The organism is Caballeronia sp. SEWSISQ10-4 2 (assembly GCF_030464885.1).
GTDB lineage: Bacteria > Pseudomonadota > Gammaproteobacteria > Burkholderiales > Burkholderiaceae > Caballeronia.
The window spans coordinates 1-56,283 of record NZ_JALPRJ010000056.1; the positions used below are offsets into that span (position 1 = coordinate 1).

Annotated in this window: 55 protein-coding genes and 4 pseudogenes (1 of these 59 only partly in view); 38 read left to right on the plus strand and 21 right to left on the minus strand. The window is 58.6% G+C overall.

Translation table 11 applies throughout. The features are described 5' to 3' along the window. Positions 1–603: 603 nt before the first annotated feature. Both M0D69_RS30265 and M0D69_RS30270 read right to left on the minus strand, forming a co-directional pair. Positions 604–1,671, minus strand: coding sequence for a maleylacetate reductase (locus M0D69_RS30265; protein ID WP_301785532.1), 1,068 nt, complete (start codon positions 1,669–1,671; stop codon positions 604–606). A 206-nt stretch (positions 1,672–1,877) separates the two neighbouring features. Further along, positions 1,878–2,762 (minus strand): intradiol ring-cleavage dioxygenase, encoded by an 885-nt coding sequence (locus tag M0D69_RS30270; protein ID WP_301785533.1) that lies wholly within the window; start codon positions 2,760–2,762, stop codon positions 1,878–1,880. Between the two features lie 133 nt (positions 2,763–2,895). On the opposite strand from M0D69_RS30270, the gene M0D69_RS30275 reads away from it, so the two are divergent. Then, on the plus strand, positions 2,896–3,861 hold the full coding sequence (locus tag M0D69_RS30275; protein WP_301785534.1) for a LysR family transcriptional regulator: 966 nt from the start codon (positions 2,896–2,898) through the stop codon (positions 3,859–3,861). 60 nt (positions 3,862–3,921) lie between these two features. Here M0D69_RS30275 and M0D69_RS30280 read toward each other — a convergent pair whose 3' ends face one another. Continuing rightward, a complete protein-coding gene (locus tag M0D69_RS30280) occupies positions 3,922–4,308 on the minus strand; it encodes a MarR family winged helix-turn-helix transcriptional regulator (protein ID WP_367619775.1) in 387 nt (128 codons plus the stop codon). Positions 4,309–5,101: 793 nt separating this feature from the next. On the opposite strand from M0D69_RS30280, the gene M0D69_RS30285 reads away from it, so the two are divergent. The 13 genes and pseudogenes from M0D69_RS30285 (at position 5,102) to M0D69_RS30345 (ending at position 13,553) form a co-directional block, all read left to right on the plus strand. After that, on the plus strand, positions 5,102–6,751 hold the full coding sequence (locus tag M0D69_RS30285; protein WP_301785536.1) for an FAD-dependent monooxygenase: 1,650 nt from the start codon (positions 5,102–5,104) through the stop codon (positions 6,749–6,751). Between the two features lie 115 nt (positions 6,752–6,866). Beyond that, positions 6,867–8,018 (plus strand): porin, encoded by a 1,152-nt coding sequence (locus M0D69_RS30290; RefSeq protein ID WP_301785537.1) that lies wholly within the window; start codon positions 6,867–6,869, stop codon positions 8,016–8,018. Positions 8,019–8,287: 269 nt separating this feature from the next. Continuing rightward, positions 8,288–8,884 carry a cytochrome b gene (locus tag M0D69_RS30295; protein WP_301785538.1) on the plus strand — a complete coding sequence of 199 codons (597 nt, stop codon included), beginning with the start codon at positions 8,288–8,290 and terminating at the stop codon, positions 8,882–8,884. Positions 8,885–8,903: 19 nt separating this feature from the next. Further along, a complete protein-coding gene (locus M0D69_RS30300) occupies positions 8,904–9,464 on the plus strand; it encodes a YceI family protein (protein ID WP_301785539.1) in 561 nt (186 codons plus the stop codon). Positions 9,465–9,500: 36 nt separating this feature from the next. After that, positions 9,501–10,085 carry a YceI family protein gene (locus tag M0D69_RS30305; protein WP_301785540.1) on the plus strand — a complete coding sequence of 195 codons (585 nt, stop codon included), beginning with the start codon at positions 9,501–9,503 and terminating at the stop codon, positions 10,083–10,085. Positions 10,086–10,157: 72 nt separating this feature from the next. Next, positions 10,158–10,561: pseudogene (locus tag M0D69_RS43890) on the plus strand (plasmid pRiA4b ORF-3 family protein); the annotation flags it as partial. Positions 10,562–10,588: 27 nt separating this feature from the next. Further along, entirely contained in the window at positions 10,589–10,765 is a 177-nt protein-coding gene (locus tag M0D69_RS30315; protein WP_301785542.1) for a hypothetical protein, read from the plus strand. 289 nt (positions 10,766–11,054) lie between these two features. Continuing rightward, the gene (locus M0D69_RS30320) at positions 11,055–11,381 is read left to right on the plus strand and encodes a hypothetical protein (protein WP_301785543.1); all 327 of its coding nucleotides are present in this window, start codon (positions 11,055–11,057) and stop codon (positions 11,379–11,381) included. Further along, complete coding sequence (locus tag M0D69_RS30325) at positions 11,359–11,910, plus strand: hypothetical protein (RefSeq protein ID WP_301785544.1); 552 nt, start codon at positions 11,359–11,361, stop codon at positions 11,908–11,910. Before M0D69_RS30320 ends, M0D69_RS30325 begins: the two co-directional genes overlap by 23 nt. Positions 11,911–12,074: 164 nt before the next feature. Beyond that, entirely contained in the window at positions 12,075–12,359 is a 285-nt protein-coding gene (locus M0D69_RS30330; protein ID WP_301785545.1) for a type II toxin-antitoxin system RelB/DinJ family antitoxin, read from the plus strand. Continuing rightward, on the plus strand, positions 12,334–12,651 hold the full coding sequence (locus tag M0D69_RS30335; protein WP_301785546.1) for a type II toxin-antitoxin system YafQ family toxin: 318 nt from the start codon (positions 12,334–12,336) through the stop codon (positions 12,649–12,651). Before M0D69_RS30330 ends, M0D69_RS30335 begins: the two co-directional genes overlap by 26 nt. A 230-nt stretch (positions 12,652–12,881) precedes the next feature. Then, positions 12,882–13,118, plus strand: a complete 237-nt coding sequence (locus tag M0D69_RS30340) for a hypothetical protein (RefSeq protein ID WP_301785547.1) — start codon at positions 12,882–12,884, stop codon at positions 13,116–13,118. 84 nt (positions 13,119–13,202) lie between these two features. Further along, positions 13,203–13,553 carry a hypothetical protein gene (locus M0D69_RS30345; protein WP_301785548.1) on the plus strand — a complete coding sequence of 117 codons (351 nt, stop codon included), beginning with the start codon at positions 13,203–13,205 and terminating at the stop codon, positions 13,551–13,553. Between the two features lie 325 nt (positions 13,554–13,878). Here M0D69_RS30345 and M0D69_RS30350 read toward each other — a convergent pair whose 3' ends face one another. Next, complete coding sequence (locus M0D69_RS30350; protein WP_301785549.1) at positions 13,879–14,379, minus strand: RES family NAD+ phosphorylase; 501 nt, start codon at positions 14,377–14,379, stop codon at positions 13,879–13,881. After that, positions 14,376–14,921: an antitoxin Xre/MbcA/ParS toxin-binding domain-containing protein gene (locus M0D69_RS30355; RefSeq protein WP_301785550.1), complete on the minus strand. Its 546-nt coding sequence runs from the start codon at positions 14,919–14,921 to the stop codon at positions 14,376–14,378. Before M0D69_RS30355 ends, M0D69_RS30350 begins: the two co-directional genes overlap by 4 nt. A 202-nt stretch (positions 14,922–15,123) precedes the next feature. Between M0D69_RS30355 and M0D69_RS30360 the strand changes: the two genes are divergently transcribed. Continuing rightward, a complete protein-coding gene (locus tag M0D69_RS30360) occupies positions 15,124–16,260 on the plus strand; it encodes a competence protein CoiA family protein (protein WP_301785551.1) in 1,137 nt (378 codons plus the stop codon). Between the two features lie 220 nt (positions 16,261–16,480). Here the strand turns inward: M0D69_RS30360 and M0D69_RS30365 are convergent, their stop codons facing one another. Continuing rightward, a complete protein-coding gene (locus M0D69_RS30365) occupies positions 16,481–16,804 on the minus strand; it encodes a hypothetical protein (protein WP_301785552.1) in 324 nt (107 codons plus the stop codon). 205 nt (positions 16,805–17,009) lie between these two features. On the opposite strand from M0D69_RS30365, the gene M0D69_RS30370 reads away from it, so the two are divergent. Further along, positions 17,010–18,629, plus strand: a complete 1,620-nt coding sequence (locus M0D69_RS30370; RefSeq protein ID WP_301785553.1) for a hypothetical protein — start codon at positions 17,010–17,012, stop codon at positions 18,627–18,629. Here the strand turns inward: M0D69_RS30370 and M0D69_RS30375 are convergent. Together M0D69_RS30375 and M0D69_RS30380 are read right to left on the minus strand one after the other, a co-directional pair. Continuing rightward, positions 18,626–18,766, minus strand: a complete 141-nt coding sequence (locus M0D69_RS30375) for a hypothetical protein (protein ID WP_301785554.1) — start codon at positions 18,764–18,766, stop codon at positions 18,626–18,628. The two genes, M0D69_RS30370 and M0D69_RS30375, sit on opposite strands and share 4 nt — an antisense overlap. 976 nt (positions 18,767–19,742) lie before the next feature. Beyond that, positions 19,743–20,627: a LysR substrate-binding domain-containing protein gene (locus tag M0D69_RS30380; RefSeq protein WP_301785555.1), complete on the minus strand. Its 885-nt coding sequence runs from the start codon at positions 20,625–20,627 to the stop codon at positions 19,743–19,745. A 117-nt stretch (positions 20,628–20,744) separates the two neighbouring features. Here M0D69_RS30380 and M0D69_RS30385 point away from each other — a divergent pair, with 117 nt between their 5' ends. The 3 genes and pseudogenes from M0D69_RS30385 (at position 20,745) to M0D69_RS30395 (ending at position 22,660) form a co-directional block, all read left to right on the plus strand. Beyond that, positions 20,745–21,152 (plus strand): tautomerase family protein, encoded by a 408-nt coding sequence (locus M0D69_RS30385; RefSeq protein ID WP_301785556.1) that lies wholly within the window; start codon positions 20,745–20,747, stop codon positions 21,150–21,152. A gap of 51 nt (positions 21,153–21,203) precedes the next feature. Beyond that, positions 21,204–21,581: pseudogene (locus M0D69_RS30390) on the plus strand (IS6 family transposase); the annotation flags it as partial. A gap of 390 nt (positions 21,582–21,971) precedes the next feature. Beyond that, positions 21,972–22,660, plus strand: a pseudogene (locus M0D69_RS30395) (class I SAM-dependent methyltransferase). A 27-nt stretch (positions 22,661–22,687) separates the two neighbouring features. Here the strand turns inward: M0D69_RS30395 and M0D69_RS30400 are convergent. From M0D69_RS30400 to M0D69_RS30435, 8 genes are all read right to left on the minus strand, one after another. After that, positions 22,688–22,915 (minus strand): hypothetical protein, encoded by a 228-nt coding sequence (locus M0D69_RS30400; protein WP_301785557.1) that lies wholly within the window; start codon positions 22,913–22,915, stop codon positions 22,688–22,690. A gap of 62 nt (positions 22,916–22,977) precedes the next feature. After that, positions 22,978–23,442 (minus strand): GNAT family N-acetyltransferase, encoded by a 465-nt coding sequence (locus M0D69_RS30405; protein WP_301785558.1) that lies wholly within the window; start codon positions 23,440–23,442, stop codon positions 22,978–22,980. A gap of 84 nt (positions 23,443–23,526) precedes the next feature. Then, positions 23,527–24,144, minus strand: a complete 618-nt coding sequence (locus tag M0D69_RS30410) for a recombinase family protein (protein ID WP_301785559.1) — start codon at positions 24,142–24,144, stop codon at positions 23,527–23,529. Between the two features lie 132 nt (positions 24,145–24,276). Beyond that, positions 24,277–24,561, minus strand: coding sequence for a cupin domain-containing protein (locus tag M0D69_RS30415; protein WP_301785560.1), 285 nt, complete (start codon positions 24,559–24,561; stop codon positions 24,277–24,279). A gap of 311 nt (positions 24,562–24,872) precedes the next feature. Next, positions 24,873–25,730: a cyclase family protein gene (locus M0D69_RS30420; protein WP_301785561.1), complete on the minus strand. Its 858-nt coding sequence runs from the start codon at positions 25,728–25,730 to the stop codon at positions 24,873–24,875. Between the two features lie 68 nt (positions 25,731–25,798). Continuing rightward, positions 25,799–26,356 carry a CGNR zinc finger domain-containing protein gene (locus tag M0D69_RS30425; RefSeq protein ID WP_301785562.1) on the minus strand — a complete coding sequence of 186 codons (558 nt, stop codon included), beginning with the start codon at positions 26,354–26,356 and terminating at the stop codon, positions 25,799–25,801. A gap of 17 nt (positions 26,357–26,373) precedes the next feature. Continuing rightward, positions 26,374–26,580 carry a hypothetical protein gene (locus M0D69_RS30430; protein WP_301785588.1) on the minus strand — a complete coding sequence of 69 codons (207 nt, stop codon included), beginning with the start codon at positions 26,578–26,580 and terminating at the stop codon, positions 26,374–26,376. After that, complete coding sequence (locus tag M0D69_RS30435) at positions 26,577–27,785, minus strand: S9 family peptidase (protein WP_301785563.1); 1,209 nt, start codon at positions 27,783–27,785, stop codon at positions 26,577–26,579. The genes M0D69_RS30430 and M0D69_RS30435 overlap by 4 nt, the downstream gene beginning before the upstream one ends. 238 nt (positions 27,786–28,023) lie before the next feature. On the opposite strand from M0D69_RS30435, the gene M0D69_RS30440 reads away from it, so the two are divergent. From M0D69_RS30440 to M0D69_RS30475, 8 genes are all read left to right on the plus strand, one after another. Further along, the gene (locus M0D69_RS30440) at positions 28,024–29,265 is read left to right on the plus strand and encodes an ABC transporter substrate-binding protein (protein ID WP_301785564.1); all 1,242 of its coding nucleotides are present in this window, start codon (positions 28,024–28,026) and stop codon (positions 29,263–29,265) included. Positions 29,266–29,286: 21 nt separating this feature from the next. Beyond that, positions 29,287–30,147 (plus strand): branched-chain amino acid ABC transporter permease, encoded by an 861-nt coding sequence (locus M0D69_RS30445; RefSeq protein ID WP_301785565.1) that lies wholly within the window; start codon positions 29,287–29,289, stop codon positions 30,145–30,147. Then, positions 30,144–31,073: a branched-chain amino acid ABC transporter permease gene (locus M0D69_RS30450; protein WP_301785566.1), complete on the plus strand. Its 930-nt coding sequence runs from the start codon at positions 30,144–30,146 to the stop codon at positions 31,071–31,073. Before M0D69_RS30445 ends, M0D69_RS30450 begins: the two co-directional genes overlap by 4 nt. Further along, the gene (locus M0D69_RS30455) at positions 31,070–31,876 is read left to right on the plus strand and encodes an ABC transporter ATP-binding protein (RefSeq protein WP_301785567.1); all 807 of its coding nucleotides are present in this window, start codon (positions 31,070–31,072) and stop codon (positions 31,874–31,876) included. Before M0D69_RS30450 ends, M0D69_RS30455 begins: the two co-directional genes overlap by 4 nt. Then, positions 31,866–32,612: an ABC transporter ATP-binding protein gene (locus M0D69_RS30460; RefSeq protein WP_301785568.1), complete on the plus strand. Its 747-nt coding sequence runs from the start codon at positions 31,866–31,868 to the stop codon at positions 32,610–32,612. Before M0D69_RS30455 ends, M0D69_RS30460 begins: the two co-directional genes overlap by 11 nt. A gap of 90 nt (positions 32,613–32,702) precedes the next feature. Further along, the gene (locus M0D69_RS30465; protein ID WP_301785569.1) at positions 32,703–33,908 is read left to right on the plus strand and encodes a porin; all 1,206 of its coding nucleotides are present in this window, start codon (positions 32,703–32,705) and stop codon (positions 33,906–33,908) included. Positions 33,909–33,971: 63 nt separating this feature from the next. Beyond that, on the plus strand, positions 33,972–34,757 hold the full coding sequence (locus M0D69_RS30470; RefSeq protein WP_301785570.1) for an inositol monophosphatase family protein: 786 nt from the start codon (positions 33,972–33,974) through the stop codon (positions 34,755–34,757). 124 nt (positions 34,758–34,881) lie between these two features. Then, positions 34,882–36,015 (plus strand): YncE family protein, encoded by a 1,134-nt coding sequence (locus tag M0D69_RS30475; protein WP_301785571.1) that lies wholly within the window; start codon positions 34,882–34,884, stop codon positions 36,013–36,015. Positions 36,016–36,072: 57 nt separating this feature from the next. Here the strand turns inward: M0D69_RS30475 and M0D69_RS30480 are convergent, their stop codons facing one another. After that, complete coding sequence (locus tag M0D69_RS30480; RefSeq protein WP_301785572.1) at positions 36,073–36,546, minus strand: Lrp/AsnC family transcriptional regulator; 474 nt, start codon at positions 36,544–36,546, stop codon at positions 36,073–36,075. 142 nt (positions 36,547–36,688) lie between these two features. Between M0D69_RS30480 and M0D69_RS30485 the strand changes: the two genes are divergently transcribed. The 5 genes from M0D69_RS30485 (at position 36,689) to M0D69_RS30505 (ending at position 44,534) form a co-directional block, all read left to right on the plus strand. Then, positions 36,689–40,228: an indolepyruvate ferredoxin oxidoreductase family protein gene (locus M0D69_RS30485; protein ID WP_301785573.1), complete on the plus strand. Its 3,540-nt coding sequence runs from the start codon at positions 36,689–36,691 to the stop codon at positions 40,226–40,228. Positions 40,229–40,263: 35 nt separating this feature from the next. Further along, on the plus strand, positions 40,264–41,031 hold the full coding sequence (locus tag M0D69_RS30490; protein WP_301785574.1) for an SDR family NAD(P)-dependent oxidoreductase: 768 nt from the start codon (positions 40,264–40,266) through the stop codon (positions 41,029–41,031). Positions 41,032–41,053: 22 nt separating this feature from the next. Beyond that, the gene (locus M0D69_RS30495) at positions 41,054–42,241 is read left to right on the plus strand and encodes an acetyl-CoA C-acyltransferase (protein ID WP_301785575.1); all 1,188 of its coding nucleotides are present in this window, start codon (positions 41,054–41,056) and stop codon (positions 42,239–42,241) included. Between the two features lie 65 nt (positions 42,242–42,306). Beyond that, the gene (locus M0D69_RS30500) at positions 42,307–43,392 is read left to right on the plus strand and encodes a Glu/Leu/Phe/Val dehydrogenase dimerization domain-containing protein (protein ID WP_301785576.1); all 1,086 of its coding nucleotides are present in this window, start codon (positions 42,307–42,309) and stop codon (positions 43,390–43,392) included. Between the two features lie 368 nt (positions 43,393–43,760). Further along, positions 43,761–44,534: a GntR family transcriptional regulator gene (locus tag M0D69_RS30505; protein WP_301785577.1), complete on the plus strand. Its 774-nt coding sequence runs from the start codon at positions 43,761–43,763 to the stop codon at positions 44,532–44,534. A 94-nt stretch (positions 44,535–44,628) separates the two neighbouring features. Here M0D69_RS30505 and M0D69_RS30510 read toward each other — a convergent pair whose 3' ends face one another. From M0D69_RS30510 to M0D69_RS30520, 3 genes are read right to left on the minus strand one after another with little or no spacing between them, the layout of a single operon-like run. Then, the gene (locus tag M0D69_RS30510; RefSeq protein WP_301785578.1) at positions 44,629–45,162 is read right to left on the minus strand and encodes a gamma carbonic anhydrase family protein; all 534 of its coding nucleotides are present in this window, start codon (positions 45,160–45,162) and stop codon (positions 44,629–44,631) included. A 2-nt stretch (positions 45,163–45,164) separates the two neighbouring features. Next, a complete protein-coding gene (locus M0D69_RS30515) occupies positions 45,165–46,970 on the minus strand; it encodes a hydantoinase B/oxoprolinase family protein (RefSeq protein WP_301785579.1) in 1,806 nt (601 codons plus the stop codon). A 15-nt stretch (positions 46,971–46,985) separates the two neighbouring features. Beyond that, a complete protein-coding gene (locus M0D69_RS30520; protein ID WP_301785580.1) occupies positions 46,986–49,058 on the minus strand; it encodes a hydantoinase/oxoprolinase family protein in 2,073 nt (690 codons plus the stop codon). 291 nt (positions 49,059–49,349) lie between these two features. Between M0D69_RS30520 and M0D69_RS30525 the strand changes: the two genes are divergently transcribed. From M0D69_RS30525 to M0D69_RS30545, 5 genes and pseudogenes are all read left to right on the plus strand, one after another. Further along, positions 49,350–50,117 (plus strand): SDR family NAD(P)-dependent oxidoreductase, encoded by a 768-nt coding sequence (locus M0D69_RS30525; RefSeq protein WP_301785581.1) that lies wholly within the window; start codon positions 49,350–49,352, stop codon positions 50,115–50,117. Positions 50,118–50,222: 105 nt separating this feature from the next. Beyond that, positions 50,223–50,984, plus strand: coding sequence for an SDR family oxidoreductase (locus tag M0D69_RS30530; RefSeq protein WP_301785582.1), 762 nt, complete (start codon positions 50,223–50,225; stop codon positions 50,982–50,984). A 1-nt stretch (position 50,985) separates the two neighbouring features. Continuing rightward, a complete protein-coding gene (locus M0D69_RS30535) occupies positions 50,986–51,879 on the plus strand; it encodes a 3-keto-5-aminohexanoate cleavage protein (protein ID WP_301785583.1) in 894 nt (297 codons plus the stop codon). 22 nt (positions 51,880–51,901) lie between these two features. Then, positions 51,902–52,113: pseudogene (locus M0D69_RS30540) on the plus strand (acyl-CoA dehydrogenase family protein); the annotation flags it as partial. 93 nt (positions 52,114–52,206) lie between these two features. Continuing rightward, complete coding sequence (locus M0D69_RS30545) at positions 52,207–53,724, plus strand: methyl-accepting chemotaxis protein (RefSeq protein WP_301785584.1); 1,518 nt, start codon at positions 52,207–52,209, stop codon at positions 53,722–53,724. A 549-nt stretch (positions 53,725–54,273) separates the two neighbouring features. On the opposite strand, the gene M0D69_RS30550 is transcribed toward M0D69_RS30545, so the two are convergent. After that, complete coding sequence (locus tag M0D69_RS30550) at positions 54,274–55,137, minus strand: LysR family transcriptional regulator (RefSeq protein ID WP_301785585.1); 864 nt, start codon at positions 55,135–55,137, stop codon at positions 54,274–54,276. A gap of 647 nt (positions 55,138–55,784) precedes the next feature. Between M0D69_RS30550 and M0D69_RS30555 the strand changes: the two genes are divergently transcribed. Further along, a protein-coding gene (locus tag M0D69_RS30555) for a GntR family transcriptional regulator (protein WP_301785586.1) crosses the window boundary here: on the plus strand, positions 55,785–56,283 show its 5' portion. Its footprint extends 281 nt past the window's final position; 499 of the gene's 780 nt are visible here — the first part of the coding sequence; the start codon lies at positions 55,785–55,787; its stop codon lies off the right edge, out of view.

Below are 56,283 nucleotides of genomic sequence, written 5' to 3' on the forward strand. Positions count from 1 at the left end.
TGCAGAAGTTTGTGATGCGCGAGGAGATGATTCGGGTTCTGAATTTGAGCGAGAAAAAGACCGCATGACAGGTCAGTGATAGCTGGATAAATCATTAAATCATATAATTCTGTATTTAAAATTGTAGGTATCCGAATCAAAAATATGTACGTCACCGAATGACGAGGCTTTGGTATTATGAGATTCGGCATGCCAGAATTGCTGCAGATTGCTCATCCTAGGGACGGGACCCGCGAGCTCCGGCTGTGCGGCGTTGCTCTCGACCTTCGGTGTGGAGAGTATGGCCGTCAACGTCAACGTCAACGCGTAGCGATGGCCGGCCGACACCCTCGGGCGCTTATCATGAACTAGCGAACGATGGAGGTCATTCACGATCTCTGCCGGAATGCGGAGCAGGAGGCTTGCCTGCACGCGATCGACGAGGATTTCGTGGGCGGAACAATTTCTGGGAGAGCCTGACGGGCGGGGGAATTGGCCGGACGCCATGCAATTTGCCAGTCCCAATGAATCGCACGATTTTCCGATATCAGTGGCAGTGCGAACGATGTATTAAATGACGCCACCTTTGGCGACATAGATGGGAAGTGCGCAGGCGCGCCGATTTCACGGCTTCGGCACACTCCCTTCGAATGCGCGTTGCAGCAACGCACGAATCGCGCCGCGTTCCAGCGGTCGGGGATTCCAGTACGCATTGCTGCACGAGAGGTCGGCGGCTTCGTCCAACTGGTCTTCGCGCATGCCGATTTCGTTCAACGCAATGGGCGCGCCGTTTTCACGCGCGAATTCGAATAGACCTTGCGCAGCGCTCTCGTGTCCTATTGCCTTCGCGATGCGTTTCATCGCATCAGGTGCGGCCTCGGCGTTGTACGCCAGTGCGTGCGGCAGCACGATGGTATGGGTCGGTGCGTGCGGCAGATCGAAACTACCGCCAAGCGTATGGCAAAGCTTGTGATGCAGCGCCATGCCGACGCTTCCGAGTATGGCACCGCAAAGCCAGGATCCGTATAGCGCATCGGCGCGCGCAGACAGGTCGTTCGGATTTTTGACGATGTTGGGTAGGCTGCGCGCGAGCGCCGTGATGCCCTCGTCCGCCATCAGGCTCGTGAGCGGATTGGCGTCGCGTGAATATAAGCCTTCTGCGGCGTGCGCAATGGCGTTGATACCGCTTGTGACCGACATGCCGACAGGCAGCGTCAGAGTCAGGTCCGGATCATAGATTATCGTCTTGGGCAGGACCCGAATATCGGTTCCAGTCCGTTTCAGGCCCGCTTCGGTCAGCCCGAATATGGGTGTCATTTCACTTCCCGCGTAGGTGGTGGGCACGGCGAGAATGGGCAGGCTCGACTCAAGTGCGATCGCCTTGGCAAGGCCGATCGCCGATCCGCCGCCGACGGCGATTACGCAGTCGGCGCCCAACGAAACAGCGACCGTTCGTGCTTCGACCGCCAGCTCGACCGGTACGTGCATGGCAGCGCGATCAAACAGGCCCGCGGAGCGGCTCCCCAGTTGCTCGGCGACCGATGCACCGAGCGCATGCTGTTCCGCGCTGCAAAGAACCAACGCGCGCTGCGCGCCTAGCGCCAGCAATTCGCGTTTAAGATGGACGCGTGATCCACTACCAAACACGACACGCGTGGCACGACCGTTATAGACAAAGTCAGATGTGGGCACGGTGGACCTCAAAGACGGGTTGATCGAGCAAAACGCTCATTGGGTGGCTTGATCAAGACTATTGACCAAGCGAAAGTTGCAATCGAAAGCGCCGCGAAGTTAAATCTCTCTCGGTTTTTGCTGGAAATTTGCGCTTGAGGGAGGCGCCGCTGGTCCCCAGTCAAGGTTGGCGTCTTAGGCTCAAGCGCAAATTTTGACGTGCCGGATCATGGCGTATGCCCGGCAGGATTGAGGACGAAGTCATAGTCGAGCGTATAAAACGACGTATCCATCGGCGTACCATTCGGTGCCACGCCCGGTGGGTGCTCGATCCAGTCCGCCACCAAGGTTGAGCGCACGCCGAAGACGGCATCCGAGTCGAGGTACTTGTCTCCGTTGCGGAAAACATGCGTGATCAAGGGCTCGTACCCGGCCGCATTGATCCAGAAATGCAGGTGAGCCGGGCGCCAGGGATGTCGTCCGAGCGCATCGAGCATCAGGCCCACCGGACCGTCATGCGGGATCGGATATGCCTCTGGGAGGATCGACCGAAAGTGAAAGCGTCCGTCAGGAAGCGTGCGCAAGCGCCCGCGTGCCCGATGTTCCACTTCAACTTGCTGCAAGTTGGCATACTGTACGTCGTAGTAGCCGTCTTCGTCCGATTGCCAGATCTCAATCGTCGCGCCTGGCAATGGCTCGCCATGAAGACCGCGAACATGGCCACTGACAAAGCACGGTAGACCTGCCGCGCCGTTGGACACGTCTTCGCCGTTCTGGTAGTCGGGTGACCCTTCGACAAAAAACGGACCCAGCACCGTTGCCTCCGTGCATTCGGACGGCTTACGGTTGTTCTGCGTCGTGGTCAGCATCGATAGCCCGAGCGTATCCGACAGGAGTATGAACTCCTGTCGTCTGTCGTCAGTGATATGGCCGACTTCAGTGAGGAAGTTGATCGCGTACAACCACTCGCTCTCGGTCAGCTTGACCTCTCGTGCAAACGAATGTAAATGTTGGACGAGGCTAGTCATTACAGTGCGCAGCCTGTCATTGTTACAGGCAGACATTGCTGCAAGCACTGCCTGGGTAATGGTGTCTTCGCTGATGTTGCGCATCGCCTCTCTCCGAGTTCCTGTTTGCTGACTTTACCCCCGTGGGAGCGGCCATGTCAGCACTCTAGCGGTGTTCGCCAAGGGAACATATGCGCTATAGTGAAAACATATTTTCTTTGAGCGGAAGAATCGTCGCATGGATCGATACATGCAGATGGAGTTTTTTGCGTTGACTGCCGAGCTCGGCAGTCTGTCCAAGGCCGCCGAACGCCTGAGCATTTCAAATGCATCGGCGAGTCGCATGTTGAGCGCGCTCGAAGACCGGTTAGGAGCACGTCTGGTCGAGCGGACCACTCGCCGACTATGGCTCACCGATGCAGGCCGCGAGTATCAGAGGCGGTGCGCGTCAATCTTGGCGGACATCACGGAAGCGGATGCCGCGGTCAGCGACATGGCATTGCGCCCAAGGGGCGTGTTGCGGGTGACCAGTTCGGCATCTTTCGCAGTCCTGCATATTACACCGTGGCTGCCGGAATTCAGGCAACGCTATCCTGATCTATCCGTGCAAATTACTGCTGCGAACCGTTACCCGAATTTCATTGAAGAAGGCATCGATTGCGCGATTCGCACACGCGAACATGAAGGGGATTCGGGCATCACCGTCCGGCGGCTGGCGCACACACGCCGCGTGCTGGCCGCGTCGCCGGCGTATCTCGCGCAGCATGGTGCACCGGAGACGCCCGAAGACATCGCAAATCAGAATGTGCTCGTTTATAGCTACGCGGTGAACCCCTATCTGCTGCAATTCAAGCGGGGCCGAGAACGGCGCAACATTCCAATCAGCGCGGTGTTGGAGTCGAACGAAGGGCAGGTGATCTGCGCAGCGGGCCGGGCCGGATTAGGAATCGTGGTTCAGCCGCTCTACATCGTGCACGACGATATCGTCGCCGGCCGGCTGATTCCGCTGTTGGGTGACTGGGAGCTACCGCCGCTGACGATCAACCTCGCATACCAGAGTCGGCGGAACCAGCCTGCGAAGATTCGGGTATTTGCCGATGCGTTGAGCGAGCATGTCAGGAAACTGGACCTGGAGAATCGCTGGAGCGCAGTCCCAAAAAATATCTCCATCACACCAACCACCCAGAGAAGCCGGGCTCGCTGATTACGGACCAGGATACGTCCGTCTCCACGAGCCGCTTCCTTTATTCGGGAGCGTATCGAGTCAAGCGAGGTCGTCAAGCGCGCCAGCGTTCTCGTACAACTTAAGCAGCATAGTGCGAAGCACCTGAACGTCGCTTGCCGCGAAACCGGTAAGGATCACCGACTCATGTTGCTTCGCGACCGGGACTATGCGCAGCGCCAGTTCGTCCCCCTTGCCTGTCAGGGCAATCCTGATTGACCGTCCATCCGTCGTGCTCTTCTCGCGCTTAACCAACTCCTGACTCTCAAGACGGTCAATGATCCTGGACAGCGCGGAAATATCCGACGTCGCATGCACCGACAATTCAGACAAGGTCTGGTGCGGAACGTACAGCAGCGAGGCACAGACTCGCCACTCACTGAGGTTCAGCCCAAACGGTTTCAGTGCCTTCGCGAATGCGTTTCCCATTCGGCCTCCGGCTCGTGTCAACAGGAAGGGAATCGCCTGTTCGAGTTCTTCCGGTCGCTTGCGTGTCTTCATGGTGATCGGCGCGTTGAGGGTTTACATGGGTAGGTATGCTTGAAAAATCAATTATACTCCACCGGGAGTGTACTTGAATAATCAAACAACGTCTATCCAGGCGACTTCGGATAGCTTGCCCCTTCTTGAGCGAAGCAAAGCCTCATGCGCTGAACCGGAGCAAACTGATGGGAAACAAAATCGCACCTAAAAGAGCACTTCGCAAACGACTGACTATTGAATAATTGAAAGGCCGTGCAGCTTCCCACGTCGGAAAATGTTGAAGTCGAGTCTGATCGACACTCAGCGGCAACGGCTGGACTGGGTCGACAACTGATCAAACTGCAGCGGTCTAACACGCGTTGTTTCGCCGCGACCAGGCGCGTCCGAATCCGGATCGTTTCTGATACTTGTATTACTTGACCATGCGTTAGGGATGAATCGGATCGATCGAGCCTGGGGTTAGCCGGATATGGAAGGTTCATAGTTCGCACTTCAATTATATTTATTGGCATTACTAATAAAAATGATGACTGTAGTAACGGCTTCTGCACTGGGCTCATCGGAGAACAAATGGTGCCAATGATCGAAGGTACCGATTTAGATCAGGCGGCTATACCGCGCGATTTTTCAGGCTGGAGGGCGACTGGCGTCGTGAAGAAACGAGTGATGGCGAAATGAAGTTGTGACACAGCCCCAAAGCTGGGTCTGGAAGACAGGGGATGGAAAACGGAGATCAGATTTGGAAACTCAAGTCATCATTGTTGGAGCCGGACCGGTAGGACTGACACTTGCGATCGACCTTGGTAGACGCGGCATTGCGTGCGTACTTGTCGAGCAAAAGGCCGAGCCCCAGTTTCTGCCGAAAATGGAACGTTGCAACGCGCGGACCATGGAGATCTTTCGGCGGCTTGGAATCGCGGACCGTATCCGCGCCGCCGGCATGCCCAAGGACGTCCCTATGGACATCCAGATCATACGGTCCATGGCGGAGCCGCCAATCCTGCGCTTGTCCTATCCATCGGTGGCGGAGGCTCGCGCACTCACGCGTGAGAGCCACGACGGCAGCCTGCCACTCGAACCGTATCAGCTCATCTCCCAATACACACTGGAGCCGCTTCTTCTTGAGGTAGCCGAACAATCGCCGGCGATCACGGTGATGCGAAGCACTACGTTTGTGGAGTTCACCGAACAGGACGATAGCCTCCTGGTGGCGGTCAATGACGCCTACGGTGTGAGAAGAACATTGAAGGCCGCTTATCTCGTGGGCTGCGACGGTGGCGCGAGCCGTGTGCGTAAGCAACTGGACATCCGCCTGGAGGGCGAGGGTGACATTGCGCGGCTGAGGCAGGGCCTTTTCTACTGCGAGCAACTCTACAAGCGGCTGCCGATAGGCAACGGGCCGAGCCGTGGTCGGCACTATCTGGTGGCCGGCGGACCTCCTACTTTCATGATCATGCAGGACTCGACGCGGCACTGGACGGTCCATTCCGCCGTTGACAGCGATGACGAAATGCGACGGATGTTCGAGCGGATCATCGGCGTTGGGTTGCCCTACGAGATGCTGTATTGCGGGGAATGGCGACAGAATCTGCTGCTGGCCGAACGCTATGGAGAGGGACGGGTGTTTCTCGCAGGCGATGCGGTGCACCTCGTGATTCCTACGGGTGGTCTCGGCATGAACACCGGCGTTGGCGATGCCACCGATCTTTCCTGGAAGTTGGCCGCCACGCTGCAAGGGTGGGGAGGCCCGGGATTGCTGGCTTCCTATGAAGCCGAGCGGCGCCAGATTGGCGAGCGGGTGGTTGGCGCATCGCGCTACGCGTCGCTTGGATACCGCGCCTGGTTGGCTGAAGTGCGCCCGGAGATCGGAGACGATACGCCCGCAGGGTCGACTGCTCGCGCCCACTTGGCCGAAGTAGCGAACGTGCAGCAGCGCAAATCGAACGAGATGATCGGCGCAGAACTGGGCTATCGCTATGCGGATTCCCCCGTTATCGACAATGTACCGGGAGGGCCGCAGCACGATCTGCGTGCCTATCTTCCTACTACGTGGCCGGGCGTGCGGCTTCCCCATATGTGGCTCGCCGACGGAAGCGCCATCCAGGACCGGCTGCGGCCGGAGCGCTACACGTTGATCGACGTCGCGGGTGGGCATGATGCGGGCCCCCTTCTCGCCGCATTCGAAGCGCTCGGCGCACCGCTCGATGTGCTCGTGGTCGCGGATTCCAGGCTCCACGCCGTCTATGAGCGCGACCTCGTTCTCGTCCGGCCCGACATGCATGTCGCGTGGCGCGGCGACCGGCCCCCGCAAGCCGTCGATGATCTCGCCGCTAAGGTGACAGGGCATAGCAACACAAACCGCGCATCGGGTTCGATCAACAGCCGCTGACCGAGCCGGCTGAATCGAATCGATATTCGGTCAGCCATACACGCTGCAGGCTCGACGCGCGACGGCGCAGGTGTGCCGTCGCCTTGAGATTTCGACAACATTGGAGACGAATAAAATGACTGCACGGTTGAATCGGGCCAGAGGTGAGCATTCATGGCACCGGCTATTTTGGTGGACATTCGCAGCGCTTGCGGCATGTGCGTCGGGCGTATCGCATGCGCAGAGCTCTGTCACCCTCTATGGGGTCATCGATGCCGGCGTTGAATATGTGACGAACATCGGTCCTCAGAAATCCAGCTCGGTGCACATTCCGTCTCTCACGGCCTCTCTACCGTCACTGTGGGGTCTCCGTGGCAACGAGGATCTGGGTGGTGGGCTGAACGCGGTTTTTGTATTGGAATCGGGCTTTGCTCCAGCACAGGGTTCGCTGAATCAAGGGGGCCGTCTGTTTGGGAGGCAGGCCTATGTCGGGCTTTCGGGGCAGTGGGGGAAGGTGACCCTTGGGCGCCAATATTCGCAAATCTTTTGGGCGGTACTAACGGGCGACACGCTGGCTCCGAATATCTATGCGGCCGCCGATCTGGACCCCTACTTGACCCAGCCGCGAGTTGATAATGCGATCACCTATACCTTCACGTCGTCGGGACTGACCGCGGCTGCGACTTATTCTTTCGGACGTGACGCGGTGGGTAGTGCGCCGGCCGGAGGGTGCGCTGGCCAATCGCCGACCAACTGGCGGGCCTGCAAGTCAATGTCTGCCATGCTGAAATATGATGCCGGGAAATGGGGCGTGGCGGCGGCTATCGATCGCAATTACGGTGGAGGCGGCACTGGCTCGCCCCTGCCACTTAGCTCGCAAACCGATACACGCGCCCTCATCGATGGCTACGTGAAGTTTGACAACGCGACTTTCGGCGCGGGATTCCAACACCGAATCAATCACGGAGAGCAGACGCCGACTATTTTCGATGCGACCAGCAACTACTGGTGGATTGGTGGATCTTATTTGCCCCTTCCAGATATTGCCCTTGACGCGCAGTTCGGCCGCATCACCGTGAGCAACAAGGACGCGGGGGGCTCTGTGATCGCAGCGCGCGCTATGTACTTCTTGTCCAAGGCCACTGCGGTGTACGTCACTGCAGGGCACGTGTTCAACCAGCGCAACGCGAGTTTCTCGATTGACGGCGGCGTGCCCCCGCCCACTTCGACGCCATTGCCAGGCGTGAACCAAACCGGTGCACTGGTGGGTATTCGCCACCTGTTCTAAATGACCCGCGGCCGCTCGATGTGGCTGCACGGTAGACCGGGGTCTTTCGCCGAGGAGGTGGCCCTGGGCCCTCTGGCTATCTGCGTATTGAAGTTCTTCCGGCCCTTTCCCCGCTTAGGTCGGCAACCGTAGGCTGAGTAGGCGTGAAACGGCGAGTTATCCAAACAGGATTCAGCATAGCCATTTTATATTATGACTAATTTCGTAGTCCTTATTCGATCATGATTTATAGGCAGCATAGCCGGTCGGGAACCGGCAAGTGCAAATTTGTGCAACATGAAGGATTTCCTGGCGGGCAGCATCGACGCCTCGCAGTTGGTCAAAGGCGGTCCAGTCAAAGATATAGCACGACCGCGATGAGCCTTCACTGGCTGATCGCGTTGCTGATCATGGCTGGCTTTTATCTCGGCTGGATCATGACCGACATCCCCGGTTTCACACCCACCAAGCTCAAGTACTTTTCGTGGCACAAGTGGATCGGCGTGACCGTGTTCGCGCTCGCGGCGATTCGGCTTGCCTGGCGCCTGACGCATCGAGCTCCGGAAATGCCGTCGGGCATGGCGCCGCTGCAGAAGCTCGCAGCGCAAGCCGCGCACGTGATCCTTTACGTGCTGATGTTCGTGATTCCGGCCTCGGGCTATCTGTACAGTTCGGCAGCCGGCATCCAGGTGGTCTATCTCGGCATCGTGCCTCTGCCGACGCTGATCGGGCCGGACGCTGCGCTGAAGGTCGTGCTGAAAACCGTCCACATCTGGTTGAACTACACGTTGCTCGCTCTGGTGGCTGTTCACACGCTGGCGGCGTTGAAGCATCACTTCATCGATCGTGATGGCGTGCTCACCCGCATGATCCCTTTTCTAAGGTAGCAAGAGGCTCAAAGCAGATATGAAACCCAGATTCCGTCAACTGATATTAGCCGCTACGGCTGCCACGTCACTCTTCCCGGGCGTTGCGCATGCGCAGGTGGATGCGTCGAAAAGCACTGTGACCACCACCTCGAAGCAGATGAACGTACCCGTGGACGGGACCTTCAAGAAGTTCACGGCGCAGCTCATCTTCGATCCGACCAAGCCGACGGCGGGCAGCGCCCAACTGACTATCGACACCGCCAGCTACGACCTCGGCGACGAAAGCTACGACCAGCAGGTGCGCGGCAAAGACTGGTTCGACTCGGCGCAGTTTCCCAACGCCACACTCGTCTCAAGCGCCATTGCACCGGCCGGCGGCAACCAGTTCAAGGTCAGCGGCAAGCTGACCATCAAGGGCAAGTCGGAGAACGTTACGGTGCCAGTTACCGTAACGCAGCTGGGTGCAACGCTAACCTTCGACGGTACCTTGCCGATCAAGCGTAGCCAGTTCGACATCGGCTTAGGCGAATGGAAAGACACGTCAGTCGTCGCCGACGAAGTGCTAGTCAAGTTTCACATTGTTGAAGCCAAAAAATAAGCAGCAAAACCACTCAGACCACCCAGGAGAATCACAATGAAAAAGCAACTTTTGACGACAGCGATTGCCACTCTGGCAGCAGGTACATCGTTCGGCACAACGGCAGCGGAAACCACGTATCAGCTGGACTCCACGCACACGTACCCAAGCTTTGAAGCCGATCACTTTGACGGTGTCTCGGTCTGGCGCGGCAAGTTCAACAAGAGCAGCGGCACGGTGACGATCGACCGCGAGGCCAAGACCGGCACGCTGGAAGCGACTATCGACATGACGTCGGTGGATATCGGCAACGATACGCTGGATAAGGCGTTGAAGAGCCCGAAATTCTTTGATACCACTCAATTCCCGACTGCTGTCTATAAGGGCGCGTCGATGAAGTTCGAGGGTGACGTTCCGGTAGAAGTCATCGGCCAGTTGACGATGCACGGCGTGACGAAGCCGCTGAATCTGAAAATCGTGTCGTTCAAGTGCTTCCAGAACCCGATGCTCAAGCGCGAAGTGTGCGGCACGGAATCGACGGCGACTTTCGACCGGTCGGACTTCGGGGTGGACTTGGGCAAGACTTACGGCTTCAAGATGCAAACGGTGCTGCACATCCAGGCTGAAGGTATCAAGCAATAAGGAGACCGCGCCAAAGCGGGGGCTTGAATCGGCCCCGAAAAAATAACCGAAGAAGGTGTTTATATTGGGTCGATGGACTCCGACTCTTCCGAAGCCACTTCCGTTCTCCAGCTGCGAATCAGTCTGCGAGGCGTTAGCCCGCCGGTCTGGCGGCGACTCCTAATTCCCGAGCAGATCACGATTGCGCAGCTGCATCATGTGATGCAGCTCGCCATGGGCTGGCACGACGAACACCTGCACCGCTTCGTCATCCGCGGATGGCATTACGGTGGACATCGCGACGGTGCGTTGCAGTTCTTCGACAGCCCAGACACCCTGTCCTTGGCTGCGTTTAGCCTGCACGAACATGAGCGCTTCACCTATCTGTACGACTTCACCTCGTGGTGGTTACATGACGTGCGCGTCGAGCGGCGAACGTGCAACCACCGGTCAACGCCACTACCCGCTGTGTCGCGGGTGCCGGGCGTTGCCCGCCAGAAGACGCCGGAGGTCCCGAGAGATATATGAACGCTCTGGAAGTTCATAGTGAGCACGAGTTTCTCGAGTGGATCGAGACTTTACGCGGAAGCCAGATCGAGGTGAACGATCTACGCGTTGAGGTCGATGAATGGCTGATCTGGCTGGATTGGTGTTTCGACCGGTGTGCGGCGAATGAGCGGCTGCAGACGCTTGCGCGGTAAGCTGATCGCCCAGGCGACGGTTGAGCGGGAGGCTGCGATGCAGATCAGCGTGCAGATGGTGCCGCGTGACGCACGCACGGCACTCTCGCCAACATCGCCACATCTGATTACTCCAGTTATCAGATGTGGCGATTTTGGGCCGGGACGAAAGAGGGCGGTTTTTGGAAGCGGGTCGCCGCGTGAGCCCGGCCAGCCAGCGGCATTCCATTGAACTGCGAGGGGTTCTTTCGTATCGTGGGGGGCGGAATACCGGCCTCTCGGCCCGGGCGCGCATCGGGAGCTGAACCTCATGAAAATCCGGTCTTTCAGGTTGCCTCCCGCATGGGCAACGCTGCTGGTGAGACTGGCCGTTTGGCAGGCTTGCATGATGGTGGTCTTCGGCTGGTACGCGATGTCGACGGGGTATCACCCGACAGCGGACTTACTGCTGGATTTCTCCTTTGCCGCCGGCTTTGGACTATTGCTTCCCGCCGTGACGACCATTCTTGAAGCGTTCAAGCGCAGGCAAGCCCCTGGCTCACGGCGCGATTTCCACGATTGGGTCCTGAGGCTGGGTCGGGTACGGCTACATCGCCGCCTTTATTGGCCCGCTGATGTTCGCTGGCCGTTTCTATGACTGGGCGACGCGCCCGGACATCGCGCCCGCCTGGCGACTATCGGTCGTCCTCGGTGTGACGCTCGTTGCCAGCGTGGTGCTGTTCCTGTTCCGGCTCAAGGCGCGATGCGTCTACGGGTGTAGCGAGGCCGTGGCCGGACTGTACGCCGCGCAAAACGTCGCGACCGGCGACATACACGGCCCGGCATTCTTCTTTGCCCTGCTCACCGCCGGCGTCTACCTCTGTGTGCGTGGACTTGACAACAAGCACCAGGGCGCGACCAAACCGCCGCTCGATCCTGAAGGCGAGGCTCGGGCCGCGAACAGCGATAACGCCGGCGGAGCGGACCGAGGCGGATGGCGAATGAGGTGGGTTTTTTTCGCATGCGTGTGCATTTTTATGACGTTCCCTCTGGCCGGGATTGGGCAGCGGTACCAGACTCGGTACGCACTCCACACGGCGGCGTCGCCGTCAATGTTTGGGGGTAGTGCGATGGCATCCAGGGTGTTTCACGTACGCGAAAGCGTCCCCGGCGAATCTGGCTTGTAATGTGGTAACGATGTAGCTACAGCGTAGGCATACGGAATGCCACTAAAGGCCCACGCGGGATTTCGCTGTTTATCGTTTTTATCTTCGTTTGTTGTACCTGTTCCTGGGACAGGCGAAGTGCTGGCCTTTGCACTTATGCCCGGACCCAGATGGAGATGTGTGAAATGGGCGCCATACCTGTTGATACCAAGACAGCCGATGTGCGAACCCGCATTGAACCGGAACTCAAGGACGCAGCCAGGGAAATTCTGGCGGGCTATGGACTCACGATGTCAGAAGCATCGCGGCTCTTTTTCCGCCAGGTTGTGCTGCAGAAGGGCTTGCCGTTCGATCTTCGCCAGCCGAATGAGACAACGGTTGAAGCACTGCGCGAGTCCAGGGAAATGCAGAAGGCGCGCTTCGGCTCCGTAACGGAGTTGTTTAATGAGCTTGAAAAAAAGCGCAAGTAGCAAACGCACGACGCTGCCCCTTAGCAGCGACAAAACCAAGCAGCTCGGCAAGGATTGGGAACGACCTTCGAACTCTGGCCGATACGACATGACGCGTCTCAAAGACGTGATGTTGTTGCTGGTCGGGAACGAGGGACCGTTACCGGCCGAGTACAAGGACCACCCTCTGACGGGAGAATGGGCCGATCACCGTGAATGCCATGTAGGCGGTGATTTCCTGCTCATCTACCGGATCTCCAAAACCGAGGTGGTGTTTGTGCGAAGTGGCACCCACGCCGAGCTGTTTAAGTGAAATAGGGCAGCTGATAGAGCCGTCGCGCAAAGCGCGGCGGCTTTTTTTTGGCTTTACCGCATTAGGGGTGGCCTCAAGATTCGGACGTTTGCGTACGCCATCCGAAAACACCGAAAACGGCGCCCATCGTTCAACGTCCAATACCAGCTTTGATCGAAGCCGTTTTTGGACTGTGGGCGGTTGCAGCGAGCGCAAGAACCCCATTTCATAACCGAGAAAGGAGCCACACCATGCCGACATCTGAACAAACCAAGGACACCCTGTACGCTACCCGGTGCAGGATTGACAATATCGCATCCGCCGACGCCGAGTTGCAGGCCGAAACGTGCGCTGCCGAGGTCAAGGGCTACATCTCAGCAGTACGTGAACACCAGTTGATCGAACATGCCGACTTTAAGGTTCTGTGGAGTGGGGTTGAAAAAGCGCTCAGCGACTGGCACCGGAACAGGCCCAAGTGTGAAGGCTAGGCCATCGTTTCGTTGGCCCCGAACATCGCCGCGAAGTCACTTGCGGTGAGATTGAATGCAGGCTCAGTTGCAAATGAACCCAAAATGGGAGATACACTGCCTCACCTGTGCCATGACTGCATCAAGGACGATGTGCTGCAGCCGAGGGTAACGAACTGGGTTGCGGACATCTGCGCCGTGTGTCACCGCGACGTCGAGCGGGCAGCGCCGTTGTACGCGTTGGGGAGCCTCGCGAAAGACTTCATTCGTGAGCGCTTCGAAGACTTTGACGATACGCTTTACGACTATCAGACGGGGCTGACGCTATCACGGATACTCCAACAGCTGCTGACGATCGACAGTGACGCGATCGGCGATCAGTTGGCCGTCTATCTGCGCGCAAATTGCGCGGGTGAGGAGAGCGCCTTCTTCGGCGAAGGGATGTGCTACTCCTAGAAGCGCAGAACCTTTGATGCGCGCGAAGACGAGCGGCTTTTCGCCGAGCACCGCTGGCATGCGGAGGCGCAGGGGTTCAAACACCATCGACGTTACTTTAACGAGAGCGCGAAAGACTTCTTTTCGTTTCTGTTCGACGCTGCGCTGGAGGCAAAAAGCAGGTCGATATTTGAGCCGTTTCCGGCTGCAACCCGTGCGCTTAAAGCGGGCTCGACGATCTATCGGGCGCGGATTGTCTCCGGCCCCGACACCGCTGTCGCACGCAAGGCCATCGAAGACGATGCCCAAAGGCAACCTGAGCGGCTACGCATGATGAACGTCTCTCTTACCTGATGACCGTGAGACGCGTATCCAGTGCGAATCGCTCATGGCTCTTCAGCGAGAAAAGTCCATCGGCCGCTGCCGCGTCGATCAGCAGGTTCCACGAATGCGTGCTGACCACGCTCGGCACCGCGACAAGCGGATGTGATGCAAGCAACTCGTCACCGAACTTTTGCTGGTTCGGGCTGATCGAGCCTGGCCGCAACCAGTTGGGGTTGGCGATATCGTCCGGCTGAGCGACGTGGATCTTCGCCTGCGCGATTTCCACCGCCAGCAGCTGGTGAGCAACGGAGTCGAGGACGTTGAATCCCTTGTGGACGGCCACCTCCAGAATGGTTGTGGCGGGGTCGAGAGACGCATAGATCACGCGCCGCCCGGCCGATGACCACCGGCCGCCGACCTGAAAAGCGCCTTCGGCGGTGTGCCATGTCGATAGATACCTTTCCCGTTCCAGCCGCCACACCACGAGCCCATTTTCGCCGAGAGCGGCGGGCAGGGGCGTCAAGCGTAAACCCCGTAGTCCATGCGCGTGAGCAGGGTTTTGACGAGATCAGCGCCCTCAGAACTTTGTAGCAGATCGATCGGCCGACGCTGGTCAAGTCCGAGCGCCGGCGCCGAGAGCCACTGGTCGGCGGCTTCTTTCGATCCCAGCACGTCGATCGCCCGCTCGGTTATCGAGGCCAGACGAATCAGGCGGTCGGTCGCATTGCTGTCGAGCAGCCGGTCGCTATCCTTACCTCTCTGGAGCGTGCGCTCGCTGACGCCAATGGCCTGAAGCACAGCGTCGCGGCCGACGAATTCGTACGTGTCGATCATCTCGCGGGCAAGCGTCACGGGAAGCCCAATGGTCACGATGTCGTGCGCCTGGAGCGGTGTCATGTCTGCGACCTTCCGGATCACGCTCGCCTTTAACACCGCGAACGCGTCGAGTTCGGCCGCCGCGTGCGTATACGGAGTGGCGATTGCCGTATCGATCCGGGATTGCAACGCTTCCAGCAATCTCCGGAAGGGCGTGTTGCCCTCGACTGTTTCGACTTGCGATTCCATCTCACATACTCCTTTTCGCCACGTGGCAGTTTATTTTACGCCACATGGCTACCGACTTCAATCCCCTCGTTTCGGCGAACGCCTAGGCTCCCGAAAAAACCGCTTTCCGCCCGCCTCGGACAAAGGTCCAGACCATCCGATCGGTGCTAGTCTGTAGAGGAAAGCCCCAGCATTGCCGGGCTCTCAGGCCAGCGCAGACAGAATGCCACTGAAATGCCTCTACGCCGACGACCAGCCAGTCCTGTCCTATGAGTTGTCGAGGGAGGACTTCGAGACCCTTCGCCTCGAGCACGAGATGCGACAGCACCTGCATTTTGCGTGCTGCGAGGCGAGGGTGGGCCTGCGCGTGTCGAAGGGCGGAATTCAGCATTTTTATCACTTGGGCGGCCACGGGGCTTGCCGGTCAGAAGGCGAAACGGAGGCACATCTCCAGCTCAAATTCGCCGCGATGACGGCGGCGCGTAACGCAGGGTGGGCTGCAGAATGCGAGGTGGCGGGCGGCGACGGGCTGGAGCGCTGGCAGGCGGACGTTCTCGCGACGCGCGGCTCGGTTCGCATAGCGATGGAGGCCCAGCTATCTAACCTTTCATGGGGAGAGATCTCGCGCAGACAGGAGCGGTACCGCGCCGCCGGCATACGCGGTCTCTGGTTCGTCGGTCAGGATAGCTACCAGGTGTGCCGAGAGGTGCCGGCGTTTCAGGTCCGTTGCGATCCAGAGGGCCACTGGCAGGTTCGGATCAGCCCGCCACACGACCGGTACAACGTCTGCCTGCGGCCGTACCCGGGGCACTGGGAACCTCTGGAAAAGTTCATCTCCGCGGCATTCTCGAAGAACCTCGTCTGGAGTCCCGCGCTCGACCTGAACCGCGTCGATGTCGTCATCCGCGCCCTGCCTTACGCCCGGTGCTCATGCAGCAACAGGTTGCTCCTGCCGACATCGCTCGCCGTCTCCCTGCCTTATCCAGGCCACCGCTCGCTGCTATGGACCATCAAGCCATATCCAAAAAATCAGGCCAACCCCGGACCAGCATGGCTTAACGCGCTGGTCCACATCATCAACCGCGGCTATCCAGAAAAGTCCGGCGCCTTGCTGGCCACGCGTCACACGCTCGGCCGCGCGCTCAACCACTACACCTGCCCGGTATGCGGAGCGGAGATTGACGACGTTGCCTCGCGTCAGGGTGAGGTGCCCATATTCCGCAGTGACCTTCCTGTACGCGGGCTTTTGCCCGATGAGCAGCGCAATACGGCTGAGTGGCAGTTTCTGCATCAGTGGTGGCTACGCATGGAACCAGACGCGGTGCCGCAGTCGACGAAACAGATGAACCTCGGTTTCTGATGAAAAGCGCCAGAAAGGGGGCCGCCCAGGGCGAGTCATGCGTGCTTTCGACCAAGCGCGGTTACACGATTGCCGGCTTTCCATGCCAAACCAGCCACTTGGCGTGATCGATCTCTGTCCCTACAGCGATTCGCTCGTGGGGCTCCATCGTCTGGCTTCCTAACACCGAGTTCCTGGTAGCCTTGAACTTCATCGCGATGTGAAACCAGTCCAGGATCCTTCACCTGGCGAGCTGGCTGCCGTCCACAGCCTTGCCGAATTCGCCAGCGTCATCGCTGATCACGGTGACTTGCTCGTCTGGAGCCACGCCGCGTGCAAAGAGAAATTGGTCCGGCCGCGCGGGCGCCGATGGAACCAGCTTATGCACGTACGCGTAGAGACGCGGGGTGCGATCAGCAAGAGTTGCACGGCCCGCAACGATGTTGACATGTCGATCCCGCGTCAACTTCTGCGCCCAAGGCGATTTCAGCTCCGCAAGGTCGCGCGCTGCCTTGCGGCTCTTGGGGCTGCTGCTGAGGCTCAGCCACGTCGAGTCGACGCTCACGCAGCCGACGGTGGTCGATTCGCGAACCTGCTCTCCGCTGACCGCTTTCGGTCCAGACGCGATATCGCGCTTGATCTGCGCGTCCAGCGCGCTACCGACGGCGAGGATTCGACGGCGAGTACTATCGAAGGAAATCCCTTTGTCCAGCGGCAGGACCTCTCGAAGCAGCTCAGTGGCCTGACGGTAGGGTAGATGGGCGGCCCACTTGGCCTACGATAGCGGCCAGAGCACGACCATCGCAGCCGGCCAGGACGCACTGCTGGGCGGTAACGTCGAAGTGGACGGCACGACGAGCAACGTGACGATCACCACCGGCCGGGACATCACCGGAAGCGGTACGGTTCAGGCGGGTCAGGACACGACGTTGACTGCCGGCCGCAACCTGTCGATGACCGGGACGATCAAGACGGGCAACAATCTCGGACTTCAGGCGGGACAGGATCTGACGGTAGGACCGACGCTTGCCGCAGGCGGCACCGAAACGGTGACGGCCACCAACGGCAGCGCCACGCTTGGTGGGGCAGCACTGTCTGCTGGCGACATGCGCGTCACGGCCGGCACCGATGTGACCACGCAAGGCTCCGTCGAGAGTCTGGGCAATCTGACCCTCACTGCGCAGAGCGGAAGCTTAAGCGCGAACGGCCCGGTGCAGGCGGCGGGCAACGCCACATTGAACGCCGGCCAGACGCTCGGGCTCAACGGCGCGACCACGGTGTCGCGGAACTTGACGCTGACAGGCAACAACATCACGACGCAGGGCGTGGCCGTTGGCGGCAACCTGAGCGCGACGGCTCAGAACAACCTGGACACGTCGGCCGCGCAGGTCAACAGTACCGCACTCGATCCGACAGCGCCCATCACGGCCAATACACCGGCCTTCACGAGCGTGAATGGCACGGCAACGCTCAAGGGCGCTCACGTCACCACGGTGAACGCGGTGATTGGCGGTGCGTACAACGCAACCGGCACGAGCAGCCTGACGACAGGTGGTAAGGCGATCTATCTGGCCGGCGCCAACCTGAACGGCGGCACGGTCACGAACGTCGGCCAGCAACTGGCGAACGGCAACCTGAATGTTAGCGGCACGACGGTGAGCAATCAGGGGGTGCTGTCCTCGCAAGCGGCAAGCACGATCACCGCGACGGATCTCACGAATTCGGGCCTCGTTCAGGGCCTGACCAATACGCTGAATGTCGCGAACAGCACGACCAACACTGGTGCGCTCGTCGGCGTCAATGCGCTGAACCTGAACACGACCAGTCTCAACAACAGCAACGGGATTATCTTCGCGGGCAACTTGGCAGCGCCGAGTGCGGTGACGGGTGACGCGACCGTCACGGTGACTGGCGGCAACGGTAGTTTCATCAATACCAATGGCGAGATCCTGGGTGCGAAAAAGCGATTACGGTGGCCGCAGACCTGGTCGAAGACGGAAAAGTTCTCCGCCACACAGAGATCAGCCGCTGGTCAATCGGCGGATTCTGGGGTGCTTTTAAGGGAACCTGTTCTATTCTTGACCGCAGCGCGATCACGATCAGCAGGGACCTGGGTCGCTGGGTTCGCGACCCCTCCTATGAGATCAAGGAGGACACCCCGCCGCAAGAGGTGTCCGGACCCGCAGCTGAAGCCCTGCCAGCAAAGGCCGAATAGGCCGGACCGCTCGCAGGGTCAAGGGCATCGTCAGCGGCGTCAAGCAGCTCTCGGGCAGCAGGGACGAGACGAGAGTCAGGGAGAACACCGGGAGCAAAACTTCCCCGCTTCTCATGCAGCGCATCGGCGCGTGATGGCAAGTTGGACTGCCATGCTATCCACCGCAAAATCTTAATGAAGTGTGGGCCGCGAAGAACAATCGCACATGCGGTTGCGCCAATCAGAAACGCAGCCATCATCGGCGCGTTGCTCTACCGTCGTGACATTCATCGCCTGCGTGCTGTTGCGGTATTCGCGGTTGTCATCTTTCACACCTTACTACTCCAAGCCTGAGCTGAAACATATGACTGGTCAGCCAACAGCATCGATCGACAAAACCGGACGCCGTGCAATGCACGGGGACGGAGTTCACGCAGCGCTTCAGCGCCAGGAGCACGCATCGGCTTTCATCGACGGTGGCAAGCGTGCATGGCGCGATCCGAATGGGCTCGGCCGCCTGCAGGCAGCGGCCGCTGCGCGTGGCGGACAGTGTCTGGACGACATCTGCACGAAACTGCAGGCAAAATATCGTTTCCGCTGTGCACAGGGACATGAGTGGTCGGGGTGGGGCCACCTCGTGCTGGCCGGGAAGTGGTGCAGGCAGTGCGCCAACACGGCCAGGCGTCTGACTATCGACAGGATGCACGAGTTGGCCCTCGAGCGTGGTGGGCGCTGCCTGAGTGTCGAATACAACGGCTGCAGGGGAGAATTGACGTGGGAGTGTTCGTTCGGGCACGCGTGGCGGGCCACGCCACACAACTTAAAAAAGCGTAATATGTGGTGCCCACATTGCAACCGCTTTCGGGGACCACCCAGCCCGCGTGCCGATGGCTGCACGTCATCCAGCGAATTCGGCTGAACGGCCGATCCGTGTGCTCGTACAGATTCCCGATGTGCCGCAGTCGCATCGTCTGCGTGGACGCCGCCCATTGTGAGGCAGCGACGACCACGACTGCGGGCCAATATCGAGGAACGTGATTGCTGTCGACCAGCAGGACACCTTTAAGCGTCCGCGGCACGGCCTCGGCGCTGATCTGAACGAACATAAAACGCTGACGCGAACGCAACTCTAAAACCTAATAAATACATGTAGGGGTCGTCTCAAGATTCGGAAATTTGCGCACGTTAAGCGCTCGCGAACTGTGCTGTTCAAACGGCGCTGGTCGACCCAACTCCGGCCATTTATTTTCGCTCCAAATTGGACCGATTGCCCGTTCCAGTCGTGGTCCTAGGTCAACTCAATCTGGTTCTATGGCGACGGGGCCGCCTGCGCCTGAAGATGCAACCAGGCACAGAATTTATCCAGCCTCTTGTTGGGCCGCCGCAGCCGTTTCGCGACATACCGGTAGCCGCTATCCTGAAATCCGAGAGGCGCTACCAGACGGCCGTCCCGGATATCGTCGATGACCAGGTGCCAAGGCGCAACGCAGACTCCCAGGCCCCCAATTGCCGCTTCGAGCGTGAAGTAATAATGCTCGAACTCCGGGCCGGGCTGCGGGGGTAGGGCATAGCAAAGCGACTTGCTCCACATCTGCCACGCATTCGAGCGGGTTTTCGTATGCAAGAGCGGCTTGCCGGCCACATCTGCTGGTTTCCGTAATTTGATTCGGGCAGCTAGAGACGGTGCCAACACTGGGCCCAGCCATTCGGGGAAAAGCTGCAACACCTCAACATGATCGGCGTTCTTCGCATCATCCACTGCAATGATCAAGTCGTAGCGCTCTCGCTCGATATCAGCGGGCCGCTCCGCTGCGCTTAGTCTGACTTCGATGTCGGGATGCAGTGCGTTGAAATGGTAGAGGCGTGGAATCAACCACTTGACAGTGAAGGTGCTGAAACATGAAATGTCTAACGTCCCGTAGTCTTCATCACTCACCGCGCGCACCGCTGCCTCGATTTGGTCCAGAGCCGCCGACAGGGCTGGCAGCAGCGTCTTTGCAGCTGTGGTCAGCTGTGGCCTGCTTTTCGATCCTTCGAATAATCGAACGCCCAATCTTGATTCAAGCTGAAGGACTTGGCGGCTGATTGCGCCTGGTGTGACAGCGAGTTCATCGGCGGCGGCAGTCATCCTGCCGAGCCGCGCGGCGGCCTCGAACGCACGCAAAGCGTTTAATGGTGGTAGGTGGCGTTTCACTATGTGAGTTTAATGCAAATAGATCGTCAGTAAAAATCGCTTCCTGAAGACAGGATTCCACTGACAGAATGGAATCTCCACGTCAAACCGTGTACCTTTAATTTGAGGAAAAGTCACATGCCGTTCATCCGTACCAGTGTACATAAAGACACCAGTCAGCAACAGCGACAATGTATCGTCGACGGCATCCATCAAGCGTTGGTGGACAGTATTGGCATGCCGAAGGATGAACTCTTCAACCTGGTGGCTGAGTATGAGTCGTCGCAATTCTGGTGCAGTCGAACATTCAACGGGATCGCGCGCTCGGATCGCGTGGTAGTGGTCGAAATTACACTGCGGCGCGGCCGCAGCGACGTGATGAAACGTGAACTCTATGCCAGCGTCGCGCGTAACCTTGAATCGAAGGCGGACATCTCGCCCAAGGACGTGTTCATTTTCATGCATGAAAATGACTACTCGGATTGGTCGGTCGGGGGAGGGAAATTCGCAATGGCACTTGTGCAACAAGTGGGCATAGATAGCTGACAAAACGGCGTTGTCGCGGCAACTGGAAGTGCTGGCGGAGTGGGATGATTGATGAAGAACTCAAAGCCGTTCTATCGCCACCACCGCCTTCCAGGTGCTGTCATCAGTTGCGCGGCGCGCTTGTATTTCCGGTTCCAGTTGAGCCTGCGCGACATTGAGGAGTTGCTGTTCGAGCGAGGGGAATCGTCAGCGACGAGACCATCCGGCGCTAGCGCGACAAATTCGGCGCGAGCTTCGCTCATTGGGTCAAGGCTGCACGCCGTAAGCCGGGTACGACCCGGCACCTCGACGAGGTGTTCGTTACGTTGCACGGCGAAACGGTTCTTCAATCGCATACTGGCTGCCTCTCCTGTGGCGCCACGCAAGATTGTCACCGACCAGTTGCGCGGCTATCCGGCTGCGAAGGCCGAGATTCGCGAACGATCATCGTAGCTGTATTTCCGATGGCGTCGCACGCTCCGCAAGCCAACAGGGATACGATTTACTTCGCCCTTGGCAGGGCATAGCAGAACTCGGCCAGTAGCGATGCGTGCTATCCGCTGTGACATGCTCCAACCTCACCGCGTTGGCCCATGCACAGCTGAGAGGGCGCAATCCACGTCAGGAAAGATTCGTCAAGTGCGGCCCCCAAGACAGCAGAGAACGGTCGATCGCTCCGCATCGGCAAGACCGTAGGTGGTACTGAAAGAAGCCGCAACAACGGTCGTAGTACTTTCGATACCATAACAACGTGTGGGCTTGTTCCTTTGCGCGCTCCCGCTTACGCTGGTCACAAGCGACGTCGGTCGCTTCTCAGCAAATAGACGGAGAGGAGTGGGGATGTCTACACAATCAGGTGCAACCAAGTTCGATCCCGTCAGGACCAGCGAGTACGCGGAGCAGAGCCGGATTGGGCTGGCTGGCTACGAGGCCTGTCACGAGTTGGCGGCATGCATGCTCGCCGCCTCGATCAAAATCAACTCACCGGCCAGGATCCTGGTGGTGGGGGTTGGCGGTACAGCACAGGAGATCTTGGCTACGGCTCCATTGGAGCCGACCTGGAAGTTTACGGCCGTTGATCCTTCGCAGCCCATGTTGAATCTTGCGCGATCAAGCATCGCGGCCGCTGGCTTTACCGATCGAGTCGAGTTAATTCGAGGCTATGTCGATGATCTCTCGGCCGATGCTCTCTTTGACGGCGCAACATTGATCGGTGTTCTGCATCGTCTTCCTGGGAACGCTCAAAAAGCAGCGCTTCTCAAGGCGATCGCGGCGCGTCTGAAGCCAAACGCTTCATTGATTCTCGCCGGAAACTATCGGCGATACGCCGAACACCCGCGATTGCTGGCGGCATGGAGTCAACGCTGGCGGATGAAAGGCGCATGCCCTGAAGAGGTTAAGCTGAAGCTCGCAAAGATTCTGGAGGGGGCTGATCCGCCCGAGTCGGAGGAAGTCGTCAACTCCTTGCTGGATGACACCGGATTTTCAGATCCACTCCGTTTTTTTGAAGCCTTTTCTGGGGTGCATGAATCTCTCTGCGGACACAGTGATAGTACTCAACCCCGCAAAGCCATCTCGCACCGGCCCGCGTGCGCGGGGTTGTCCGGCATGCGCCCCATCGTCGGTGTACAAGCCGTCGCAGTCGACTTCACCCGGATCATCTGCCCATCATCTTTCGTGGAGTAATCGAGCACATAGTCTTCCAGCTTCGCATCACCGCGATCCAGCGAATCAGGCGCCCACTTCCCCCGCGCCTTGTCTGGACCGAGGTGGGGGTTAGGCATCAAGCCCTAGCTACCCGTGGCGGTGCTCACAAGCGCGATCGAAAAACAATTGCAGATCGACGCTATAGGTCAAGGCCGAGAAACTTTGTCCCGGGGATCGGGTTGAAGGTTATCGGAGGCGCTGAAGTAAAACCGAGCGATTCATAGATTCGCTGTGCAGCGACAAACTCAGGTAATACGTCAAGGCAAATACGGCTGTAGCCAGTTGCTCTCGCCTCGCTCAGGATCTGCTCGACCAACCGCCGTCCAAGGTTCTCTCCGCGTGCCCCTGGATGAACATAGACACGCTTCATCTCGCACGTGTTCGCATCGACTCGACGAAGCGCCACACAGCCCACCACTTTGTCGTCCCGCCACGCTAACAGGAGTCTTCCGTCAGGAGGCGCATATTTCCCCGGCAGCCCCGCGAATTCAGCTTCATAGTCCTGAAAATCAAGGTTGGCGCTTGCACTATTGACATACTCACGAAAGATCGCCGAAACAACGCCGAGATCGTCGGGAAAGTTAGCATATCGAATCTCTATCATCGTCGAAGTCCACCGTTTTTCAGATCACACGCCCGTCAAAACTCGAGGGTAATTGGTCGACTTATCCAGTCTCACCCGAGCCCGTCAAGGCTTGGCCAAATGAATTGCCCAAATCCGATTCACCTGGCTCTCGCTGCAACCTGCCAACTCCGCGGTGCGCTTGATGGTTTCACCCGCACTGCGTAGCGCGACAATCCGCTGGTGCATGAGAGTATCGGGTAGCCGACCGACGTATTTTCCAGCGGCTTTGGCGAGCCTGACACTTTGGCGCTGCCGCTCGCGGCGCGTTTCATAGTCCTCACGAGCCATTTGTAAAGCCACCTTCAAAAGCAATACCTGCGCGGATTCCGGGTCGATTTTCGCGAAGCCGTCAGCCATAGCCGCGAACTCGGACAGATCGACTACTCCCGGGATGGCCAGCTTCACGCCCTTGGCCTGAATGCATGCGATCAGTTGCTCGACCTTCGCGACAGGGAGGTTGCAAATGCTTTCGAATCTCTCGGCAACGATAGCTTCGCCCGGCTGCAAATCGGTGATCATCCGCAAAAGCTCAGGACGGTCGGCACGAGCCCCTGAGGGCTTCTCGCGATAGACGCCTGCGACATGGTAACCAGAAGCCCGGGCGTTCAGTTCGATATTGACTTGTCGAGCAAGATCCTGTTCTTCAGTGCTAGCGCGCAAATACAGTCGGGCAACTTTCATGAGAGGTTGTCATGATAAGGGGACGCGGGCAAGGTGCATTCATGGTTTGTTCCAAATCACATAGGAGTCCTTGTTCATCAGCGTCACTACGCCGATCCTTGACACCCGCAACTCAGTAACCAGCCGCTGACTTCAGCGAATCTCTACCTCGATAAATATCACCTCATGATCGGTTGCGTTGACTACGTTATGTTCCACGCCTTTTAACCCGGCGTAGCTGCGCCCGGCCTGCAGTTGCGAATCCCGGTTTCCCTGTCTCGTCTCGAGCAGAAGCGCACCGTCCGTTTGCGGCACGACGACGTAGTCGTGCCCATGAACATGCCAGCCGGTTTCTGCGCCGGGCGCGAATCGCCACTCGGTGACAATCACGCGTTCGTTCGATACCTGTTGTTTCGGGATTGCTGGCGGACGATCCATCAGAGTTTCTCCAGTCAAGTGAGGCGACAAAAAATTCGGGGGAACATCAGTCAAGCGACGGGGTGGTCGCCGCGGAAGCGCCCAATCGGTTGTTCGCAGCGCCTTCGTAGCTGCATCTGTGACCTGTCGGGCGCGATCCGTTTGAAGCACATTCTGCGCACAAAGGATGTCGTTCGACATATACAGTACGTTTGTTTCTATCAGCACAGTTGGCGCTGCCGCGTTGTGGCGCGTCAGACGCGATGCTGAAAGGAGCGCACAGTTACGCAGAATGCGGCAGGCGGATTCTGCGTGAGCCCGGTAATGTGAAATCAGGAATCCGAAGCGATATCAAGAATCGCGTGGGCCCTAACCGGAAACGTGCCCATCCCCCGGATTTTCGGAGGAACCGCCGAGAAGCCGAAACCGTCAATCGGTAGGGCCGACAGGTTGGTCAAATGTTCGACAATAGGAATTCCGGCCCCAAGCAGCACCGAATGCACCGGACGTGCCGGGTCCGTTGTGTCATCAATGTTCAATGAGTCGATACCCACGAGAACCGCTCCTTCGTCGCGCAGGTACTCGGCAGCGGTCTTCGTTAAAAACGGGTGACCCTCAAAGTATTGATCCGAACGCCAGTGCAGATCCCAACCCGTATTCACCAGGACGGCGCGACCGTTCACATTAACCGCAGCAAAATGAGTCCAGTCAATCGACCGCGTTTCCATACCGGTCAGGCGCACGACGACACCAGCGATGTTGGACATGTGCGGCAATGGCGTGGTGGACAGATCGTTTCCGTCCAGATAGCGGTGATATGGCGTATCGATGTAGGTTCCCGTGTTCGCCACCATGTCGATCCTGCCGATCTGGAACTCAGTGTCAGCCGCATACGCGCCACGCGACTGGATATGCGAAATGTGATCGCAAATCAACGGCGCCGGCAGTCCCTTGTAAGTGATCATCCCGTTTTCGATTACGTGGCTCAGATCTATCATCGATGAGCCTGGCTCACTCGAAAACTCCACGTGTTGCCGGGCTCGCTTGTGCTGCTCCTCGATGATCTGTTTATTCAGGATATTGACTTTACCCACCATCAGCAGACGAAGGTCCTTGACGATATAGGCTGCCAGTGCGTCGTCGGCGATCCCGTCTCCATCGATATCGAGGCGAAAACCCTGGCCCTGCATGCCGCCGCCGTTTGAAAACTCCACTTCGAAATCGAAACTGACGCGTTTGTCGACCATGATCTGCCTATTCACAAGGATGAGTTGGCGCGGGCGCGGTGCTCGCGCACTTTTGCCCGATTGCCGCAGCCCGACGCCGAAGAACACCAGCGGCGTTTGCCGGGCCTGGAGGTATCCACAAACACCATCCGGCACTCGGGACAGGTCCGGATACGCGAGCGGCGCTCACCCAGAATCAGTTCAACGGCGTCGGCTGCGATTGTCGAAAAAGCGGCCTTGACAGGGTGTGAGGCCTCAAGCTCGAAGTGCACCCCTTTAATCACTGGGCGCAGAGGCATCTGCACAGACCACCGGTTGATGGTCTTGACGTCCCCAATTGCTGCTGCGGTCTCGTCGATAGCGGTGAGCGCAAGCCGGTAGATCGCATCGCGAAGCTCGCGGGCGTCGGCAAGATTCGCGAGCGTGGCTCGTTTACGAAAAGGACAAACCAGGCGCGCGGCATCAAGCCATCGATCAAGATCGCCAGACGTGACAAGATGCTCCACCGGCTCGGCGCGGCGATTGCCGAGCGTGTCCACGAAATCCAGGCAGAGACTGCCACTAATAAACTCGAAGTTCGCTCTACTCATGTAACCATAATAACAGGTTACATAGAGGCGTCAAACTTTGGGTGATCTGGCACATGCGCCGTCGCTCTCAGTCTTCTAAGCCCAGAATAACCATCCGAGCGTGATAGAAGCACGCGAACTGAACAAACATGGATCTTCGCGTCGCGCCAGTCAAGCAGGCTGCCGTCGATCCAGATCTTGCCGTCCCGGTTGTCAATTGCTGCTACCGCCGGTTTGTCGCTCATGGATTCCACCACGTCGGTTCGCCACTGCCTTCAAGGTATTCGCCACCCTTGGTGATGAAGGTTCGTTGTTCGTGGTCTGCTTTGAACTTTCCCGACATTGCGGCGCCAAGCCAGTCGAGCGAGGCATTGATCCATTCGTCAGATTGCGGTCCAATCGGGTGGAATTCATGCTGATAAATCCAGAGTTCTTTCGGACCCCGCAAGCGGTTGTAAACGTCAATGGTCGAATCGATAGTGGTGAGCTCGTCGTTTTCGCCAGTCACGATCAGGTACGGCACAGTGACCTTTGGTGCGATGTCGTCCAACAACATCCGCTTGGACAGGTCCTGAATAGCTGATGGGTCGCTGATGCCTGTCATGAACATCAGACCGGCCATGAAGCTCGGCTGCGCCTGATTCAGAAGCACGAACTTGTCGCCGAGATTGGACATATTTGCTGCGATAGCTCTGATTCGTGGTTCGACGGCAGCCGCACGCGTGGCCCACCATGAGCCCATGCTCGATCCCATGATGACGATGCGCGACGGGTCGATGGCCGGATGGCTCGAGAGCCAGTCAATTACGGTGCTGATCGCGCGGTCGTAGTTATCGAGCGTCATCTTCAGACCTTTGGTCAGGCTTTCGCCCTGACCGGGACCGTCAAGCGCAAAACCGGCCCAGCCACGTGGCACGATGCGTTGCTCGATCACCTTGTGCCAGTCTTCCTTGAACATGTCCATACCTGGCAGCATGATCACGCACGGCACACCTTTGGCGCCGGCCGGTGTTTCCAGGATACCGTGCAGCTCCTTGCCTTCGAACGACAGAATGACACGCTCGATGGGCTGCGTCGCCAGCTCGATGACTTTCTCAAACGACTGCACCACCTTGTTCAGATAACGCGCGCGTCGCGGGTCATCTGCGAGCACCGAATAATGCGTGCGGGCGTAGAGCAGGGCGGAGCGCTCATACATGCGCTTTGCAGTCGCAGCGAATCCTCGTTGTTCCCAATGACGGGCTCGTTGCTCGATTTCTTTCGCCGCGGCACTCCAGCAGGCGGGCAGCATCGACCCGGCTTTGACCGGACCGAAGACGCGCTTGATATCCGTTGAGTCGTATCCGATCTGCTCAAAAAGTGCCCCTGCGTCCGGGTGCAGCACGTCGAGACCTCCTACCGACAGAAATGCATCCAGCACCCATCGTTGGCCTTTGCGCATCGAATCCATGATTGTTCTCTCCTGTTGGCCATTGTCTATCTAACATACATCCGTAATATGTGATCACGCAAGCTAAAAATAAATAGCACGTTAAGGCCAAAATTCCGACACTGATATCCGTGTAGTGACCGTTGTATAACGATTTACACCAATCGGGGGTAAACGATTATTGCGATCCGTGATCACAAAAATGACATTAGACGCAACTTGCAACACAACGATCTCGCTGAAATCTCCGGAGAACTTCATGCTGTCGCGAAAAGTTTTAACTCTGCTTCTTGCTGGACTTGGAGGCGCAGCCAGCGCGTTGGCACACGCTGCTGACCCGGCTCCGATCAAGGTCGGATTAATGACCGTCAAAACCGGCGTGGCCGCAGGCATCGGCGCCCAGATGCAGGATGGGTTCGAGTATCTGCTGAAAGAGCGGGGCGGAAAACTGGCCGGGCGTCCGGTTCACTTGATTGTTGTCGACACCGCGGCATCCCCGGTCACGGCGAAGGCCAAATTTCTGCAGCTAACCGAACGTGATCACGTGGACGTGGTGGTCGGACCGCTTGCAACCTTCGAAGCCATCGCGATTCGCGACGATGTTGCCCGCGCAGGCGTCCCGCTCATCCTGAGCTCTGCTGCAGCGGAAGATCTGACCCAGCGAAAAGCTGACCCGTGGATGGTCCGCAGTTCCAGTTCTTCCGCGCAGGCGTCCCAGCCTTTCGGCGTCTATGCGGCTCGCACATTGAAATACAAACGTATTGCAGTCGTGGCGGAGGATCTCTCGTTCTCGCACGAGACGGTGGCGGGGTTTCAGCGCACCTTCGAAGAGGCCGGCGGCAAGGTGGTCCAGAAACTCTGGCCACCATTCAATTCAACCGATTTCGCCACCGTCATTGCCCAGATCAAGCCGGACGTCGATGCGGTGTTCATCAACTTCTCCGGTGCCAACGCGACACGATTCCTGAAGCAGTATTCCGATTACGGCCTCAAGCAAAAGATTCCACTCATCGCGGGCATGAACACGGTGGACGAATCGCTGCTCGACAAGATGGGCGACGAGGCGGTCGGAATCGTGTCGGCGGGGTGGTATAGCGCGGCGATTGATACTGGAGTCAACGTACGGTATGTGAGTGGGTTCCATCACGCGTATGGCAGCACACCGGGCTTTTACGCGACCGGTGGATACAGCGCAGGCCTCATCCTGGAGCAAGCGCTCAAGGCAACGTCAGGCACTGTTCCGAGCGGAAAGGAACTGGCTGCCGCGCTGCACGCCGTGAAGATCGACACATCGCCCCGCGGTCCGTTGACGCTCGATAGTTACGGCAATCCAATTGTCAGCGTGTACATCCGCAAGGTGACTCGCGTCGATGGAAAGCTCGTCAACACTGTGCTGCAGAGCTACCCCGATGTGAGTCAATTCTGGACATACGACCCGAGGGCATTCCTGTCAAATCCCGTCTATTCGCGCGACTTTCCAGTGTCGCGCAATCTCGAATAACGGCCGCTCCAGGAGCTCCTCATGTCCCTCTTCGTCACACAGACGCTGAACGGGTTGACCTTTGCTGCGCTGTTGTTCCTGATGGCGTCCGGTTTCACTCTGATTTTCGGGTTAATGCGCATTCCTAACATGGCACATGGCGGACTTTTCATGCTCGGCGCCTATCTGGCTGTGACGTTGTTGTCGTACGGGTTGCCTTTCGCTGCGGCTGCCATTATTGCCGGCCTGCTCGTCGGCGTGGTCGGTGTTTTTATCGAGCGTACCGTGCTCATGAGGATCGCTGGCAACGAGCTGGCTCAGGTGCTCGCGACACTCGGAATCGCATTCGTCATTTCCGATGGCTGTCGTGCGGTTTGGGGCGGAATGCCGCTGGAAGTGGCATCTCCAGCAGGGTTGTCAGGTGTGGTTCGCGTAGGCAATTGGGTATTCCCGTTGTATCGCGTAGCGGTGATGGCGCTCGCCGTGGTGATTGCTATCGGGCTGGATCTTTCGCTGAGTCGCACGGTCCTGGGTGCGCGGGTGCGTGCGGCCGTGGAAGACAGGTTGATGGCTCGCGCGTCCGGAATCCGTGTGGACCGGCTGTTTGCTACGACGTTCTTTGCCGGCGCCGCGCTGGTGGGATTTGCAGGTGTCATTGGCGCGCCGATCATGTCGGTTTACCCCGGGCTAGATATGGACGTGTTGCCGTTGGTATTGATTGTCGTCGTGCTGGGCGGCACCGGCAGCATTGGCGGTGCGCTGCTCGGTAGCGTAGTGACGGGTTTGGTCTTCAGTCTCGGCCAAACCTGGTTTCCCGAACTGTCGTACGTCCTGCTTTTTGCGCCAATGATCTTTGTTCTCGCGCTTCGGCCACAAGGCTTGTTTGGAGGGGCGACATCATGAAACGAAGCGTGTTTCCAAGTTTGATGGTGGTGTTGCTATTGCTCGTGCCGTTCATGGTTAGTTCACCGTTTTACCTTGATTTGCTCGTGCAAATCATGGTTGCCAGCCTGATTGCAAGCAGTCTGAACCTGCTATTGGGCATCGGAGGGCTGTTCTCGTTCGCGCAGACCGCGCTCGCCGGTAGCGTGAGTTACGCAGTCGCGCTGGGATGCATTACATACGGTGTGTCCCCCTGGCTGGCAGCGATGGGGGCCATCGGAATCGGGCTCGTGATATCGCTGGCTATCGGTGCACTTGCGCTGCGCACGACGGGTCTGAACATCGGAATGATTACACTGGCGCTCGCTCAGGTTCTGTGGGGGCTGGCGCTGCATTGGGGATCGGTCACCGGTGGGGAAAATGGGATCAGCGGGATCCCCCGTCCATCGCTGCCTTTGTGGTCCACGGCGGATCCCGTCATCTGGTACGAGTACGTGACGGTGATCTTCATCCTGATCGTTGTTGCTTTACGCCGCTTTATCGCCTCGCCGCTCGGCGTGTGCCTGGGCGCAGTTCGCTCGCAGCCAAAACGCATGTCTGCACTGGGTTACAACATCTGGCTGATTCGCATGTCTGCATTTGCGATCGCCGGCCTGGTCGCCTCGCTGGCCGGCGTGCTGTTCGTGTTTCACCAGCAGTTCATCAGCCCGCACGCGCTCGCTTTGGGGGAGACAGCAGAGACTCTTCTGATGGTCATTGTGGGCGGCCCCGCGACGCTTCTCGGGCCGATTGTTGGCGCGGTAATCGTTGTCGTGTTTCGGGTGATCGTCAGCAGCTACTTCGATTATTGGCCGATGCTGCTCGGTGCGCTGTTCGTTGCAGTAGTCGTATTTCTGCCGGAGGGCGTGGTGCCAGGAGTGTCAAGGGTGCTAAGGAGGCCGCGATGAGCGACATGGCCTTTTCTTCCAGCGCTTGCGCAACCCACTCGAACAGCGTCTTGGACACAGATGCACAACCTGTGGTGCTTAGAGCAAGCGGTCTGGGTATCCAGTTCGGAGGTCTCAAGGTCGTCGATAACGTGGACCTCTCTATTGCTGCAGGCGAGCGTCGTCTGCTGTTAGGTCCGAACGGCGCCGGCAAAACGACACTGTTCAACCTGATAGCCGGCGATCTGCGTGCGACGGCTGGCACCGTGACGCTTTTTGGTCAGGACGTGACGGCGGAATCGACGGCGAGCAGAGCGCGTCGGGGTGTGGCGCGCACCTATCAAATCATCACGCTGTTTCGTGAGACCACGTTGCTGCGTAACGTGCAACTCGCGCTGATGGCGGGGACCAGGCGACGTTGGAATCCATGGGCGTCGTTTGATGGGCCGGGGTCTGATCGCCGTGCACGCGACGTACTTGAGCAGGTCGAACTCGACACCAAGGTCCATTCCATCGTCGCCAACTGCTCTTACGGAGAAATGCGCAGGCTCGAGATCGCGCTTGCGCTGGCGCAGTCGCCACGGATTGTGCTGCTTGATGAACCTTTGGCGGGCTTGTCCGGGCCTGAGCGCAGGAGGGTTGGCGCGTTGCTGAGCGCGCTGCCTCGCGACCTGACGATTCTGATGATTGAACACGACATGGATATTGCGCTCGCGTACGCCGAGACGATTACCGTGCTTCAGGGCGGGCGGGTAGTGGTGGACGCAGACAAACAGACCGTTCTTGATGACCCCCGCACACGGGAGATTTACCTTGGCCACTAACTACACGCTCGCGCTCGAGCTGGTGGGCGTCACTGCCGGCTACGATCGCAGCGAGATCTTGCGAGACGTGTCACTTTCAGTGCGCAGCTCGAGCGTACTCGGCCTGCTCGGTCGCAACGGCGCTGGCAAGACTACGTGCATCCGCGCGATCGCCGGGATGATCCGGCTGTCTCGTGGCGACATCCGTATCTTCGGAGAATCGGTAGCGGCATTGCCCGTGGAGGAAGTCATTCGCCGGGGAATCGCCGTGGTGCCTCAAGGCCGACGCATTTTCTCGTTGCTGACGGTAAAGGAGAACCTCGCTGTGGTGCAACCCGCGTGTCCTCCGTATGCGGGCCAGCAATGGTCACTCGCGCGCGTCGTCGATCTGTTTCCCCGCCTGGGAGAGCGCCTTGGGCAACGGGCCGGCACCTTGTCGGGCGGCGAGCAGCAGATGCTCGCGATAGGACGGGCGCTAATGGCCAGCCCGCGCGTGCTGTTGATGGACGAACCGTCCGAGGGGCTTTCCCCACAGATGATTGCTGAAGTCGCCCGGATCATTGGGCAACTTCGAGACAACGGTCTGTCGATTCTATTAGTTGAGCAGAATAGCCGGCTTGCGCTTTCGGTTGCCGACAACGTCGCGCTCCTGTCGAACGGCGAAGTGGTCTTTGCAGGGACGGCGGTCCAACTGACGGATGACCCGCACCTGATGGAGGCATATCTGGGCCTGCATGCGGCTGCAAGCGGCACCTGAAGAAGAAATCATAAGAAGTGAATGACCCGTGTAGAGGCCCGTCGATGCGTGGTCTCGGACCCGATTACCCCACGTTTGGAGAATGCGGAAATGGCATCAAGATCTTTACGTCGTCGTGTCGAACAGAACGCCCGCGGAATCGCTCGTCGAGCGACGTTTTCTGCGGGGCTGGTTGGCCTGACATGTGCATTTATCGGCACAGCACATGCTCAGACGAGCGTGACGCTGTACGGCGTCATGGACGTTGGCCTGAACTATCGAACAGCTGCCGGCGCTAGCGACGGTAAGGCCGCAAGCGCGCTCTCGCTGGCCTCGGGGAACGAGCTGACGAGTCGATGGGGTCTGTTGGGATCTGAAGATATTGGCGACGGAATGAAAATTACGTTCAAGCTGGAGAGCGGTTTCAGTCCGACGACCGGTGGCGGGAACTTCGGGGTGCCCTTCCCGAACGATACGAACGCGCTATTCGACCGCGGCGCGGTGATCGGCGTGACCTCAGCGTGGGGCAAGGTGTTGTTAGGCCGGAACTGGTCGCCGTTTTTTGACGGAATCTCGGCTGGCGATGTCACCGGATTTATGAACTTCGGTTCTCTGGCAAATTCAGTATTCCAAAATTCATCGAACATCAATCCGAAGCTCGGGCTCGCTGGAATTGTATCGGGAGCGAATAGCCCTACAAACGGGGGGCTCCTCTATACGTGGGTCAATAACTCGGTCAAGTACATGCTGCCCGACAATACCTACGGCTTTAGCGGCGGCGCACTGTATTCATTCGGTGGTACTGCGGGCAGCTTCTCGAACAAGGCAACGCGCTCGGCAAACTTGAACTGGACCAATGGCTCGCTTGGCTTCAGTTCTGGCTATTTCGATGCAAATGACCCAACAGGAGCCACCAGTGAACCCTGGTTGAGAGCTTATTCTCTTGGCGTGTCCTACATCATTGGACCAGTCAAGACTGGTTTCGACTTCGCCAAGTACCGCAATCCGACTACGGGGGCCAACCAGAACTACTATTACCTGGGAACGGCCTGGCAGATTACGCCGTCCTGGCGCATGACCGCCGACTGGATGCATCTTCAGGACTTGCAGACCAGCGCCGCCGGGGCGGATCTTTACAAAGCCGGTGTGCAATATTTCTTGTCGAAGCGCACAACACTTTATACAGATGTCGCCTATTCGAAAAATAAAGCGAAAGGCATGCTCGGGGCGGGCAGCGATACCAGCGTTCTGACAAGTCCCGCGACAATCGGGCACAACCAACTCGCCATTGGCGCAGGCATAAGAACATTGTTCTAGTCCGCTGGAGGCAGGCGTATCACACGCCTGTCTTCCTGTTCCTCAAGACTTCTTTGGCACGTGATGGACATAGACATATTTCTGAAATTCATTGATGAGCTCGCCGACGAAGCACGCGCTATTGCCCGAAAGTTCTTTGGCGAACAACCTTCAATGGAACATAAGGCAGACAGGACGCCCGTGACACAGGCGGACCGTGATATTGAAGCTGCGCTTGCTGCCTCCATTCGCGGGACCTTTCCCGAGCACCGCATTATTGGAGAGGAGTTTGGCGAGCAATCGGCACCGAGCTCCCAGGCGTTAGCCGACTGCTATACGTGGATCATTGACCCGGTGGACGGAACGGGTAGCTTCGCTGTCGGCAACCCTCTTTTCGGTACGCTCATTGGGGTGCTGAAAAATGGCGCGCCGTGGCTGGGTGCCATCGAGGTTCCAGTTCTGCAAGAACGGTGGGTAGGGTCGCCTTCAGGGAGTTTCCTTAATGGACATCGTGTCACGACCAGTCAATGCGAGAAGCTGGGCGATGCGAAGCTGTGTACCACATCGCCGGATATCTTCGACGCACAAGGGCGTCAGGCGTTTGAGCGAGTCGGTGCACGAGTCGCTTTGCGACGCTACGGAGGGGATTGCTACAACTACGCGCTGCTGGCAAAAGGCCGGGTCGACCTGGTAATCGAATCGGGCCTACAGCCGTACGACTATTTGCCACTTGTTCCGGTCATTGAAGCGGCTGGCGGAATCATCACGGATTGGACCGGACGCCCACTACGTCGTCACTCTGATGGTCGCGTTATTGCTGCGGCGACTGAGACGCTTCATCGACAGGCTCTAGTACTGCTTGCGGAATAGAGATCAAGTCTTGTCGCAGGGCGACTCATCGAGGGTCGTCCCAATTAATTGATGTCCACCTGCGTCTAAGCACTCAGCTTTTAACGCGTCGTCTCAGTGAAGCTCAAATAATGGAGTGTCCCTTATGAAATATCGAGTACTCAACCCATTAGTGCCTTTGTCGATCGTAGTGCTAGGAATGGCGGCGTGCGGAGGGGGAAATGAGGGAGGGACGACGCCGCATCTGACGTCAACCATTTCTGTCCAGACACCCGCAGCCAGCTTCCTGTTCGACATAGGTTATGTAGATCAAAGCCAAGGAAAATACTACCTTGCCGATGTAAGCAACAACGCCATTGACGTCGTTGACGTAAACAAGAATCAACTTATTTCACAATTTAAACCAGGATTTGCTGGTTTCAGCGGGTCTGTGGCTACGGCGGGCCCCGAAGGGGTTGTTGGTATCCCGGGTACGAATCAGCTTTATGTTGCCGACGTAAATTCGGTAAAGCTCCTTGATGTTTCAAACGGACAACTTCTGAAGAACATTCCAATTGCCACGTCCGGTCTACGCACGGATTCCCTCTGCTTTGATCCGGACGACAGCTTGATCATGGCAACCAATCCCGCCGATTCCCCGCCGTTTGCAACGTTCATTTCAACGGCCTCTCAAACAGTGGTTGCGACCCTCTCCTTTCCGGACTCGGCTGGACTGGAGCAATGTCAATATGACAAGGTGACTAGAAGCTTCCTATTGAACAATGACGGCACCCCCGCGAACGCTCACGGCGAGATGGACGTTATTCCATTGAATTCGGTTCTTGCTGGCACGCCACAGAACTCGAAAGCATATCCATTGCCAGCATGCAACCCTAACGGCTTGGCGCTTGGACCAAACAACGACGTTTTGGTGGCTTGTACCCCGGATACAGGCTCGCCGCTTATCAGTTTGATTCTCGACCGGGCGACCGGAGCGCTCCTCTCAACCATTCCGTTCGGCGGGGCCGACCAAGTGGCTTACGACTCTGTGACGAATCGCTATTTTATTCCTGCGTATCTTGATCAAACGAATGGATTGGCAGGGCCGTCGTCGTCGGCTACACCCACACTCGGCGTTGTCGATGCGACGTCACGTTCTGTGATCGCACAGGTGGCAATGGGACACAGCTCACATTCCATTGCTATCCACGGCGCATCTCATCAGATATATCTGCCATTTGCTGGTAGTGGTTCTGGGACCTTTTCTTCCAACGGCATTGCTGTTTTTTCCACCCAGTAGGTCCGATAGTTTCGGGTGAGCTTGAAGCGGCGGTCCAAGGGACCGCCGTTGGCATGATCATTCGTCGCGAATGCGCACAGGTAGCGCTGTCTTGTATTCAACGCGGCGCAGGGCTACCGATGTGTGGATGTCGCGCACGCCTTCAATCTTCGTGAGCTTGGTCATCACGAACCGCTCGATACCGGCAATGTCGCTGGCGACTACACGAAGCATGTAGTCGAAGGCGCCGGTCATCAGATAACACTCCATCACTTCCTCGAAGGTTGCGATTGCGCGTTCAAACGCTGCGAGCCGAACTTCGCTCTTTTTTTCAATTGCTACCGACACGTAAGCGTTGACCGGAAACCCAGCTTTTTCTTGGTCGAGGAGAGTCACGTACTGGGTGATGACACCGGACTCTTCGAGTAACCGGATGCGTCGGTAATACGGAGATAGCGACAGGCCCAGAGACTCCGCGAGGTCGGCTGCTTTCGCATGTGCATCGTGCTGAAGCGCGTGCAGGATGGTCACATCATTGCGATCGAATTTCATTAGCTAACTTTCCCCACAAAATGGTTGAATTCGGCGCCAATTGCCAAATTTCGTCAATTTGATGGTCAAGTTTGGCACAAATCGTCTCTATCGGCTACCTAAAATGGGTCTCATCCCACACATCCAGCGGCGGAGAAAAACAATGAATATGCGAGCAGTCGAGGTCGAGCGCCAACTCGACATGGCGTACCGTCTTGAGGACCGTTACCGTCGGGAGAACGGAACAGTTTTTCTGACAGGTACCCAGGCGCTCGTGCGAATTCTGGTCGAGCAGGCTCGCAGTGATCGCGCCGCCGGCATCAATACCGGGGGCCTGGTATCGGGCTACCGCGGATCGCCGCTTGGAGGATTTGACCAGGAACTCTGGCGCCAGAAGACGCTGCTTGCAGATCATGCGATCCGCTTTGAGCCGGGGCTTAACGAAGATCTGGGCGCGACCATGCTTTGGGGCGCCCAACAAGTCGACGCATTTCCGGGCAAGCGGGTCGACGGTGTGTTTTCCATGTGGTACGGCAAAGGTCCAGGCGTTGATCGCACCGGCGACGTCTTCCGCAATGCCAATATCCTGGGCACGTCGAGACGGGGTGGCGTGCTGGCTGTAGCGGGGGATGACCACGCGGCGCAATCGTCGATGTTCCCGCACCAGACCGACCACGTGTTCGAAGGCGCGATGATGCCGATTCTCTTCCCGGCGTCGGTCGAGGAATATATCGAGTTCGGCTTGACGGGTTACGCGATGTCCCGTTTCTCAGGCCTTTGGGTCGCATTCAAGGCGATCACCGAAACCGTTGAAAGCGGACGCTCAATGACCGTGCAGGGCCATGGTGCGGATGCGGCTTCGCGCTTCAGGTTGCCCGCAGACATTCAGATTCCGGAAGGTCGGGGCTTCAACTACGACCCGAATCTTCGTTGGCCGGCTGAGCGAGGCGAGCTCGAGCGACGTGTGCTCGATGAGCGTCTGCCCGCGGCACTCAGCTTTATCCGCGCAAATCCCCTCGATCGCACGCTGGTGCGGCCGCAAGGCGCACGTGTTGGTATCGTCACGGTGGGCAAGGCGCATGGGGATGTGCTGGCTGCTTTTGAAACCCTCGGACTCTCGCCAAAAGAACTGGAGCGCCTTGGAATCGGCGTCTACAAGATCGGCATGATCTGGCCGCTCGAGGCCGAAGGGGTGCGCGCATTTGCACGAGGCATGCAGGCGCTTGTCATAGTTGAAGAGAAGCGTTCCTTTGTAGAACGGCAGATCAAGGAGGCACTGTTCAACCTGCGGGCAGATGAGCGTCCTGCAGTGTTCGGCAAGGACTTGGGAGAAGCGGGTCCGTTGCTGCCTGCCGCGATGGAGTTCGCGCCTGAGCAGATTGTGGCTGCCCTCAAACGGTTCTTCGCACACACCAAGGTTGAACTGACCGCCCCAGCCCCGGTCGCGGCGCCCGTTCACCGAAGCGGCTTGCGCGTCATTCCCCTTGCGACGAACAAGGATGCTGAACCGCTCACCCGCAAGGCTTTCTTCTGTGCAGGGTGTCCCCACAATACGTCGACCAAATTGCCGGACGGTTCATACGCTGCGGCTGGAATTGGTTGTCACATCATGGCCTTGGGCGAAGCGGGCGACACTGCGACGTTTTGCCAGATGGGAGGAGAAGGGGTCCAGTGGATCGGGATGTCAACGTTCATGGACATCCCGCACATGTTCGTCAATCTCGGTGATGGGACATATCAGCACTCGGGCAGTCTTGCCATTCGCCAGTCGGTTGCTGCGAGCTCGAACGTCACATACAAGATCCTCTTCAACGACGCGGTGGCGATGACGGGAGGCCAGCCCGCCGAAGGCAACCTGACCGTCCAGCGCGTGGTGGCCCAAGTGGTCGCCGAGGGCGTGACAAAGGTGGTGGTTGTCACTGACGAACCTGAAAAATATTCGCGCCGCTCCGGCTTGCCCGCAACTGTTGAAGTTCAGCATCGCGACGACCTTGACGCATTGCAACGTACCTTGCGTGAGACCAAAGGCGTCTCGGTCATTGTGTACGATCAGACCTGCGCGGCTGAAAAGCGCCGCCGGCGCAAGCGCGGAAAACTCATCGATCCGCCTAAGCGCGTTGTAATCAACCCGGCTGTTTGTGAAGGGTGTGGCGATTGTTCAGTGCAGTCGAATTGCATTGCGATCGAACCGCTCGAAACGGAGCTCGGCCGCAAGCGCGCGGTTAATCAGTCGAGTTGCAACAAAGACACTTCGTGCCTCAAAGGATTCTGCCCGAGCTTCGTTACGGTTGAAGGACTGCAGCCGAAGCGCCCGGACCAGAAGCGCATTGGCGCCATCGAAGAAGAATGGCGCGCAAGGCTCCCCGCACCTGCGGCTGTGTCGGCCGAAATGGAGACGCACGCGAGCATTGTCGTCACAGGCATCGGTGGCACGGGTGTGGTCACGATTGGTGCGATTCTGGCCATGGCCGCGCATCTGGAGGGCAAGGGTGCCTCCACGCTGGATTTCACGGGTCTCGCTCAGAAGAATGGTGCTGTCATCAGTCACATACAAATTGCGAGCAGCCGGGAAAAAATCGTTACGTCCCGTATTGGCGCGCATGCCGCGAATGTTCTGCTCGGCTGCGACGCAGTGGTTGCGGCGTCCGCCGGAGCGCTCTCACGGGTTGCTTCCGGGTTGACGCGAGCAGTTGTGAACGAACGGATTACGCCGACATCGGACTTCGTGCGCGACGGTGACCTGCCGATTAGCAAAGCGATCCATCAGAGCGCTATAGAAAGCGCAATTGGCGGAGCCCCATCCGTTTTCTGGGACGGTTCCGGCGCGGCCGAGAACCTTTTCGGCGATTCAATTGCATCGAACATGATGATGGTTGGGTATGCGTATCAACTGGGACTGATTCCGCTCTCAGAAGAAGCGATCAGGCGGGCCATCGAACTGAATGGCACAGCCGTGAAGATGAATGAGCGCGCGTTCTTCTGGGGGCGTCTGATGGCACACGACGCCAGCGTGATCGAGCGGGTCTCCGGCACGAAGGCTGCAGAATCAGGCGTGTTCGAACTGGAGCGCTTCGTGGCCGATCGCGTGCGCGACCTCGAGCGCTATCAGAACGCCGCCTATGGCCGCCGGTACAAGGCACTTGTCGATAGCGTGCAGCACACTGAGCGACGCGTATCCGGTGTTGTTGGTGAGCTCACGGAAGCGGTTGCCCGCAATTACTTCAAGGTTCTCGCCTACAAGGACGAGTACGAAGTGGCACGACTGCATACCGACGGCAGCTTTCGTTCTCACCTCTCCAGCGCCTTCGATGGCGACGGCAAGAAGACGTTTTACATGGCGCCTCCGCTTCTCATCCGCCGCGACCCTCGCACCGGCCGCAGAAACAAGATTGCGCTTCGCGCTGCATGGCTTGACCCGCTGCTGCGCGTGATGAAGCACGGCAAGGTTTTACGCGGGACACCGTTGGATCCGTTCGGTCGCCAGCAGGATCGGGTCATCGAGCGCGCGTTGATCGGCGAATTCGAGGAAGACGTCAGCCTCGCTGTTCAAAGTCTCACACCTGGGACGATCGAGACGGCAATTGCTTTGCTGCGCGTGCCGTCATCGATTCGTGGCTTTGGCGTGATCAAGGAACGCAACTACGAAAATGCCCGTCCGGTGCGTCAACGGTATCGCGCGATGCTGCTGACGAGCGATCGGTAACGGCTTGTGCAAACGAATGCAAGGAGGAGATGAATATGGTGATTGGCGATAGCACTTTTCTGGTCACAGGCGGTGGCTCTGGTCTTGGCGCGGCGGTTGGCCGTGCATTGCTCGATCGCGGCGCGAACGTGGCGTTTGCGGACATCGATTTAAAGGGGGTTCAGGCAGAAGCGGCCCATCACGCAGAGCGCGGTTTTGCGGTTCGGGTTGACGTGACTGACGGCGGGAGCGTTGAGGAAGCGGTGACTGCTGTGATCGCCCGCTTTGGTCCGCTGCGAGGCGTGGTGAATTGCGCAGGTATTGCGCCGGCGCAGCGCATTGTGGGGCGCGAAGGGCCGCACTCGCTCGAGCTGTTTGCCAAGGTCGTTTCTGTCAATCTGATCGGCACTTTCAACGTGATGCGTATTGCGGCTGCGGCGATGGTCGGCAATCAGCTGGATGCTCATGGTGAGCGGGGCGTAATCATCAACACGGCATCGGCGGCCGCCTTCGACGGGCAGATTGGTCAGGCAGCGTACGCCGCGTCCAAGGGCGGGGTCGTGTCGCTGACGCTGCCCGCGGCACGCGAGCTTGGCCGCAACGCAATCCGGGTCGTCACCATCGCTCCTGGCATCTTCGAAACGCCAATGCTTCTCGGCATGCCGGAAGAGGTGCAGAAGGCATTGGGCGAAGGCGTGCCATTCCCCCAACGACTCGGTCGTCCCGGTGAATTTGCAGCGCTCGTCGGACATATTGCGGAGAACGCCTATTTGAACGGTGAGGTGATCCGCCTCGACGGCGCACTTCGCATGGCACCGCGCTGACACCGATTAACAGGAGCATACGATGACAATTCACCAGGATGACATTGTGATTGTCGGCGCAAAGCGCACGGCTATCGGTGCCTTTCAGGGGCAGTTCAAGGACCTCTCTTCTCCGCGTCTCGCCTCTGTCGCTATTGACGCTGCGATCAAGCAGGCGGGAATCGATCCGGCAACGATCGACGAGGCCATCTTCGGATGCTGTCTGCCCGCTGGTCTGGGGCAGGCACCCGCACGGCAGGCGGTACTCGGCGCCGGCCTTGCGCATACGGTTCCGGCAACGACTGTCAACAAGATGTGCGGCTCCGGGATGAAGGCCGTGATGCTTGCGCATGATCTGCTTCGCTGCGGCACTGCCACAGTGGCCATTGCTGGCGGTATGGAATCGATGACGAACTCGCCCTATCTGCTGCCAAAGGCACGTCAAGGTCTTCGCATGGGACATAGCCAGGTGCTGGACCACATGTTTCTGGACGGTCTGCAGGACGCGTACGAGGGCAAGTTGATGGGATGCTACGCCGATGCATCGGCACGTGACTGGCATCTGACGCGCGAGGCTCAGGACGCCTTTGCGAGCGAGTCGATCCGGCGGGCTCAGGAGGCGGTCGCGAACGGGACCTTCGAAGCCGAAATTGCACCTGTCGCCATCGTTGACAAGAAGGGGACTCAGTCGCTTGGCCGCGACGAAACGCCTGAACTGTGCAACCTCGAAAAGGTTTCGACGCTGCGTCCCGCGTTTATAGCAGACGGAACCGTCACTTCGGCGAATTCGTCGTCGATTTCTGACGGTGCCGCTGCACTCGTGTTGATGCGTGCCGGGACTGCGTCGGCCGCAGGTCTTACTCCGCTCGCGCGTATCGCCTCTCATGCAACCAACGCGCTTGCTCCGGCCAAGTACACCGAAGCGCCGGCCGGCGCGATCCGTAAGGCTATCGAGCGCGCTGGGTGGAGACAGGCGGAAGTCGACCTGTATGAAATCAACGAGGCGTTCGCGGCCGTGACGATGATCGCCATGGCCGAGCTCGGATTGAGCCACGCACAGGTGAACGTCAAAGGTGGTGCATGCGCAATCGGCCATCCGATCGGTGCGAGCGGTGCACGCATTCTTGTGACGTTGCTCTATGCGCTGCGCGCCCGCAATGCACGACTTGGTGTTGCTTCGTTGTGTCTCGGTGGCGGCGAAGCGACCGCGGTGGCAATCGAACTGCTCTGAGCTGATCGGCATCTGCTCGTTGAGAGTCACTTAACTGAATAACCTATCCATTTCTGAGCCAATCCATGAACACAAATACCGAGGCGCATAACCTCTCTGAGAGACCGCGTCTGTTCGAACTTGACGGCGAACCTGCGCACGAAAAGGTGCTGTTTGTTTCAGACTCGAAGACTTCTCTTCGGGCCATCATCGCCGTGCACAACACGACCCGCGGACCGGCCTTCGGCGGGTGCCGCATGTGGCAATACTCGAGCGACGAGCATGCACTTCGCGACGCTTTGCGTCTGTCGCATGGCATGAGTCTGAAGAACGCGATGGCCGATCTGCCCTATGGTGGCGGCAAGGCCGTCATCATCATGAACGACCAGCAGTTGAATCGGAAGGAAATGTTCCAGGCATTCGGCCGGGCAGTGCAATCGCTGGGCGGCCAGTACATCACCGGCGAAGATGTGGGTACAACGGTTGACGACATGCTGGGGATCCAGAGCGTCACACACTTTGCAAGCGGCACTCCACGCGCTGGCCGGTTTGGTGGCAATCCGTCGCCGAAGACAGCTCTCGGTATTTTTGCTGCGATCGAGCGAGCAGCGGGCGTGCTCTTTGGTGCGACTTCGCTCGATGGCCTGAGCGTTGCGGTCCAGGGGCTGGGCTCTGTTGGCTGGGACCTGTGTGAGCGACTGCATGCTGCCGGCTCCAAGCTAGTCGTCGCCGATATTGACGCGGCCCGGGTGGCCGCGGCGATGAAAAAGTTTAGTGCCGAAGCCGTGCATGTCAGCGACATCGTTACCCAGGAGGTCGACGTGTTCGCGCCCTGTGCGCTTGGAGCCGTGCTGAATGCCCCCGCTATCGCAGAGATGCGGTGCAAGATCGTCGCGGGCGCTGCCAACAATCAGCTTGCGACGGCTGACGACGCACAACGGTTGCATCTTCGCGGGATTCACTATCTGCCGGACTACGTGGTCAACGCCGGTGGCATCATCAGTTGCGTGCGGGAATACGAAGGTAGTGGCGACGATGCGTCCGTGGATCAGGAGGTTGTTCGCATCGCCGATCGTACGGCCAGTCTGATCGATGAGGCCCGTGCGCAAGGTAAATCGATCGCGAGCGTCGCGTATGAACAGGCTCTCAGAAAGATCGGCGTGACGCTGTAACGAATCGGGATATTGTCGGTGAGTGCGCTGTGACTTTCGGGTCGCTTTCGGACGCACGGCGCGCGTCCGCTGCATTGCGCAGGGACGCTGTGCGTGGGCAGCTCCAACAGAAGAGAGAATGGATGAGGCTCCCCGCGATCTAATCTGCCACGTCCAGTCGATGGTCGCTGGTCGCGGCACGTCCCGCCTGATTGGATTGAAGGTAAATCGCCTTGGCCCCTGTTGCAGCGCGCGACCCAGCCAAGCCTGCCTGGGAATTTTCAATTGCTCGTTTGTGATCACAAAATAAGGTAATATGGTTCCTGCGAACAGCACCATTGCCTGTTGCGGGTGGCGGTGTGTGATTCGAGATCACTATCGGAGTACAAATGGACAGTCTGATTATCGACAAGGGAAAACCTGTTCAGTCGACTGAGGACGACCAGCCCGCAGTATCAAAATTGAGTAACGTCGCCCTGCGCGAGCGCGTCTACGACGAGTTGGCCAATGCGCTGCGTGCGGGACGCTTCGCCCCGGCGACGATGGTCACTATCCGTGGCCTGGCAGAAATGCTCGGCACCAGCACCATGCCCGTTCGCGAAGCGGTCAGCAGACTGGTGACAGAGCGGGCACTGGAAATGTTGCCTAACCGCACCCTGCGCGTGCCAACCATTTCGTCGGCCATGCTCGATGAACTCATCGACACGCGCGCAACCGTAGAGGGCCGTGCGGCGGCGCTCGCCGCGCAACGGATGACTCCCGCAGAATTCTCGCGAATCAAGGCGGCCAATGAAGCGTATGGCCACGCGCTGGACGCTGGCGATATGGCGGGCGCTGTTGCCGCTAACGAGCAACTCCATTTCGCCATCTATCGTGCGGCCCGGTCGGCGCTTCTTCTATCGATCATTGAAACGTTGTGGCTCCAGAGCGGACCGTATCTGGCGTCGGTCATGAAGAAGATGCACGTCGCAGCGGATTCTTTGCATGACCGCGGTGTCATGCACCACTTCAACATTCTTGCGGCACTCGCGAAGCGGGACCCCGAAGCCGCCAGTTCTGCCGTTCAGGCTGACATTCTCGACGCGGCAGAATGGTACAAACATCAGCTCTTCGTTGACGGTGCAGCCGAGGCCGAGCCGGCCAGACCACGTAAGCGGAAGTAAGCTAACCTGCGCCTCACGCATGGGGCAATCGCGGCATGGGGCAACCACGGAGTGAATAAAAGCCTGCGCAACTTGTGCAGGCTTTTTGCTGGCGTCAGCCGCAGGTGATCGGCGGCGAATCGAGCACCGACAAATAGTGCGCAGCGTTGCGCACATATTCCTCCGCGGCCCATTCCAGCTCTTTGACTTCTTCATCAGTCAGCGTTCTGATGACCTTGCCGGGTGAACCCATGACGAGAGCGCGCTCGGGAATAACCTTTCCCGGTGGAATGAGCGAGTTCGCACCGATCAGGGCGTTCCTGCCAATGACTGCTCCGTCCAGGACGGTCGCGCCAATGCCGATGAGCGCGCCGTCCTCAACCGTGCAGCCATGTAGCTTTGCAGCATGGCCGATGGTTACCCCGCGTCCAATATTGACCGGAAAGCCTGGGTCAGCGTGGATGATGACTCCGTCCTGAACGTTGCTGGTCGTACCGATGCGGATAGCTGCGACGTCGCCGCGAAGGACCGCGCCGAACCACACCGACGCTTTCTCTTCGAGCTGTACTGAGCCGATGAGGATTGCATTCGGCGCGACAAAGCATTCCGGACCGACTGACGGCGTCGCGCCCTGAAAGGTCAGAATCACTTTTAGGCTCCGGCGGAAGCGGAGATCGCTTCGAGCGTAGCTGCGCGCAACGCATCCGTTGCTGCGGTGTCCACCTTGCTAGCGGGGGAGAGAACCACGCCATAGATGGAGCGGGCCCGCTCACGCGACAAGTAGCCTTCTTCCACGTCGCGACGCACCAGTTCCGGGTCGCGCATTTCGGGTCGCCCGTAACCGCCGCCGCCGCAGGAGTACGACAGCACCGTCTCGCCATCTGCCAGATGAAGCATCGCTCCGCCAGGCAGTTCAACGAGCTCACCGGATTTCAGCCGCTTGAACTGGCTGGAGTTCGCACCAGCCAGGCCGCCGCGCACGCCCTTGGGTCCATTGATCGTGCCATCGCTGACATAGCCCACCTGCATTTCGCAGCCGACAGGACCGAACTCGACGTACATGCTTCGTGCGCCGTTGTGGCGTCCCGCTCCTTCGCTATCCTGCACAAATCTGCGGGTGCGCACGAGAAGCGGATGGCGCATTTCGTCGAGCTCCACGCTATCCTGGAAGCACAGCCCCGCGTTGCCGACGTGCCCGATGGTTTGCCATGCATCCGCGTGCGGACCTGCGGCGCCGCCGGTAAATCCCAGGAACAACTGGTTGATGAAGCGGTGTCCGGTCGTCGGGTCGATACCCGAGATGACACCGATTGCGGGCGGAATCACCGCGCCGCATTCCGCGAGGCCTGCACCTTCATCCATTTCAGCCATCGCCGTCTGCACCGAGTTGGCAACGCGGTCGGCCATATTGGTCGTTGCCACTGAGCACGACGTCGGATGCAGCGGGATGCCGACTACGCAATTTTCGCGCAGCAGTATGTCGATGCGACGGAACGCCCCGGCATTCTTCGGAACGGTGTGCTCGACACTGTTGAAAATGCCAACCATCGCTGCCGTGCGCGCGGTAGCCTCGCTCAGATTCAGGCCGCAGGGCAGGCAGTCCGGGTTGTCGCGCAGGTCGACCTGAATACGTCCGCTTTCTGCGTCCACCGTAACCACAGCCTGGATCGTGACGCCTTCTTCAGGCATGCCGGGAAAGAGCGGGTCGTGTGTACTTGAGCGGGTCGCCTGACCGGAAGCGAGCTTCTTGATTGCACCGATCATCCGTTGCTCGGAATAGTCGAGGTAGTCGCGTGCGTAGTCGTCCAGCGTGTCCCAGCCGATTTCCCTGGCGAGATTCACCAGTTCGCGCTCGCCGATGCGGGCAGCACCCATCATCGCCAGATAGTCGCCCCACCATTGCTCGGGTACACGAATGCGCATCTTGCACATGCGAACGATGTCGTCGATGTTCTTGTAATCCTGCTGCACCTTCACGGCCGGGAAAATCAGCGCGCCCTCGTGGTAGACGTCACGCGCAGAACCCATGTACGTGGTCGGCTCCGAATTGCCGCAGTCGGCCTGGTGCGCCTTGGCTACCACGGTGAAGCGATGTACACCGTCGTCGTCCATCACGGGCACGAGAATCGTGTGGTCGGCAGGGTGGGAGCAACCATGGTACGGCGAGTTATGCAGATACGCATCGCCGCGGCGCAATTCCGGATGAAACGACTTCATTGAGGCAGCCATCATGTCCGGGCCGCACAACACGTGAATGGGCAGACTCTCTGCGGCTGCAAGCAAATGGCAGTCGGCAGTGACGATGCAGCACGAGAAGTCGCGTGCGATGTTCAACACGCCCGAGCGGCCGCTGCGCAGCAGGGTATTGGCCATCTTGCGGGCGACGCCTTCAAGGCGGTTAGTCAGCAGCGCGAGCTTGACGCCGTCGGTGACCGGTCGGTTGTTGGGTTGGTTCATGTGTGTTCTCCTCGATTAATCGCGACCGGGGATGATCGACAGGCTGCCGCTCGGACGGCGCTCCGCGATCGAGCCGGGGTTAATGACCACCGTCGTGAACGACGATTCCACGATAGCGGGCCCAGAAACCGGTTCGCCGGGCTGCATCGCTTCGAAACGAAGCACTGCGCTGTCCAGGAAGCCCTTGCCAGCAAAGTAGGCCTTTCGCACCGGGTTCACGATTGCTTTCGCGCTCGAGTGGGCGAGCGTTGCACCTTCCCGCTTGCGAATCCGGCACGAGACGTTCGCGCTCCAGCCGACGATTTCGATCTGCGAGCCGCTGTCGCGGATGGCGAAAACTTCTTCGTGGGCCTTATGGAAACCTTCGATTAATTCTTTGACGTCTTCCTCGGTTTCGATCGTGGAGCCACTGAGCGGCACGTCGAGTTCCCACACCTGTTCCGGATAACGCGCCTGAGCGAGCAGTGTGATCGTCTGTTCAAACGAACCCTTGCCGGGGCCTTGGATGAATTCCTTGCATCTGGTGTAGAGACCTGCCAGCACACTACGAACACCGTCATAGTCAAATGCGCCGCTGCGAGCGAAGTGAGTAGCGGAGAACTGGGATGTCAACTCCGACATCATGGCGCCTGCCGCGCTCATCGTTGCACCGACCTGCGGGATGACGAGGCGCGGAGAATCGAGTCGCCGGGCAATCAGTACCGAGTTCAGGCCCGCTGCACCCCCACCGCCGATCAGCACGGCTTCACGCGGATCGATACCCTGGTTGATGGTGATGTCGAAGATGGCCTGCACCATGTTTTCGGTAGCGATGGTGATGATTGCAGCTGCAGCTTCTTCGATCGACAAGCCAAGCGGCTTCGCGACAAACTTTTCGATGGCGTTGCGCGATGCCGGCGCGTCGAGCTTCATGGTCCCGCCGAGGAAAAAGTCCGGATCGATGTAGCCCAGCGCAAGCGATGCGTCGGTCACGGTCGGCTGCGTTCCTCCGCGCCCGTAACATACGGGACCCGGCGCAGCGCCTGCGCTCTTCGGTCCGACGTGCAGCATGCCCCCGTCGTCAACCCATGCGATCGAGCCGCCGCCGGCGCCGACGCTTTTCACGTCGACAGAGGGAAAGCCCGTCATGATGCCGCGGTAGGGCGCGCCAATCCAGGTTTCACGCGAGGAAGGAATGCGGTCGCGACGCACAAGGCTCACGTCGTATGTCGTGCCGCCGGTATCCGCGATGATGGCCGTGTCGGCCTGCTCATCCACCTGGGCAAAATACCGGCCCGACACCGGAGCCATCGACGGACCGGAATTGATCAGGTGAATTGGCGTTTCGGCTACGTGTGCGGCGTCGATAACGCCGCCTTGCGACGTGACAACGACGACCCGCCCCGGAAAACCGGCCTCACCCAGACGGTCGACAAGCGTGTGCATGTAGGCGCGCATCATAGGTTTGAGCGATGCGTCAATACAGGCTGACGACGCGCGACGGAACTCGCGGGGAATCGGATTGAGCTGATGCGACAGCGTATAGGGCACGCCGGACAGGTGTTTCTCGAGTAGCTCGCCGATTCTCAGTTCGTGCGCAGGATTGACGACCGACCACAACAGGCAGACCGCTACAGCTTCAACGGCCGCATCCCGCATTTCGGCGCAGATATTTTCGAACGCCTTTTCGTCGAGCGGGTGCAGCTCGTGGCCGTCGGCCAGCATCCGGCCCGGCACTTCCCACGTCAGTGCACGCGGAACAAACGGCTCCGGATACGGGACGGTGAAATTGAAAGGCTCAAGGCGTCCGCCTTCACGCAACGTCAGGATGTCCCTGTGCCCCGCCGGCACGATCAGCGCGGTTCGCGCCGTGTTGCCGGTGATGATCGCGTTGATGGCGTGGGTGGTGCCATAGATGAACATCTCGCCACGCTGCAACATCGCCGCGCGATCAAGTTCGAGACCGTCGGCCGCGACCTGCAGTGCGTCCAGCACGCCGCTGATCGGGTCCGCTGGTGTCGTCGGTGACTTGAACATGTGAAGACTACCGTCGTCATCCTCGACGATAAGGTCGGTAAACGTACCCCCGGTATCGACTGCGAAACGCATAAGGCTCTCCTGATAGACAAATTGCGGATTCAGCGATCGTCTCGTGCGCCGATCGGTGCTCTCTGCGCAAAGTATATATTCCGATATTTGTGATCACAAATAGAAAATAAAACATCGAGGTGATTTAAGGGTTTAACCTGATATATTCATAGATATGACGGGAATTATGCTCTGTTTGTTTAAATTTATGTTGATATGTGATCACAAAAAGCTTAGCCTTTTGACATGTGGCGGCCACGGTGCAGAAGTGCCAGGGCGTTCGGTGTGATGACATGAACTGAAGGGGGTGTGATGAGCGATAACGGCAAGGTAGTGGTAGTGACGGGCGGTTCCGGTGGCATCGGCGAGGCGGTGGCGCATCGTCTCTCGCGTGACGGATACCGCGTGGCCGTTGTGGCAAGCTCGAACGTGGAAAAGGCTGAGAAAGTTGCCGCCGCGATTCGCGCGAAAGGGGGTGACGCGACTGGCTTTGCCTGTGACGTGCGTGATGCCGACGCGGTGCAAGGCTTGATCGAGAGCGTCGTCAACAGGTTCGGCAAGATCGACACGCTGGTGAACGCAGCGGGGGTGTTCAAACCGACGCCGGCTGGCAGCGCCGCGCTGCAAGACGTCAATCAGATGATCGACATCAATCTGCGCGGCACGTGGAACACTATCAATGCCGTCGTGCCCCGCCTGAAAGCAAATGGCGGCGGCAAGATAGTCAATATCGCATCGGTTGCAGGTCTCACGGGTTTCGGCACCTACGCGATTTACTGCGCAACCAAAGCCGGCATCGTGATGATGACGCGCGCGCTCGCCTGCGAAGTGGGACGCGAAAACATCAACGTCAACTGCGTCGCGCCGGGCAATACCGCTACCGGAATGAACGACGACATTCGCAATGATCCCGGGATGCAAGGTCTGCGCGACTTCATGGCCGCGCGCACGCCGAGCACGCGGACCTTCTCTGAGCCGGGGGACATCGCTGGGGCCATCTCTTTCCTCGCCTCCGATTCCGCACGTGCGATGCACGGCAGCTGCCTGCTGATGGACGAGGGTATCTCCGCCGGGCTCTGAAAGTCGATGCGGTAAGCGTCGTAGCAGAGTGCGGCGCGATGTGTGAATTAACTACGGCGCCCGCCGTCGCAAACGGGGCGGGCGCCTCTGATCGTGAGGATGTCCATGCAGGAAACAGTCATCGTAACTGGCGGCGCGGATAGCGTAGGCCGCGTGATCGCGGAGCAGTTCATCGCTCGCGGCGCTCGTGTGCATATCTGTGATGTGCGCGCGGAAGCGGTTGACGCCACGCTTGCAGCGAATCCCGGCATGACCGGGACCGTTGCAAACGTCGGCAATCCGGCGCAGGTGGCGCAGGTCATTGAAGACTCTCAGCGCGCCTTCGGCGATGCCTCGGTGCTAGTCAACAACGTTGGCGTCGCCGGGCCGCGCGCTGCTTTCGAAGACATCACAGACGATGCCTGGCGTGAGACCTTCGATATCAATCTCGGTGGCATGTTCCAGTTCATGAAACATGTAGTGCCCGCCATGAAACGCAACCGTCACGGCGCCATCATCAATTTCTCCACCGGCTCGACTCGGACCCGTTTGCCGAGGCGTACTGCTTATGTTGTGTCCAAGGCGGCTGTTGAAGCGCTGACCCTGAACGCGGCCCGGGAACTCGGTCCGTTCAACGTCCGTTGCAATGCGATCCTGCCCGGCATGATCGACAACGAGCGCATGCGACGCATCGTGGCCAATATTGCCTCGGAAAGCGGTCGCACTGCTGACGAGGTTGAGTCCGACTATCTGAAATACATTTCGCTGCGTACCAAGGTGCAGCCCGACGATCTCGCTCAAATGGTCCTTTTTCTCGCCTCCAGTGCGGCGTCGAAGGTCACGGGCGAACTGATAGCCGTTAGCGGCAATGTTGAATGGGAAATCTAGCATGTCCAGAAAAGTCATCCTGACCTGCGCGGTCACCGGCAACGCTCCTTTTAACCCGAAGCATCCGGCGATGCCCATCACGCCGGCGCAAATTGCCGATGCTTGCGTTGAAGCGGCAAAGGCTGGTGCTTCAGTGGCGCACATTCACGTGCGCGATCCTGAAACTGGCGGGGGCAGCCGCGACCCGAAGCTGTTCAAGGAAGTCGTCGACCGCGTTCGTCAGTCGGGCACGGACATCATCCTCAACCTGACGTGTGGGCTCGGCGCATTTTTCTTGCCGGATCCGGAAGACGAGGCACGCGCGCTGCCTGAAAGCGATGTTATTCCTGTCGCCGAACGTGTTCGTCACCTCGAAGAATGTCTGCCGGAAATCGCATCGCTCGACATTACGACCGGCAACCAGGTCGAAGGCACTCTGGAGTTCGTCTACCTGAACACGACACGCACGTTGCGTGCGATGGCCAAGCGCTTTCAGGAACTGGGTGTCAAGCCCGAGCTGGAAGTGTTCAGTGCTGGCGACATCTTGTTTGGCAAGTCGCTCATCAGCGACGGCCTTATCGACGGCGTTCCGCTGTTCCAGATGGTTCTCGGGGTCTTGTGGGGCGCGCCGGCCACCACTGAAACGATGATCTATCAACGCAACCTGATTCCGGAAAACGCGCAGTGGGCGGCCTTCGGAATCGCGCGTGACGAAATGCCGATGGTTGCTCAGTCGGCGTTGCTCGGCGGCAATGTGCGTGTCGGTCTCGAAGACAACCTTTACCTCAGCCGCGGCGTGTTCGCGAACAACGGGCAACTGGTTGAGCGCGCGAGTACCATCATCAACCATCTCGGCATGTCGGTCGCGACGCCTGCCGAAGCGCGCGAAATCATGCAACTGAAGACCTCGCAGTAAGAAGGCGGATTTGGACACCGACCAGCCATGTCTGAAGGAGCCGTCGATGGCAAAGCCGTTCGCCTCGGAAGCAGCCGAAAAGATTTGTAGTGCGGCTATCCAGGCGCTTGGTGGCGACGGTTACACGAAAGACTTGCCGGTGCAGCCGATCTATCGGGACGCGTCATCTGGATTTATGAAGGAACGAGCGGCGTGCAGCGCATGGTCATTGGTCGTGCAGTGGCCAAGGCGTAACGGTCGCGGAAGAAATGCGTAGTCCCGTCAATTTTCCAACTCAAAGCGATGACCTTTTCCCGTAAACTTTGGCTGCCGCTCGTCGCGAGCATCATGGCCCTGATCCTCGTGTCGATGCTTGATGCGTGGCACGCGCGCGATATTCGCATTGATGGGCGGCGCCAGAATCTTCGGGAAGCCGCTACGCTGGCGGCGAGTGTGGTGAGCGAATACCGCTCGCTCGCGGACACCGGCAAGCTTGCAGAAGATGTCGCTCGGCAGCAGGCCCTCGAGCGCCTGAAGGGTATGCGTTACTCGACCGAAGGGTACTTCCTTGTGTACTCGTTTGACGAAGTGATGCTGATGCATCCGTTCAAGGCGTCTGCGGCCGGAAAATCGGTCAAGGGCTTACGCGACAGCAACGGGCTCGCACTGTTTGACAAGATGACTGTCGCGTCTGCACAGCCAGGCGGTGCGTACCTGGACTATCACTGGCCGCATCTGGGAAAGACGGCTCCGTCTCCACTGATCGGCTACGTACAGCGCTACGAGCCGTGGAGTTGGATCATTGTCACGTCGGCGTATGTCGATGATATCGACGCGGCGTTCATGCAGTCCCTCATTCAGTCATCGCTCATTACGCTCGCGATCGCCGCGGCGCTGATAGTGAGTGTCGCGTGGTCAACAAGGAGTGTGCAGCACGTACTGGGAGGCGACCCGACCGACGCAGCGAGCGTGGCGGCGCGCATTGCCAGCGGCGATTTGACGGCGAGCATTGATGTTATGCCGGGAGACGAAAGCAGCCTTCTGGCCGTGATAAAGAAGATGCGCGACTCCCTTCGGGTGAGCATCAGGCACATCCAGGAAACGGCCGGCAACGTGGCGTCAGCGGCCCGTGAGATTACCGAAGGCAATCGGAGTCTGTCCTCCCGCACGGACAGTCAGGCTGCGTCTCTCGAGGAGACAGCCGCAAACATGGAGGAAATCACGGTGATGCTGCGTCAGACGGCCGACCATGCAAGCACCGCACGGTCGCTGGCAGAGCAGGCCGCCGAGGTGACCCAAAACGGCTGCGACATGATGCTGAAGATGAAGCGGACCATGGGCGAAATCTCGGACGCGTCAACGCAAGTGTCAGAGATCATCTCAGTTATCGAGTCGATTGCCTTCCAGACAAATATCCTCGCGCTTAACGCCGCAGTAGAAGCGGCGCATGCCGGCGATGGTGGTCGCGGCTTCGCCGTTGTGGCAACCGAAGTGCGTGCGCTGGCGCAGCGAAGCACGAGCGCGGCCGGCGAGATTCGCAATCTGATCGGGGTGGCCGTCAATAAAGTCGATATGGGCTCGTCGCTCGCGGCCGGGACACAAGCCGCGATCGAGGCTGTACAACAGGCCATCGCGCGGGTGCGCCTCGCCGTCTGCGAGATCGACCAGGCTGCAACGGAACAGCGGGCTGGCGTCGAGCAGGTGAACACGGCGGTCGCGCGCATCGACGGGCTAACCCAGCAGAATGCGCAGCTCGTTCAGCAAGTCGCCGCTGTTGCCGATTCTCTTGAACTGGAGTCCATGCGAATGCGCGAAGCGGCATCGGTATTCACCATTTCAGAGGTAGCAGCGGTTGGGCAACTTTAGATCTGGTGTCGTGAGTTAGACATTCGCATACAAAAATCTACGCCAGTAACCATGGAAGTGTTTTCGCGATAACTCTCTACGAATCGGCGAAGACCTGGCAGTCCTTGGGCACAACCTGCGTAGTAGAAAAGGGGACACGGGACGGCGGCATCAACAGAAACAAGATTGCATGTATGTGTCAACGCATCGTGATCGACAGGCGCGTTTGCAATCGATTTCTTCAAAAGCCTCTGCTAACTCGCGCTGGCTCTGATTTCGCGCCTTGAGACAGTCTGCGTAAGCTATGCAGTCTGCCCGTTTCCTTGAGCAACGCAGTTGTCGCAGATTTAGCAACTGCGAATGACGCTATCGCGCCATGTATCTCGCTGGTTGTACATCGAGATGAGCGCCCGCGATCTATTCCCGGGTTGCTCAAGGTGCCACAAAGGCATTTGCCTCGGTAGCACTACGGGAACTCTCACCTCTGGATGGCCTGCGTTCGAGTACCGGAATAGACGTTCGTCGCGGTGTGACGGGCGGCCTATACTGAACACGTCTTTGAGGTAAGCGCTAATCACCCGGGGGGATGTCAGGGGTTAGCGCGGCCAGTTGAGCAAGGCTCATATCGACGAAGTGCATCACTTTAGCCGGCACGTATCTCCGGCTTGGATATGCCACCTGTATGTCGACCTCCTCGAGTTTTTCGCCCTGAAGCACCCTGAACAGGCTACCGTCGGCGAGGTCGCCGCCTATCAGAAACTCAGGCAGGATTGCGATTCCCAACCCTTCGAGTGCGAGCAATCTCAGCATGGCCGTGTTCGTCGTCAGATGAAGCTTCACGCAGCCGACTAAGGACAGTCTTTTAACAAAACTTTTCAGACAGAGGACGCGGTGATTGCGCAGTTCAGAATAGGTTTGTGGGTGGATGCCTTGCAGATATGACGGCGCACAGCAAGCGACAAACCGGCTTCCACTTGCATGGCGGGTTATGACGTCGTCGCTTCTCAGCATGTTATCGACGACTACGGCTACATCGATGCCTTCCTCTACGAGGTCAATCGGCCTGTCCGAGAGGGTGATATCCACCGACACGTCCGGATATTGTTTGCAATAGGCCGTAACCAGCGGAGCGAGAAGTGCAAGCGCGAGCGCGGATGGCATCGCAACACGTAACGCGCCGGTCGGTGCAATCCGCTCAAGGCCGGCTCGGGCTTCAGCTTCGGCCGTCGCCGCAAGAATCTCCCTACAGCGTTCGGCATACTCAGTGCCTGCCTCGGTTGGCGTAACCTTGCGGGTACTGCGCTGCAGTAGGCGCGACCTCAGATGTGTCTCCAGTTGCGCTACGGCACGGGTCGCCGTCGGTTTGGATAGTTCCAATGTCCGGGCTGCGCTCGCAAAGCTCCCGCTGTCGACTACTTGCAGGAACACACGCATTGTGAACAGTCGATCCACTCGACGCCTCTTACTGGTTGCAGTGAATGAAATGAAGGAGTGCTTTTCGATATCGCCCTGCAGCGCAGTTCCCCGCACAGGCGGAACTCACTGGATACATGGCTGTGCATGCAGACCTCTGACGAACGCTGTTCGGCACCGCTGCAGTTGGCGCCCCGCGCTGAACCGCCTTTTATCCGGCGATCAGCCAGACGCACGCAAGCTTATAGATACAAAGTATATATAGATCAGTGATCACTGAGTGATATCGTTTGCAAAAGCTGTAGTGACAGCGACGATTCCTGAAAGGTGGTGCGCGCACAAAGGTCGGGTGCTGGATGTCCTGTTGCCGGTAGCTTTGGCAAACAGCGTAGAACCGGTTTTGAGCTGGAACTCACCCGAGTCGCGGTTCGCCTTGTGGGGCAGTTGGTAAATGGTTCTGCTACAGGGGATCGGATACGGATTTGTTCGGCCTTGCCGGAATGTTCTTCGTTGCGCCGCTCGACGACCTGGATATCTGCGTTAGACAGCGATCGAGCGGACTGTCAACATAGTAAAAATCATGACCGTAAGGTGGATTTGTGATCACAAATCGATGCGGTGATAAGCACATTGCTCAAAAGGCCTGTGCATTGAAGGGTTAGAGATTAATGGTGACCAAGCTCGTGGATGCGCCAAATGAAGATAAGTTTGTTGCGGCGGACGCGCCGGCGGTATCGCGACTGAGCACGGTTGCGCTGCGTGAGCGCGTCTACGCTGAACTTGCCAACGCATTGCGTTCGGGACGCTTTGCTCCGGCAGCTACGGTGACGATCCGCGGACTTGCCGCCTCGTTGGGAACAAGCACTATGCCCGTTCGGGAAGCCGTCAGCCGGCTTGTCACAGAGGGCGCGCTCGAGATGTTGCCCAACCGGACGCTCCGGGTTCCAGCAGTCTCAATCGCGCGGCTTGACGAGCTCATCGACGCACGGATAGCAATGGAATCGCATGCTGCGTTCAGGGCAGCAGAGCGCATGACGCCCGCTCAATTTTCGGCCATCAAGGCGGCGAACGAAATTTACAGTCATGCTGTGGACGCCTCCGATGTTCATGCTGCTGTGGCGGCAAATGAAAAAATGCATTTCGCGATTTACCGTGCCGCGCAGTCGG

What these genes read in the sequence shown, in the direction of transcription:
- M0D69_RS30270 (WP_301785533.1), bottom strand. Translation starts at nt 2,762, where the DNA reads ATGCGCAACATCAGCGAAGACACCATTACCCAGGCAGTGCTTGCAGCA.
- M0D69_RS30275 (WP_301785534.1), top strand. Translation starts at nt 2,896, where the DNA reads ATGGATCGATACATGCAGATGGAGTTTTTTGCGTTGACTGCCGAGCTC.
- M0D69_RS30280 (WP_367619775.1), bottom strand. Translation starts at nt 4,308, where the DNA reads ATGGGAAACGCATTCGCGAAGGCACTGAAACCGTTTGGGCTGAACCTC.
- M0D69_RS30290 (WP_301785537.1), top strand. Translation starts at nt 6,867, where the DNA reads ATGACTGCACGGTTGAATCGGGCCAGAGGTGAGCATTCATGGCACCGG.
- M0D69_RS30300 (WP_301785539.1), top strand. Translation starts at nt 8,904, where the DNA reads ATGAAACCCAGATTCCGTCAACTGATATTAGCCGCTACGGCTGCCACG.
- M0D69_RS30305 (WP_301785540.1), top strand. Translation starts at nt 9,501, where the DNA reads ATGAAAAAGCAACTTTTGACGACAGCGATTGCCACTCTGGCAGCAGGT.
- M0D69_RS30315 (WP_301785542.1), top strand. Translation starts at nt 10,589, where the DNA reads ATGAACGCTCTGGAAGTTCATAGTGAGCACGAGTTTCTCGAGTGGATC.
- M0D69_RS30320 (WP_301785543.1), top strand. Translation starts at nt 11,055, where the DNA reads ATGAAAATCCGGTCTTTCAGGTTGCCTCCCGCATGGGCAACGCTGCTG.
- M0D69_RS30325 (WP_301785544.1), top strand. Translation starts at nt 11,359, where the DNA reads ATGTTCGCTGGCCGTTTCTATGACTGGGCGACGCGCCCGGACATCGCG.
- M0D69_RS30330 (WP_301785545.1), top strand. Translation starts at nt 12,075, where the DNA reads ATGGGCGCCATACCTGTTGATACCAAGACAGCCGATGTGCGAACCCGC.
- M0D69_RS30335 (WP_301785546.1), top strand. Translation starts at nt 12,334, where the DNA reads ATGAGCTTGAAAAAAAGCGCAAGTAGCAAACGCACGACGCTGCCCCTT.
- M0D69_RS30340 (WP_301785547.1), top strand. Translation starts at nt 12,882, where the DNA reads ATGCCGACATCTGAACAAACCAAGGACACCCTGTACGCTACCCGGTGC.
- M0D69_RS30345 (WP_301785548.1), top strand. Translation starts at nt 13,203, where the DNA reads ATGGGAGATACACTGCCTCACCTGTGCCATGACTGCATCAAGGACGAT.
- M0D69_RS30355 (WP_301785550.1), bottom strand. Translation starts at nt 14,921, where the DNA reads ATGGAATCGCAAGTCGAAACAGTCGAGGGCAACACGCCCTTCCGGAGA.
- M0D69_RS30360 (WP_301785551.1), top strand. Translation starts at nt 15,124, where the DNA reads ATGCCACTGAAATGCCTCTACGCCGACGACCAGCCAGTCCTGTCCTAT.
- M0D69_RS30385 (WP_301785556.1), top strand. Translation starts at nt 20,745, where the DNA reads ATGCCGTTCATCCGTACCAGTGTACATAAAGACACCAGTCAGCAACAG.
- M0D69_RS30400 (WP_301785557.1), bottom strand. Translation starts at nt 22,915, where the DNA reads ATGCCTAACCCCCACCTCGGTCCAGACAAGGCGCGGGGGAAGTGGGCG.
- M0D69_RS30405 (WP_301785558.1), bottom strand. Translation starts at nt 23,442, where the DNA reads ATGATAGAGATTCGATATGCTAACTTTCCCGACGATCTCGGCGTTGTT.
- M0D69_RS30410 (WP_301785559.1), bottom strand. Translation starts at nt 24,144, where the DNA reads ATGAAAGTTGCCCGACTGTATTTGCGCGCTAGCACTGAAGAACAGGAT.
- M0D69_RS30415 (WP_301785560.1), bottom strand. Translation starts at nt 24,561, where the DNA reads ATGGATCGTCCGCCAGCAATCCCGAAACAACAGGTATCGAACGAACGC.
- M0D69_RS30420 (WP_301785561.1), bottom strand. Translation starts at nt 25,730, where the DNA reads ATGCAGGGCCAGGGTTTTCGCCTCGATATCGATGGAGACGGGATCGCC.
- M0D69_RS30425 (WP_301785562.1), bottom strand. Translation starts at nt 26,356, where the DNA reads ATGAGTAGAGCGAACTTCGAGTTTATTAGTGGCAGTCTCTGCCTGGAT.
- M0D69_RS30430 (WP_301785588.1), bottom strand. Translation starts at nt 26,580, where the DNA reads ATGAGCGACAAACCGGCGGTAGCAGCAATTGACAACCGGGACGGCAAG.
- M0D69_RS30435 (WP_301785563.1), bottom strand. Translation starts at nt 27,785, where the DNA reads ATGGATTCGATGCGCAAAGGCCAACGATGGGTGCTGGATGCATTTCTG.
- M0D69_RS30440 (WP_301785564.1), top strand. Translation starts at nt 28,024, where the DNA reads ATGCTGTCGCGAAAAGTTTTAACTCTGCTTCTTGCTGGACTTGGAGGC.
- M0D69_RS30445 (WP_301785565.1), top strand. Translation starts at nt 29,287, where the DNA reads ATGTCCCTCTTCGTCACACAGACGCTGAACGGGTTGACCTTTGCTGCG.
- M0D69_RS30450 (WP_301785566.1), top strand. Translation starts at nt 30,144, where the DNA reads ATGAAACGAAGCGTGTTTCCAAGTTTGATGGTGGTGTTGCTATTGCTC.
- M0D69_RS30455 (WP_301785567.1), top strand. Translation starts at nt 31,070, where the DNA reads ATGAGCGACATGGCCTTTTCTTCCAGCGCTTGCGCAACCCACTCGAAC.
- M0D69_RS30465 (WP_301785569.1), top strand. Translation starts at nt 32,703, where the DNA reads ATGGCATCAAGATCTTTACGTCGTCGTGTCGAACAGAACGCCCGCGGA.
- M0D69_RS30470 (WP_301785570.1), top strand. Translation starts at nt 33,972, where the DNA reads ATGGACATAGACATATTTCTGAAATTCATTGATGAGCTCGCCGACGAA.
- M0D69_RS30475 (WP_301785571.1), top strand. Translation starts at nt 34,882, where the DNA reads ATGAAATATCGAGTACTCAACCCATTAGTGCCTTTGTCGATCGTAGTG.
- M0D69_RS30480 (WP_301785572.1), bottom strand. Translation starts at nt 36,546, where the DNA reads ATGAAATTCGATCGCAATGATGTGACCATCCTGCACGCGCTTCAGCAC.
- M0D69_RS30485 (WP_301785573.1), top strand. Translation starts at nt 36,689, where the DNA reads ATGAATATGCGAGCAGTCGAGGTCGAGCGCCAACTCGACATGGCGTAC.
- M0D69_RS30490 (WP_301785574.1), top strand. Translation starts at nt 40,264, where the DNA reads ATGGTGATTGGCGATAGCACTTTTCTGGTCACAGGCGGTGGCTCTGGT.
- M0D69_RS30495 (WP_301785575.1), top strand. Translation starts at nt 41,054, where the DNA reads ATGACAATTCACCAGGATGACATTGTGATTGTCGGCGCAAAGCGCACG.
- M0D69_RS30500 (WP_301785576.1), top strand. Translation starts at nt 42,307, where the DNA reads ATGAACACAAATACCGAGGCGCATAACCTCTCTGAGAGACCGCGTCTG.
- M0D69_RS30505 (WP_301785577.1), top strand. Translation starts at nt 43,761, where the DNA reads ATGGACAGTCTGATTATCGACAAGGGAAAACCTGTTCAGTCGACTGAG.
- M0D69_RS30515 (WP_301785579.1), bottom strand. Translation starts at nt 46,970, where the DNA reads ATGAACCAACCCAACAACCGACCGGTCACCGACGGCGTCAAGCTCGCG.
- M0D69_RS30520 (WP_301785580.1), bottom strand. Translation starts at nt 49,058, where the DNA reads ATGCGTTTCGCAGTCGATACCGGGGGTACGTTTACCGACCTTATCGTC.
- M0D69_RS30525 (WP_301785581.1), top strand. Translation starts at nt 49,350, where the DNA reads ATGAGCGATAACGGCAAGGTAGTGGTAGTGACGGGCGGTTCCGGTGGC.
- M0D69_RS30530 (WP_301785582.1), top strand. Translation starts at nt 50,223, where the DNA reads ATGCAGGAAACAGTCATCGTAACTGGCGGCGCGGATAGCGTAGGCCGC.
- M0D69_RS30535 (WP_301785583.1), top strand. Translation starts at nt 50,986, where the DNA reads ATGTCCAGAAAAGTCATCCTGACCTGCGCGGTCACCGGCAACGCTCCT.
- M0D69_RS30545 (WP_301785584.1), top strand. Translation starts at nt 52,207, where the DNA reads ATGGCCCTGATCCTCGTGTCGATGCTTGATGCGTGGCACGCGCGCGAT.
- M0D69_RS30550 (WP_301785585.1), bottom strand. Translation starts at nt 55,137, where the DNA reads ATGCGTGTGTTCCTGCAAGTAGTCGACAGCGGGAGCTTTGCGAGCGCA.